Consider the following 41974-nt stretch of genomic DNA (forward strand, 5'->3'; position numbering starts at 1 on the left):
GAGCGTGTTCGGAATGATGTGGCGCGCGAGCACGCCGCCGGACTTCACGCCGAGCGCCTCGGCCGCCTGCACATATTCCTGACGTTTGATCGAGAGCGTCTGGCCGCGCACGATGCGCGCCATGTCGAGCCATTCGGTGCAGCCGATGGCAATGAAGATAAGCACGAAACTTCGCCCGAAGAACACCACCAGCAGGATGACGAAGAAGATGAAGGGCAGCGAATAGAGGACGTCCACGACCCGCATCATCGCCTCGTCCACCTTGCCGCCGACGTAGCCCGCCACCGCGCCCCAGGCGACGCCGATGACAAGCGAGACCAGCGTCGCCACCAGGCCTATGGCCAGCGACACACGCAGTCCCGTCAGCAGCCGCACGAGCAGGTCGCGGCCCAGCGCATCCGTGCCCATGATCCGGCCCTCCGCCAGAGGCGGCAGCCAGACACCCGCCTTGTCGACCTGATCGTAGGCGTAGGGCGACAGCATCGGGCCGAAGACCGCCGCCACGACCAGGACGCCCAGCACCGCCAGGCTGGCGGTCGCCGCGCGATTGCGCAGCAGGCGCCGCAGCGCGTCGTCCCAGAGGCTGCGGCCGCGGATGGCGGAAAGCGGAACGGCGGCGTCGCTCATGACAGCCTCACCCGCGGATCCAGGGCCGCATACAGCAGGTCGGCGATCAGGTTCAGCACCAGGATCAGCGCCGCGTAGACGATAACCATGCCCATCACGACGGTGTAGTCGCGCTGGAGCGCGCTGATCACGAAGAACTTGCCGAGGCCCGGCAGGTTGAAGATCTTCTCCACCACCAGCGAACCCGTGATGAGGCCGGCGCAGGCCGGGCCCAGGTAGCTGACCAGCGGCAGGATCGCCGCGCGCAGGGCGTGCTTGCGTACGATCAGCCCCTCGGGCAGGCCCTTGGCGCGTGCGGTCCGGATGTAGTTGGCGTGGAGCACCTCGATCATCCCGGCCCGCGTGAGGCGCGAGATGATGGCGATCTGGGGCAGGGCCAGCACCGTCACCGGCAGCACCATGTTGGCGAGCGCCCCGTCGTTCCAGCCGGCGGTGGGCAGCCAGCCGAGCTTCGAAGCGATCCCCAGCACCAGGAGCGGCGCGGTGACGAAGGTCGGGATGCAGACCCCCAGGATGGCGACGCCCATCACCACGTTGTCGGCCGGGCCGTTCTGCCGCAACGCCGCGATCACGCCCAGACTGACGCCCATCACTGCGGCGATGGCGATGGCCGAAAGGCCCAGCTTCAGCGAGACGGGATAGTTCTCCTTCAGGATGTCGGCGACCGACTTGTCGCGGTACTTCAGCGACGGCCCCAGGTCGCCGCGGGCCACCCCGGCCAGGTAGTCCACGTACTGTTCGTGCAGCGGCTTGTTCATGCCGAACTGGGCCAGGACGTTGGCCTCGATCTCGGGCAGCAGCTTGCGGTCCATGTCGAACGGACTGCCCGGCGCAGCGCGCATCATGAAGAACGCCGCGGTGATCACCAGGAACAGGGTGGGGATCGCCACCAGGAGACGCCGGCCGATGAATCGCAGCATGGGCGCTTGGGGAAACCTTCCAGGGAGGACGGCCCGGGTGTTCAGGCCAGGGACAACGATGAGGTGGGCCGTTGCGAAACTTTCACCCACCCCCGATGATGTCAACGAAGGCTGCGCCCCAAAATCCGAGAGTTCCGATGCCTGACTTCCGACGCGTCACCGACGATTTCACCACGGCGCCCCAGATCGCCCTGGCCGACGTCGCCGAGGCGGCCCGGCTGGGCTACCGCACGATCATCAACAACCGCCCCGACGGCGAGGACCCCGCCCAGCCTGCCAGCGCCGAGGTCGAGGCCGCCGCCAGGGCCGCGGGGCTGGCCTACCACTACGTGCCCGTGCGCGGGGGGCCCACGCCCGAACAGGTGGCGCAGACCCAGGAGATCCTGGCCGCGGCCGAAGCGCCGGTGCTGGCCTTCTGCCGCTCGGGCACCCGCTCGATCGTCACCTGGTCCCTGGGCCAGGCCGCCTCGGGCGCGCGCAGCCGCGACGAACTGGTCGGCCTGGGCCGCGCCGCCGGCTACGACCTGTCGGGAGTTCTGGGCGGATGATCCCCTATGTCCGCGAGATCGACGTAGAATACGGCCGCTGTGATCAGGTCTCGCCGCTGATCCGCCGCGTGACGGCCGACAATCCGGGACCGTTCACCTTCAAGGGCACCGGCACCTACATCGTGGGCCAGGGCGAAGTGGCGGTCATCGACCCCGGCCCGGACGATCCGGCCCACCTCGAGGCGATCCTCGCGGCGACCGCCGGCGAGCGGATCACCCACATCGTCATCACCCACCACCATTCCGACCACTCCCCCCTGGCCGGCCCGCTGAAGGCGCGCACGGGGGCGACGATCTACGGCTGCGCCGTCGCGTCCCACGCCGAAGACGACGCCGACGGCGAGGTGAAGATGGAGGCGGGGCACGACCTCGGGTTCCGGCCTGACGTGAGCCTGTGCGGCGGGGGTTCGGTCGCGGGGCCGGGCTGGACACTGGAGGCCGTCCCCACGCCGGGACACACCTCGAACCACCTCTGCTTCGCGTTTCCCGAGGAAAACGCCTGTTTCTCGGGCGACCACATCATGGGCTGGTCGACCACCGTCATCACCCCGCCCGACGGCGATCTGTCGGACTATCTGGAGAGCCTGGAGGCGATCCGCGCGCGGAGCTTCGACGTGCTGTGGCCCACCCACGGGCCGCCCATCCGGGACGTGGACGCCTTCATCCGCGCCTATGCCGCGCACCGCCAGGAGCGGCTGGACCAGATCCTCACAGCGCTGGCCGCCGGGCCGGCCCGCATCCGGGAACTCGTCCCGCGCCTCTACGCCGACGTGGACCCGCGCCTGCATCCCGCCGCGGCCCGCTCCATGCTCGCCGGCATGCTGCACCTGGTCCGCCAGGGCCGCCTCGCCGCCGACGCCGCGCCGGAACCGGATACGACCTACCGCCTGGCCGGCTGAGCGCGCCCCCCAGCGCTCGAATTCTTTGCCACGAACCCACACGAAAAAGACGAACAGCGTGTGGAAGTCGCCGACGTCCGGTCCTGCGGGGCCGCGAAGCGGCGTCTTTCTAATTTCGAAGAACCACAGAAAACACGGAGGGACACGGAATCGCAGCTTCGGCTTCTGTGTTCTTCTGTGTTTTCCGTGGTTTCCATGACAGAGCCTCCGCTCACGGGAGGCTCTGGGGTGGCCCGCCCGTTCGGGCTTCTCGTGTGGGTTCGTGGCCGGAAATCCCGAGCCTCGCAGCCTTCGGAGGTGTCCGAGCGCAGGCTCAGACCACCGACCGCGCCGGCGGCGGGCCGGACAGGAGGGCCGCCACGCCTTCCAGGGCCGTGCGCAGGACCGCCTGCTTCGCCGGGCCGCCCAGCGAGATGCGCAGACCGTTGGGGTGATCCGGGCCGGCGGCGAAGGCGTCGGCGGTGACCAGGGCCAGACCCTTCTCCTGCGCCAGCCCGCGCAGGCGCGCCGGGTCACGCTCGGGGGGCAGGTCCAGCCAGACGTGGAGGCTCTCGACCGCGCCCCGCGCGGCTGGCAACACCTCGGCCGCCACCACGCGACGCGCACGCGCCTCACGGCGCACGCCGGCCAGCAGGGCCTCGGCCGTTCCCTCGCGAATCCAGGCGCTCACCACCGCCGTCATCAGGGGCGCCGGCATCTGGGCCAACGCGCGCAGGGCTTCGGCGGTGGCCGCCCCGGTCGGCCCTGGCGGCGGGACGAGGTAGGCCGTGCGCAGGCCCGGCGACAGGCATTTGGACAGCGTGGCGATATGGAAGGTGCGCTCGGGCGCGAGGTTCGCCAGCGCCGGCAGGGGCGCGTCGAACAGCCGGGCGTAGGGATCATCCTCCACGATCCAGATGCGGGCGGCGCGGGCGGCCTCGGCGATGGCGGCGCGCCGCCCGGCGTCCATCGTGGCGGCGGTGGGGTTGTTCGTGGTCGGCGTCACATAGACCGCAGCCGGCTTCTCGGCGGCGCAGACGCGGGCGAGGGCTTCCGGATCCAGGCCGCCGACGTCCGCCGGACAGACCAGAAGCCGAAGACCCAACTGCCGGACCGCCGAGATCACACCGGGGTAGACCAGCGGCTCGACCACCAGCGCCGACCCCGCCGGCGCCAGGGCCAGGACCGCCGCGAGGGCTGTCTGGGCGCCGGGCGCCACCAGCACCCGTTCCGGCGGGATCCCGCCCAGGACCGGCTCAAGCCAGGCCGCCCCGGCCACGCGCTGCCCCAGGCTGCCGCCACCGGGATGGTAGGCCATCAGGACGGCTGGGTCGGTCCGATCGAGGATCGACGCGGTCGTCTCCTTCAGCAGCCGGCTCAACGAAATCCCCTGGGGCGGCGGCGGCAGATTCATGCTCAGGTCCACGCGCCCCGCCTCGTCGGCCGCCGCAGCCGAGCGGACGAAGGTGCCCCGCCCCACCGCCCCTTCCAGCAGCCCGCGCGTGCGGGCGACGGAATAGGCGCGGGTGACGGTGGTCAGGTCCACGCCCAGCGCCTGGGCCACCACCCGCTGCGGCGGAAGCTGGTCGCCGGGCTGGAGTTCGCCCGCGCGCACCGCCGCCTCCAGCGCCGCGGCCATCCGCAGATAGATCGGCGCGCCGTCGCCCGCGATGCGGCCCAGCCAGCGCAACGAGGGATCGGCGCGATTCAAGGTTGCTGACTCCATTTGCAATACATACATTATATCAAGATTGTATGCATTCAATACACTCAATGTATGGAGCACGCCGGTGTCCACTCATGCGCCATTCGAAAGCCCATCCTCGCTGAGCGCCGGCCTCAGGTGCCGCTGTCCGCAGTGCGGCGAAGGTAAGCTGTTCGCCGGCTTTCTCAGGATCGCACCACGCTGCGCCCGCTGCGGTCTGGACTTCAGCTTCGCGGACCCGGCGGACGGTCCGGCCTTCTTCGTGATGAGCGGCGTCAGCATCGTGGTGACCGCCGTCTGGGCCTGGTGGGCCGTGGTCGCCCAGCCGCCCATCTGGCTCCAGTTCGCCACCGTCCTGCCGGCCCTGGTCGGTGGCTGCCTGTTCACGCTGCGCCCCGTGAAGGCCTGGCTCGTGGCCGAGCAATATCTCCACAAGGCCGAGGAGGCCCGATGGCAGAGCCTGGGCGCGCACGGGGACGGCGGCTTCACCTACGACCGCCGCGGCGTCTCGGACCGCCAGGCCACTCAGAGCGGCTTGTCCAGCACCTCGAAGTAGAGATCGTCCCGCGCCGGCGCGCCGAACCGCGCGTCGCCGTAAGGAAACGGCCTGCGCTCGCCCGTGGCGGCATAGCCACGACGGCCATACCAGGCGATGAGCTCGGTCCGCTGGCCGACGACCATCATCCGCATGCGCCGCGCGCCCCGGGCGACGACCCAGGCCTCGGCGGCCTCCAGGAGCCGTCGGCCGAACCCGCCGTCCTGCCGTTCAGGCCGCACCGTCAGCATGGAGAGGCTCCAGACGCCGTCATCCCCGGCGTCCAGCCTCACATGCCCGACCGGCGCGCCACCCCGCTCACGCGCCAGCAGCAGTATGGCGCCCGGACGCGACAGGTCTTCACGCAGCAGCCCTTCGTCGATCCGCTGGCCGCCCACGATGGTCTCGACCTTCCACGCCGTCTGCCCCTCGGCCGTCCGATAGGCGCGATTGGTGACCGCGACCACGTCGGGCCAGTCGGTCTCGGTCGCCGGGCTCAGGTCCAGCGGTCCGGGCCCGGTATCTCGCGAGCCGGACGTCAGGCCGTCGCCTTCTCGCGGGCCGTCGGCAGGACGTAGTCCTTCATCCGCTCCCGGATCAGCTTCTTGTCGATCTTGCCCGTCGCGCCCAGGGGGATGTCGTCCACGAAGACCACGTCGTCAGGCATCCACCACTTCGCGATCTTGCCTTCGAGGAACGACAGGAACTCCGCGCCCTCGGCCTCGACCCCGTCGCGCAGCTTGACCAGAAGCACAGGACGCTCGTCCCACTTGGGATGAAGGGCGCCGATCACCGCCGCATTGGCCGCCTTGGGGTGGCCCATCGCGATGTTCTCGATCTCGATGGAGCTGATCCACTCGCCGCCCGACTTGATGACGTCCTTGGCGCGGTCGGTGATCTGCATGAAGCCCTGGTCGTCGATCGTCGCCACGTCGCCGGTGTCGAAGAAGCCCTCTTCGTCCAGGATCTCGCCGCCGTCGCCCTTGAAGTACTCGCCCACGATGAAGGGGCCCTTCACCTTCAGCCGACCGAAGGTGACCCCATCGTGCGGCAGGCGGTTCCCCGCGTCGTCGGTGAGCTTCATCTCCACGCCCACCGGGGGACGTCCCTGCTTGAGCTTGGACCTGAGCTGGCCCTCGGAATCCAGGGCGGCGACGCCGGCGGTCGGGGCGGCGATGGTCCCCAGCGGCGACATCTCGGTCATGCCCCAGGCATGGGTCACGTCCACGCCGTACTCGTCGCGGAAACCGCGCACGATGGCCTCGGGCACGGCCGAGCCGCCGATCACGACGCGCTTGAGGGTGGAGAGCTGTCCCTTGGTCTCGCGGAGGTGGGCCAGCAGCATCTGCCATACGGTGGGCACCGCCGCCGAGAAGGTCACGCCCTCGCTCTCCAGCAGTTCATGGACCGAGGCGCCGTCCAGCTTCTGGCCCGGCATCACCACCTTCGACCCGGCCGCCGGACACGAGAGCGCCAGGCCCCAGGCGTTGGCGTGGAACATCGGCACCACCGGCAGCACGACATCCGTGGCCGCCAGGCCCATGACGTCGCGGCCCATGGTGATGACCGTGTGCAGGAAGTTCGAGCGGTGGGTGTAGAGGACGCCCTTGGGATTGCCCGTCGTGCCGGACGTGTAGCAGAGGCCCGCTGGCGTATTCTCGTCGAAGTCGCCCCAGACGCAGTCGGCCGACGCCTGCTCCAGCAGGGTCTCGTAGCAGAGCGCGCCGGGCAGATCGCAGCCCTTCATGCCGTCGGCGTCGGTCATGACGACGATCTGCTTCACCGTCGGAATCTTGCCGGCCAAGCCCTTCAGGATCGGCACGAAGGTCAGATCGGTGAAGATGATCCGGTCTTCGGCGTGGTTGATGATGTAGGCGAGCTGGTCGGCGAACAGACGCGGGTTCAGGGTGTGGCACACCGCGCCAATGCCCATGATGCCGTACCACGCCTCGATGTGGCGGCCGGTGTTCCAGGCCAGGGTGGCGACGCGGTCGCCCGGCTGGACGCCCAGGCCCTTCAGGACGTTGGAGAGCCGCTTGGCCCGGTCGTGGATCTGCGCATAGGTCGTGCGCACGATCGGGCCCTCGACCGAACGGGTCACCACCTCGCGGTCGGGATGCCAGGCCTTGGCATGGTCAAGAATCTTGTCGACCGTCAGCGGCCAGTTCTGCATTGCGCCCAGCATCGGCGTCCGCCTCCCAAGGTTATCGGTTGTCACTTGTCCGGCAGGATTAGAGACGCAGGCCCGTTTCCGCAACGGGAACAGGCGTTTGAGCGGCTTCAGCCGGCCAGCCACGCCCGCGACGACGCCTCGGTGGGCGCCTGGGCGTCCACGACGGGCCACGGGCGCGCGTCCCCCATGCGGGCCACCTGGTCGCGCAGCACCGCGATAGTGGCGTCCGACGCGTCGCCGGTCCGGGCGGCCACCCGGCCCTCCAGGACCTCCGGCGGCGCGTGCAGCCAGGCGGCGCGGAAGGGAACCCCGCAGTCCGCGGCCAGCGCCTCGGCGCGCGCCCGCACCGCCGGATCGAGGAACGTCGCATCCAGCACCACCGCCCGGCCCGCCCGCAGCAGGTCGCCCGCCGCCGCGAAAAGGGCGTCGTAGGCCCGCGCCTGGGCGTCGGGGGTATAGGTCGCGCGCGGCAGGGGGTCGGTGGGGCCCACGCCGGCCAGGCGCTTGCGCACCTCGTCGGTCCGGAGCACCACCGCCCCGGGCGAGGCGCCCAGGCCCGGCGCAACGGCGCGGGCGAAGGTCGACTTGCCCGAGCCCGACAACCCGCCCACCGCCGCCAGCACGGGCGGCGGCGGCGACAGGTGGGCGATCCCCGCCTCCACATAGGCCCGGCCCAGAGCCGGATCGCCGGAATGGGCCGACACGTGCGCCCGCACGCCGGCCCGCACCGACAGCATCAGCGGCAGCGCCGCCAGCCCCGCCCAGTGCTCAATCGGGAAATCGCGCGCCGCCTGGTCCAGATAGGCCGAGAGCGTCCGGACCGCCGCGTCGCGTCGCCCGCGGAAGTCCAGGTCCATCAGAAGGAACGCCAAGTCGTACAGCACATCCACGTCCGAAAGGATGTCGCTGAACTCGATGCAGTCGAACAGGACCGGCCGCCCGTCCTCCAGCAGGATGTTGCCCAAGTGCAGGTCGCCGTGGCAGCGGCGCGAGAAACCCGCCGCCGCCCGATGCGCCAGCAGCGCCGCCTGCCGCTCCAGCTCGGCTTCGGTCAGCTCGATCAGCGTCTCCACACGGGCCGGGTCCAGGCCCTCGCAGGTCTCGCGCAGGAGCCGGGCGTTCGACCCCACGGTGAACGACATCGCGGTGAGTCCGCCCGCCGGCCGCAACGGCGCCCCGACATGGACATCGGCGATCGTGCGTCCCAACGCCTCCGCCAGGTCGCCGGTCACCGCCTCGGGCTTGGCGGCCAGCACCTGGGTCTCGTCGAAGCGGCGCATCTCCAGCACGGGTTCGACGCCCGCCCCGGCTCCATCCAGCGCCAGGGCGCCGTCCGCCTCGCGCGTGATCCGCCGCACCGCACGGTAGATGTCGGGCGCGGTCGCGCGGTTGAACTCCAGTTCGCGGTCCAGCGCCCATCGCCGCCGCTCGGCGGTGGAAAAGTCGGCATAGCCCAGGTCGGCGTGCCGCTTCATCTTCCAGGCGCGCTCGCGCCCCAGGAAGACATGGGCGCACGCGGTGTCGATCCGCCGCTCGCTCATGCCCGCCAGGAACGCCATGACCTCGGCTTCCAGGCCCTCGGGTTCGCCCCACGCCTTGCTCAAGGGACGCGGGCCGCGCTCAAGGGAACAGCCGGCGTGTCGTCCAGCCTGCGCCGGACGTCTCGAACAGCAGACGCTCGTGCAGGCGGAACGGCCGGTCGCGCCAGAACTCGATCGACCGGGCTTCGACCCGGAATCCCGACCAGTGCGGCGGGCGGGCGACCTTGCCCAGGCCAAAGCGCAGGCCGACCTCGGCGATCTTCCTCTCGAGCGCCAACCGGTCGGGCAGCGTACGCGACTGCGCGCTGGCCCAGGCCCCGATCTGGGCCGGCCGGGCCCGGGTGGCGAAGTAGGCGTCGGCCTCGGCGTCGGTCGTGGGCGTCACCGGCCCGCGGATGCGCACCTGGCGACGCAGGGATTTCCAGTGGAACAGCAGCGCGGCCCTGGGATTGGCGGCCAGTTCCCGGCCCTTCGCGCTCTCCAGGTTGGTGTAGAAGACGAAGCCGCCGGCATCGACGCCCTTCAGCAGGACCATCCTCACGTCGGGCAGGCCGTCGGCGTCCACGGTGGAGAGCGCCATCGCATTGGCGTCGTTCGGTTCGCGCTGCAACGCCTCGGCGAACCAGGCGTCGAACAGGGCGAAGGGATCGTCCTCGGAGAGCAGCGGCGGCGGCTCGGCAGCCGCCACCTGGCGCACATAGTCGTCCTCGCTGGGCGAAGCCGGGATCGCGGTGTTGCGGGCGTCGTCGTCGGTCACGGGCCGTCCCTATAGTCCTGCCGCGGCCGGGTGGCGAGCGGCCACGGCGTTTAACGGAGTATTGACGTCGTTTACCCTAATTTCGCGGCTCATGAGTCTGGCCGCCGCCGAGATGAGCCTGAAAGACGCCCGCGAGGTGCTGGGCGTCAGTTCCGCGTCGACCCCCACCGAGATCCGCCAAGCCTATCGCGAGGCCGTCAAGCGGGCCCACCCGGACGCCGGCGGCGACGAACGCGCGTTCCGCCAGATCGTCGCGGCCTACCGCCGGCTGCAGGATCCGCTGGGCGACCGCATGATCCAGGCGCCCCGGCGCCCGCGCGCCACGCCGATCCCCGACCTGGAGATTTCGCCGCTGATCGCGCTGGAGGGCGGCGAGGCGGACCACCGCCTCCCAGATGGCCGCCTCATCCGCATCACCCTGCCGGCCGGGCTGCGTTCGGGAGACAAGGTCCGCGCCGCCGGCGCGGCGCTGAGCGTCTACATCCGCGCCCAGGACGGCGTGATCGTACGCGGTGACGACCTGTGGCTGACGGCCAGGGTCCCGCCCGCCGTGCTGAAGAAAGGCGGCCGCATCGCGGTGGAGACGCCGATCGGCCGGCGCAGCGTCTGGATCGACCGCAAGGCGGCCGAGCGCGGCCTGGTGCGGGTGGAAGGCGAGGGCCTCCCGGCCCGGGGGCGTCGCGCCAGGGGCCACCTCTTCATTCGCCTCAGCGCCGAGATCGGCGCGACCGACAGCGCCGCCCTGGCGCTCCTGCGCCGCTTCGCCGCCGCCTGGGCCGCCTAGGAACCTGGGCCGCCTAGGAACCGGTCCGCAGGCGAGCCGGAAGCCCCAGTTCCGCGATCCCCAGCCCGCGCTCGCCCTGAACGGCGTAGACCATGTAGACGCGACCATCCTCCTCGTAGATCGCGGGGTCCCGAAGCTGGTTGGCGGGGAGGTTGATGGCGCTGCGATAGGACGGAATCAGGGGCAGGCCCGCGCCTTCCCACGGGCGCTCGGGCCGCAGCACCTCGACGGGCGGCCCCGCCTTCCAGGTCACCCAATCGCCAGAGATGTCGATGTCCGAGACATGGATTCGCTCAGGCGCATCCCCCACGCGCGTCCAGAAGACATGAAGGACGTCGCCGCGCTTCAGCAGCGCGCTGTGGCGCTGGTCGATCCCGAACAGCCGCGGTCCGGCCTCGAACGGCGCAAACCCGTCGGGCGAGCGGAGGAAGACCCCCGGCATGGCCATCGCGTACACTTGGCCGGCGTGGGGGAAGACCCGCATGTAGGCGGGCCCCAGGGTCTGGCCAACCGGCCGGAACGAGACACCGTCCGCCGAGACCGCCACCCGGGTGCGCTGCTGCCCGAAGGCCGAGAGCCCGTGGTAGTACATGACGATCCGCCGCCGTTCGTGGTCCACATGGACGTCCGGAGACGCGATGTGCGGCAGGGTGGCGTCATCCAGGGGCGAAGGGATTCCCGGCGTTCCTGGCGGCGCCCGGTTGGGGCCGCCGCCCTGGGCCAGTTTCGCCTCGGCCTCGGGCGAACCGGACTGGCGGATCGTCGGAAAGCCGGATTGCGCGAGGTGCAGCGAGCCGGGCGCATGCACCGTCCACGGACCTTCCAGCCGGTCGGCGTAGGCGAGGCGGATATAGTCGCCCTTGTGATCGGCGAAATAGAGATGGTAGCGACCCAACCGGCCGGGCAGCCAGTCGGGCGTCCGGATCAGCGACGGTCCTTCGATATTGTCGCCCATACGGTCGTCCATGCCGGGGGCGATGATCGGACGGTCGACGAGACGGCGTACGCGCCACCGCCCCTGGCTCGCATCCGCCAGGGCCACGCCTGCGGCCATACCCAGTCCTCCCAGACCAGCCAATCCTCCCAGGCCAGCCAGGCCTCCCAGACCAACCACGCGGGAGAGCGCGTCCCGGCGGCTCGGCCTCGTCGATGCGCCTCCCATCATGGCGGCCAGCAGACCCGAGGCGCCCTCCGGACGCAAGCCCGCCCAGATCGCAGCGGCCATAGCCACGGCTCATGGCGCGACGGCCAGCCGTGAGGCATTTCGCGTGGGACCGCCCCGGCGCCGCACGCAACGGATGGCCCCACCCGCCGCATGCGATACATTGAGGCATGTCCGAATCCGCCCCGCCGCCGCCCGCCGACGCGGAGGCCCGGATCCCGCTCTTCGCGGATCCGCTGGCCGGATGGGTCAACCACGATATTCTGCTCGACAAGGACGCTCGCCGGCGGCTCGGGGCCGCACATCCGCAGGCGTTGCGGGTGCTGGACTGGCCCGAGCTTCGGGCGCTCTTCAACAAGCATGAAGCGCCCGCCAACCATCACGCCCGGCGGGACCGGCGGCTGGCGCTGGCCTCGGTTCTGGTGGGCGTGGCGGCCCTGGTGACGGCCGCCTTCGCGCCGCTCTCCGACGTGGGAGCCGGAACGGCCTGGCCCGTGGTTCCGGGCGCCTTGGCCGTGCTCCTGGCGCTGGCGGCAGGGGTCCTGGCGATCGGGCAGGTACTGGCCGCACGGTCCAACGCCGGGTGGCTGGGCAGCCGCTATTGGACCGAACGCGCCCGCGGCCTCTATTTCCAGGTGCTGGTCAACAACCTCGACCTGGCGGCCCGCGCCATGACCGACGACGCTGCGCTGGGCGCCTGGAAGCGCACGCGCGCCCAGGCGCTGGACGCCCTGCCGCCCGCCGGCGACCTGGCCGGCCGGGTGCGCGACATGACCCGCGATGTCGCCGACGACGAGGTGTGGATCGTGCCGGCGTGGCGGGCCGCCCCGCCTGCGCCGGAGCCCAGCCCGCACCTCGACCTTCTGCTCTCCTGCCTGCGCGCCCAGCGCATGGATGTCCAGATCGACTACAGCCGCCGCAAGCTGGGCGACTCGCTGGCCACGCCCCGTCGGCAGGCCGACGCGGCCCGGCGCGCAGCGGGCGCGCTGACGGTCGCGGCCGTCACCGCCGCGGGCCTCGCGGGCCTGCTGCTGACCGTGGGCTTCACGCCTCACGCCCTGGGGGTCCGGGCGGTGGTGGCCGTCGCGGCCGCAGCTGCGGCCCTGGCCCTCGGCCTGCGCGCCGTCAACGACAGCCTGTTCCCAGCCTCCGACCTCGTCCGGTACGCTTGGTACAATGCGGCGGCCGTCCAGGCGCGGGCCCAGTTCGACAGCGGCGACCTCGAGGCGCGCATCGACGCCCTGCGCGCGATGGAGGGCCACGCCTACCGCGACCTGCGTGGCTTCATCGCCAGCCATACAAGGCCGCGCTGACCTCAGGAACGGCCCGAAAGTCGGGCCATCAGCCCGGCCGCTTCCCGCGGATGGCGCAGCCGGAACGTCTCCATCCCGGCGATGTCCGGCGAGGCGAACAGAGCTTCGTACTGCGCCCTGCGTCGATCGTAGGTGTCCCAAGCCCAGCGGATGGGGTGTCCCTTGTCGAGCCAGCGGGCGAAGGTCTCGCGGTTGCCCGTGCCGGGCCAGAGTTCGTCGCCCGACAGGGCGCGGGCGAACGATCGGCGGATCACGCGCGACATCACCACCGACCGCGAATAGTCCAGCCAGACCAGATGGGTCACCCGCGCCAGCAGGCTGGGCCGGCGGACATAGTTGCCGCAGCTCACCCAGGCCTCGGCCGCCATGGCCGCCTCGCAGCGGCAGAGGAATTCCTCCGGATCGGTCTCGTGCAGGGCGACCCAGCCCGGCTGCCAGGTGACGGCGTCCAGGTCGATGTGCGGGACGCCCTGCGTGGCCGCCAGGGTCCTCGCGAAGGTGGTCTTGCCGCTTCCCGAACTGCCGATCACCGCCACACGCATGACGGCAGGATGTCAGGATTCGGCGTCGGGTCCGATTTCGGGGGGGAGTTCGCCCAGGACCTCGTCCGTGTGCTCGCCCAGTTTCGGCGGATGCCGCCGCAGGTTGGACGGGGTCTTCGAGAACCGTACGGGCGGCTTCATCAGCCGGTAGCGGCCCACGTCGGGATGCTCGAATTCCTGGAAGAAGCCAACGGCCCTCAGGTGCGGGTCGTCCGGCAGGTCGTCCAGGGCGTTGGTCTTCACCACCGGGATCGAGAGCGGCTTGAGGATGTCGAGCCACTCCTGGGTCGTCTTGGTGGCGGCGGCCTTCTCGATCAGGCCGTAGAGTTCCTGGATGTGCTTCGCGCGCGTGCCATAGTCGGCGAAGCGCGGATCGTTCTTCACCTGCTCGCCATAGCCGGCCGCGTCGAAGAACTGGTCCCACTGCTTGTCTGTGTAGGGCAGGAGCCCGATCCAGCCGTCCTTGGTGCGGAACGGCTTCCGGTTGGGGTTGATGACCCGCTGGTATCCCCACTGTCCCGTCGGGGGTTGGAAGGTGTTGTCGTAGAGATGCTCCACCAGCAGGAAGCTGGTGACGCACTCGAACATGGGAACCTCCACGAACTGGCCCTCGCCCGTTCGCGCGCGGTGCAGCAGCGCCGCCGTGATCGCCTGGGAGACGAACAGGCCCGAGACCTTGTCGGCCATCAGGGTGGGCAGGATGCGGGGCGTCGGGTTCCCGTCGGTGCGGCCCAGGATGTCGGCGCAGCCCGAGGCCGACTGGATCAGGTCGTCGTAGGCGGGCTCGCCCGCGTAGGGGCCGTCCGAGCCGTAGCCGGCGGCGTGGACGAAGACGATGTCGGGCTTGATCGCCGCCACGTCCTCGTACGACAGGCCCAGGCGCTTCATGCCCTCGTAGCGGATCGAGCTGGCGATCACGTCGCAGGACTTGATCAGCCGGCGCAGCGCCCGCTTGGCGCTGTCCGTCTTCATGTCGAGCAGAATCGAGCGCTTGTTGCGGTTGATCGTGAGGAAGATCGGCCCCATGCCGCGTGGCGCGCCCTCGGGCATATGGCCGGCCCAGCGCATGATGTCGCCGCCGTCGCCCCGGCCCGAGCCGGGGTCCTCCACCTTGATCACGTCGGCGCCCTGATCGGCCAGGATCTGGGTGCCATAGGCGCCGTTGACCACGCTGGTCAGGTCGAGGATGCGGATGCCGGCGAGCGGACCTGTGGGCTTTTCGGCGAGGGGGTGGGTGTTCATGCGGCTCCTCTACGGGATGGTCGGTACGTCAGGCCAGCCGATCGATCGCGGCGCGCAACTCGTCGACGATCAGGTCGCGCTTGGCCTCGAGGTCAGGCACGGCGCCGGCGACGCCCACGGCGAACGTCCGTCCGAACGGGCCGTTGGGCAGGGCGGCGCCCAGGATGCCCACGCCGGGTGAGATGGTGTTGCGGGAGAAGGCATAGCCGCGCGCGCGCACCTCATTGACGCGGCTCATCAGGTCCTCGCGCGTCTGACCGACATCGTCGCCCGAGGCGTTGATCCGTCGGCGCAAGCGTTCGATCTCGCCGTCACGCTTGGCCGAGAGCAGCACCAGCCCCAGGCCCGAGCGCGCCAGCGGCCGCAACGTGCCGGGCGGTACGCGGCGCAGCATCGGTTCGGCGGCGTGCAGGACATGGACGTACTGGGCGTGCAGGTCGCTCTGAACCGCGAGGATCACCGTCTGGTCCGTCTTGCGGCGCAGATCCTCCAACGTCCCCAGCAACGGACCATCGCCGAACAGGACGCCCGGCACCCAGTCGCCCAGTTTCGCCAGCCGCATGGTGGGGAAGTAGGTCCGCCGCTCGCGGTCGTAGTCGAGATAGCCCTGGATCACGAGCGACTTCATCAGGGCCGAGCCGCTGGAGGCCGGATAGCCCAGTTCGTCCAGCACCTCCTTCAGCGCCAGCGGTCGCCGCTGGCGGGCGAAAGCCTCAAGGATCTCCAGAGCCCGTTGCGCCGACTTGACCCCGCCGTCCGCCAGAATCCCCTCCTCGCACCGAGTTGACGCCTTTTATCCACATACATGGAAATTCGATCCACATATGGGCGTTTCATGCCGGAGCTAGTAACGGTTCGCCGCACGCTGTTCAATGGGTGAAAACAGAGGGAACGCCATGGAGTTCGAGCTGTCCGAAGAGCATCGTATGCTCAAGGATCTGGTGGTCCGGTTCGTCCGCGACGAACTCATGCCGCTGGAGACCGGCGTGATGGCGCGGGAGGCCGAGGGCGGCGGCCTCTACCTGGACGCCGAGGTGCAGGCCCGCCTGGACGCCAAGGCCCATGAACTGGGCCTGTTCGGCCTGGACGCTCCGGAGGACGTGGGCGGCTCGGACCTGCCGATGGTGGCTATGGTCGGGGTCGAGGAAGAGATCGGGCGCACGGTCACGCCCTATACGCTGCCGCCGGACAGCCCGAACCTGCGGATGCTCATGGCCACGGTGAACGAGCGCCAGCGGCAGGCCTATCTCGCGCCCTACGTGGCCGGCAAGACCGTCTCGGCCATCGGCATTTCCGAACCCGGCGCGGGATCGGACCCGGCGGCCATGACCACCCGGGCCGTCCGCGACGGCGACGACTGGATCATCAACGGCCGGAAGATCTGGATCAGCCGGGCCGCCGACGCCGACTTCACGATCCTGATGGCTGTGACCGACCCGGAGAAGGGCGCCCGCGGCGGGATGACCGCCTTCCTGGTCGACAAGGGGACGCCGGGCTTCAACGTGCTGCGCCGCATTCCGATGCTGGGGGGCCAGTACACCTACGAGGTGGCGCTGGAGGACTGCCGGGTCGAGGGCTGGAAGCTGCTGGGCCAGGAGGGCGCGGGCTTCGCGCCGATGCAGACGCGCCTGGGCACCCGGCGCATCCAGATGGCGGCCTGGTCGGTGGGCATGGCCCAACGGGCGGTCGACATGATGATCGAATACGCCCCGCAGCGGAAAACCTTCGGCGCGCCGCTGAGCGAGCGGCAGGCCATCCAGTTCTGGATCGCCGAGGCGGTGACCAAGATTCACGCTGCGCGCCTGATGACCTACGACTGCGCATGGAAGCTGGACAATGGCCGTGACGTGCGCTCCGAGATCAGCATGATCAAGTGGTTCGCGACCGAGATGGCCTATGAGACCGTCGACCGGGCGATGCAGGCCTTCGGCGCGATGGGCATGACCAAGGAGCTTCCGCTACAGCTGATGCAGGCGAAGCTCCGGACGATGCGGATCTATGACGGCCCCACCGAGGTCCATAAGTGGGTGGTGGCCAGGAACCTGTTGGGGACGAGACGATGAAGAGCGCTTACGGCGATCATGTGAAGGTCGCGATGGATGGCCATGTGGCGGTGGTGACCCTGGAGCGCCCACCGCACAATTTCGTCTCGGTCGATTTCATGCGCGACCTGGCCGACGCCTGCCATGCCGTCGACGAGAATCCGGAAGCCCGCGTCATCGTGCTCCAGTCCGAAGGCAAGAGCTTCTCGGCCGGCGCCGACTTCAGCTCGTCCACCGACTCCGTGGCCTCGGGCATGGGCGGCATCAACGACCTCTACGTGGAGGCCGTGCGGCTCTACTCGGTGGCCAAGCCCATCGTGGCGGCGGTCCAGGGCGCGGCCGTCGGCGCGGGCCTGGGCCTGGCGCTGGTGGCCGACTTCCGGATCGCCAGTCCCGAGGCGCGGTTCGCGGCCAATTTCGTCAAGCTGGGCTTCCACGCGGGCTTCGGCATCAGCCTGGCCCTGCCGCGGCTGATCGGCGAGCAGCGCGCCGCGCTGATGCTGCTCACCGGCCGGCGCGTGAAGGCCGAGGACGGCCTGCCCTGGGGTCTGGTGGACGAGGTCGTCCCGGCGGAAGAGTTGCGGGCCGCAGCCCTGAAGCTGGCGCGCGAGATCGCCGAGGCGGCGCCGCTTGCGGTGATCGAGACCCGCAAGACCCTTCGCGCCGGCCTCGCCGAGGCGATCAAGGCGCGCACCGACCTGGAACACACCAAGCAGGCGGCGCTCCGGGCGACCGAGGACTTCCAGGAGGGTGTCCGCTCGGTCGCCGAGCGGCGGCCCGGGAACTTCACGGGACGCTAGCGTGCGGGCCGCCCTTCTCGCCGCCGTGGCCCTGGCGGCGTCCGCCGCGCCGCCGGCGGGCGCGCAGGTGGGCGATACGGCCGTCATCCCGGATGACGGCCGGGCGACGGTGGCGGTGCGGACCCGGCCGGACCAGGCCGGGGACCTCTACCGCTTCCAGAGCGATACCGAGTTCGTCCAGACCGACGACCGGGGCGGCCAGACCCAGACCAACCGGCAGGTCTTCGACCTCGAGGTCCTGGACGTCGAGCCCGGCGGCGGCCTGCGCCTGCGCTACACCCTCCGCGAGGCGAAGGTCGAGGACAGCGGCGGCGCTTCGATGGAAGCCGCGCTGAAGGCGACGGTCGGCGAGAGCCTGGAGTTCCGCACCAGCCGCGAGGGCCGGCTGACCGCCCTCGACAACTGGCCGGCGTTCCGCGAGCGGATGCAGGCGCGGGTCGACGCCGCCCTGCCCGACCAGGATCCCGTGCGCGCGCTGGTGCGCGAGCGGCTGGGCCAGCCGGCGCTGACGGCCGCCGACGAGATGGTGCTGGGCGACGTGCGCCTGATGGCCGCGCTGGAGATCCGGGGCGCCGCGCCGCTGGGGATCACCGACCTGAACGCCGGTCGCCCCGGCGCCGGCCGCGCCACGCTGGAAGTGTCGGTTCCCCGGCCCGACTGCCGGGTGCGGGTGAAACGGGAAACCGGTCGTTCGGCCTCGGGCGTCAGCCGCGCCATCGTCTCCGAGGCCGAGGTCGCCGTGGTGGACGGCCGGGTGGTGACCCTGACCGAACGCCGCGTCACGCGGGCGCCGGGCGGCGCCCAGACCGAAACCATCCAGATCCGCCGCCTGAGCCCCGCGCCGGCCTGCTGATCTCCGGCCTGCTGATCTACAGCCGGTCCAGTTGCTCCAGTCGGCGGGCGGCGCCGACGATGGCGGGATAGGGGTGGACGACGAGGTGCGTCGGGATCGCCTTCACGTAGTCCGACAGCCGACCCTTGGCCTCGAAACGCGCACGGAAGGCGCCGCCGGCCAGGCGTTCGGCGATCCGCGGGCCGATGCCGCCGGCCACGAACACGCCACCACGGGCGCCGAAGGTGAGCGCGAGGTCACCCGCCGCCGAGCCCAGGATGCAGCAGAAGCGGTCGATCGCGGCGCTGGCCAGCGGATCGCCCACAAGGCCGTCCCGCGTCACGGCCGCCTCGTCGGGGAGCGACGCGGTTTCGCCCCGCATCTCGGCGAGGACGCCATACAGGTCGTACAGGCCCTGTCCGGATAGCAGGCGCTCGATCGACACGCGGCCATATTTCGCCGCCATCCGCTTCAGGATCTCGACCTCGACCTCGTCGGACGGCGCGAACCCCGCGTGGCCGCCTTCGGTGGCGATGGGGATGTCCCCGCGCTCGCCGCGCGCCAGCGCCGCCACGCCGAAGCCCGTGCCGGGGCCCAGGGCGACGATCGGACAGTCGTGCGCCCCCTTCGGCAGGTCGGGGCCCAACACCCGCAGGTCGGCGCCCTCCAGGCGCGGGCACGCCAGGGCCTGGGCCGCGAAATCGTTGATCAGCTCGACCGCCTCGAACTCGAACTGGGCGAGGAGATCGCCTTCAGAGACGGTCCAGTGGAGGTTCGTGAACTCGATCTCGCCATCCACCACCGGTCCGGCGACGGCCAGGACGGCGCAGGGCGGCCGCTTCTTGCCCGCCGTCGTGGCCACATAGTCGGCGATCACGTCGCCCAGGCTGGCGTAGTCCTTGTTGGCGAAAGTGCGTGGGGCGCGGATGCGGCCCTCGACGTCCACCAACGCTAGGCGGGCGTTGGTGCCGCCGATATCCCCCACCAGCCCCATCCACGGGTTTCGCATCAGGCGGCCTCGAAGAGGGCGCAGGCGCCGGTGTCGGCCGGGCCGGCGGCGCGGCGCATCCAACCGAACAGCTCGCGGCCGAAGCCGGCGGCCGCCCGCGGGCAGGCTGCGCGCTCGCGGCGCATCAGTTCGCGCGGGTCCACGTGGATGTCGAGTGTCCCCGCCTCGGCGTCCAGGCGGATGACGTCGCCGTCGCGGACGTAGGCGAGCGGACCCCCGACAGCGGCTTCGGGCGTCACATGGATCGCCGCCGGCACCTTGCCGCTGGCGCCCGACATGCGCCCGTCGGTGACGAGCGCCACCTTGAACCCCCTGTCCTGCAGCACGCCCAGCGGCGGCGTCAGGGAATGCAGTTCCGGCATGCCGTTGGCCTGCGGCCCCTGGAAGCGGACGACGGCGACGAAGTCCCGGTTCAGCTCTCCACGCCCGTAAGCCGCCAGCAGGGCCTCCTGGTCGTCGAACACCGCCGCCGGCGCCTCGACGATCCGGTGCTGCGGCTTCACGGCCGAGGTCTTGATGACGCCGCGGCCCAGCGGGCCGGTGAGCAGGCGCAGGCCGCCCTCGGCCTCGAAGGGGTCGTCGGCGGGCCGCAGGATGTCGAGGTCCAGGCTGGCCGCCGGTCCCTCGCGCCAGACCAGCCGCCCGTCGTCCAGGAACGGTTCCTGCCGGTAGCGGCTCAGTCCCTCGCCGGCCACGGTGCGGACGTCCTCGTGGACGAGGCCGGCCTCGAGCAGCGTGCGGGTGACGAAGGCCATGCCGCCGGCGGCGTGGAAGGCGTTCACGTCCTCGGTCCCGTTCGGATAGACCCGCGCGATCAGCGGCGTGACACGCGAGAGGTCGTCCATGTCCTCCCAGGTCATCTGGATACCGGCGGCGCGCGCCATGGCCAGGATGTGCAGGGTATGGTTGGTCGAGCCGCCGGTGGCCAGGAGGCCGGCCGTGGCGTTCACCAGGCTCTTCTCGTCGATCACGTCGTAGAAGGGCGTATAGGCGTTGGTCCCGCCGCGGATCTCCACCGCCCGGCGGGCGGCCGCGGCGGTCAGGGCGTCGCGCAGCGGCGTGTTGGGCGTGACGAAGGCCGCGCCCGGCAGGTGCAGGCCGGTCATCTCCATCATCATCTGGTTCGAGTTGGCCGTGCCATAGAAGGTGCAGGTGCCCGGCCCGTGGTAGCTCTTCATCTCGGAGTCGAGCAGTTCGTCGCGGGTGGCCTTGCCCTCGGCGTAGAGGGCGCGGACGCGGGCCTTCTCGGCGTTGGAGATCCCCGAGGTCATCGGCCCGCCCGGCACGAAGATCGCCGGCAGGTGGCCGAAGGCGGCCGCGCCCATGAAGAGGCCGGGCACGATCTTGTCGCAGATGCCCAGCATGAGGGTCGCGTCGAACGCGTCGTGGGTCAGCGCGATGGCCGTCGACATGGCGATCACGTCGCGGCTGAAGAGCGACAGCTCCATGCCGGGCCGGCCCTGGGTCACGCCATCGCACATGGCGGGCACGCCGCCCGCGTACTGGGCCGTGGCGCCGGCCTCGCGCGCCGCCCGACGGATCACGTCGGGGAACCGTTCATAGGGCTGATGGGCCGACAGCATGTCGTTGTAGGCCGAGACGATGGCCACGTTGGGCGCGCCGGGATCGCGCATCCGGGTCTTGTCGCCGTCGGGCGAGGCGGCGAAGGCGTGGGCCCAGTTGGCGCACGACAGCTTGGCGCGGCCCGGGCCGTCGTGGCGGGCCGCCTCCATGCGGGCGAGGTAGTCGGCGCGCGTGTCGTGGCTGCGCTCGACGATGCGCTGGGTGATCTCGGCCGTGACCGGATGAAGGGCAGGCATGGTCATGAGCCTCCGTCGGGGGTCCAGAGTATCCGCAGCCGGTCGCCCGCGCCGGCCGCCAGCCGGGCGACCGGAAGGTCCTTGGTCAGATCCTCGCCGGCCAGCGCGCGAACGACGACCTCGCGCTTAGCCTCGCCGGCGATCAAGAGGAAGAGCCGACGCGCCGACGCCAGCGGCGCCAGCGTGAGGGTGATCCGCGCCAGCGGCGGCTTGCCGAGGCCGGCGGGGACCGGCCGCACGAGGTCCGCCGTCGCCAGGGCGTCGGCCAGTCCCGGGTCGCCGGGGATCAGCGAGGCGACGTGGCCATCCTCGCCCATGCCCAGCATCACGGCGTCGAAGGGCAGGAGCGGCGCCAGGGCCTGCGGGTCGGGCGCGGGCCAGAGCGGCACGAAGGCGGCCTTCGCCGCGCGCCCCTTCAGCAGCCGCGCCCGGACCAGGCCGGCGTTGGAGGCGGGATCGCCCGCGCCCACGCATCGGTCGTCCGAGAGGGTCACCCCGACGCGGGACCAATCCAGCGCGGCGTCGCGGAGACGGTCGTAGACCGGCCCCGGCGAGCGGCCACCCGTCGCCACGAGGCTCGCACGTCCGCGCGACGCAAGGGCCTCCGACAGGGCGGCTTCGACGCCGCGCGCGGCCGACTCGGCCAGGGCGGCGCCGTCAGGACAGGTCTCGATCATGGACGCCTGCATAACGCGGCAGCCGCCCGGATGGCGCCCCTGCACGTTCGCAAAAGAACGAAGCTCCAGGCCGCCAGCGGGCCGGGGCGGTAACGTCCGCCTCACCCTTTCGCTGGAAATTGGGGGAGCCAGGGCGACGCTTCGGCGTTAGGACCCGAACGGGAAGACCCCTGGGGAGCCGGGCGCCTTGCGCGCCGCCTGAACGCATGACCGGATGGAGACCTGGGCCTTGCCTCAGACCCTCGACCTGTTCCCGATCGGCAACTGCGCGGCCAGCGCCCTGATCGACCCCATGGGGCGCTATGTCTGGGCCTGTGCGCCGCGCGTGGACGGCGATCCCTTCTTCTGCGGCCTTCTCGGAGGACGGGACGCCGAGGGCGAGGGCGCGCTGGGCGTCTGGGCCATCGAGGTCGAGGGCGCGGTCGAGACCCGGCAGGAATATCTGCGCAACACGCCGATCCTGCGCACCGAGATCCGCAACGCCGACGGCGCCGGGGTGGAGATCCTGGACTTCTGTCCCCGCTTCCGGCAGCGCGGCCGGCAGTATCGACCCCTGGCCTTCGTGCGCCAGGTGCGGCCGCTGGACGGCTCGCCGCGCATCCGCATCCGGCTTAGGCCGATGCGGAACTACGGCGAGCGGCTGTGCGAGCAGACGGCGGGCTCGAACCACATCCGCTATCTCGGCTCGCGCACCAACCTGCGCCTGACCACAGACGCGCCGGTCGGCCACATCCTGGACGAGCGGCCATTTCGGCTGGAGGAGACTCTCGGCTTCTTTCTCGGGCCGGACGAGGGCCTGGACGCCGAAGTCTCGGCCACCGTCGACCGGATGCTGCGCGAAACCACCCACTACTGGCGCGAATGGGTGCGAACCCTGAGCGTACCGCTGGAATGGCAGGCGGCGGTGATCCGCGCGGCGATCACCCTGAAGCTGTGCGCCCACGAGGAGACCGGCGCGATCGTGGCGGCGCTGACCACCTCGATCCCCGAACACGACACCGAGGCCGGGGCGGGCCGCAACTGGGACTACCGCTACTGCTGGCTGCGTGACGCCTACTATGTGGTCCAGGCCCTGAACCGGCTGGGCGCGGCCGACATGCTGGAGAACTACCTCGTCTACCTGCGCAACCTCGTCGACCTGGCCACGCGGGGCGAGATGAAGGCGGATGGGCGCCGCGCCCGGCAGGCCTCCATCCCCGGCCTGGAAGCCACGCGGAAGCCCAACGGCGCCTCGGACCACATCCAGCCGGTCTATGGGGTCGGGCTGGAGCCCATGCTGACGGAGTGGATCGCGCCGCACCTGCCCGGCTACCGCGACATCGGCCCGGTGCGGATCGGCAACCAGGCGCACGAGCACCTGCAGCACGACGTCTACGGCCAGATCGTGCTCTCGACGGTTCAGGCCTTCTTCGACGAGCGCCTGCTTCGGCCGGCCACCGCCGACGACTTCCACGCCCTGGAGCCCATCGGCGAGCGGGCCTTCGAGCTGCACGACAAGCCGGACGCCAGCCTCTGGGAGTTCCGCGGGCGCGAGGCGGTCCACACCTATTCGTCGGTCATGTGCTGGGCCGCCTGCGACCGGCTGGGCAATGCGGCGGCCAGGCTCGGGCTACCCGAACGCGCCGACTACTGGAACGCCCGCGCCGCCCAGGTCCGGGCCACGATCGAGGAGCGGGCCTGGAACGCCGAACTGGGCCGCTATGCCGCCACCTTCGACGGAGACCAGCTCGACGCGTCCCTGCTGCAGATGGTGGACGTGCGGTTCGCCGACCCCGAGAGCCCGCGGATGAAGGCCACGCTGGCGGCGGTGGAGGCCGGCCTGCGCCGCGGGCCCTACATGCTGCGCTACGCCATCCCGGACGACTTCGGCGCGCCCAAGACCGCCTTCAATTTCTGCACCTTCTGGCTGATCGAGGCTCTGCACCTCTCGGGCCGGACGGAGGAGGCGCGCGACCTGTTCGAGGAGATGCTGACCCGGCGAACCGCCGCCGGCCTGCTGCCCGAGGACATCTCGTTCGATGGCGAGGAACTGTGGGGCAACTATCCCCAGACCTATTCCCTGGTCGGCATCATCAACTGCGCGAACCTGCTCTCGAAAAGCTGGCAGTCGATCCGCTGACCGATCAGTCCGACCAGGCCTTGCCGAACCGCTCGATGAGGGCGAAGGCGCCCGACGGGCCCCAGCTCCCGGCGGCGTAGGGCCTGGGCTCCAGGCGGGCCTCGGCCCAGGCGTCGGCGACGCCGTCGACCCAGCGCCAGGCCTCCTCCACCTCGTCGCGCCGGACGAAGAGCGTGGCGTCGCCCTGGATCACGTCCAGCAGCAACCGCTCGTAGGCGATCCGCCGGCGGCCGCCCGCGCCCTCGTAGGTGCTGAGCAGCGACAGCGACAGCGGCAGCGACTGGAGCCGCATGCCGCCCGAGCTGAGGCCCGGGGCCTTGTTCATCAGGGTCAGGCTGATGTCCTCGTCCGGCTGCAGGTCGATGACCAGGCGATTCGGGGTCATGTCGTGGATCGAGGCCTGGCCGAAGATCGAGTGCGGCACGGGCTTGAACTGGATCGACACCGAGGTGCGCTTCTCGGGCATGCGCTTGCCGGTGCGCAGGAAGAAGGGCACGCCGGCCCAGCGCCAGTTGTCGATGTCGGCGCGCAGCGCGACGAAGGTCTCGGTGCCGCTCTTCTGGCCGCGCTCGGCCTCGTAGCCGTCCGCCGCCGCGCCGGCCACGACGCCAGGCGTGTACTGGCCCCGGACCGACTTGTCCGCGGCGTCGACGCGGGTGAACCGGCGCAGGCTGCGCAGCACCTTCACCTTCTCGTTCCGGACCGAGTCCGGCTCCATGTCGGCCGGCGGCTCCATCGCCACGAGGCACAGGAGCTGGAGCATGTGGTTCTGGAGCATGTCGCGCAGGGCGCCGTACTCGTCGTAGTAGGGCCAGCGCGCGCCCACGCCCTCGGTCTCGGCCACCGTGATCTGGACATGGTCGATAGTGAGATTGTTCCACAGCGGCTCGAAGAACGCGTTGGCGAACCTGAGGGCGATCAGGTTCTGGACCGTCTCCTTCCCCAGGTAGTGGTCGATGCGGAAGATCTGGTCCTCGTCGAAGATCGCGCCCAACGCGGCGTTGATGTGGCGCGAGGTCTCCAGGTCGCGGCCGATCGGCTTCTCGAGCACGATCCGGGTCCGGTCGGTGGCGAGCCCGGCGGCGGCCAGGGCCACGCAGATCTTCTCGAACAGGCTGGGCGATACGGCGAGGAAGAAGAAGGGCGCGGCGCATCCGTCCAGCGCCGGCCGCAGGAGGGCCGCGCCCTCGGCGGTGGTGGCGTCGGCGCCGACGTAGATGAGGCGAGCGGAGAACCGCGCCCAGACCTGAGGATCCAGGCCCTCGGGCCGGTCGGCGAGAATCTTCTCCGCCTGCTCCCGGAAGGCCTCGGTCGTCATCTCGGCGCGGGCCGTGGCCACGATGCGGAAGCCCTCGGGGAGGAAGCCGTCGGCGTCGAGGAAGTAGAGCGAGGGCAGCAGCATGCGCCGCGCCAGATCGCCCGTGGCCCCGAACAGCACGATGGCGTCGGCCTGATGCATGGTTCGCCCTTCCAGTTTCGGCGCGCGGAGACGACATGGCGCGCGCCGTGTGGTCAAGCCCGGAACACGGTGTCGGGATCGTCGCCGGGACCTGTGCGTTTCGTGATCCCGGACGGGACCGCTATGCTGCCGGACATGCTGATCGACACCTTGCCGAAGCCTGGGCCCCTGGCCCTGGGCGACACAGCCCTTTTCCTGGACCTCGACGGAACCATAGCCCCGATCGCCGACCGCCCCGGCGACGTCGGCCCCGATCCGCGGCGCACGCGCCTGCTGGAGCGGCTGGACGCGGGGCTGTGTGGACGCCTTGCCGTGGTCAGCGGGCGGACCCTGCCTGAGATCGACGCCATCCTGGAAGGTAAAGTCGCATGGGCCGCGGCCGTTCACGGCCTTGTACGACGCGGCGCCGGCCGGGCGGTGCTAGAGGTGCCCGCACACCCCGAGCTTCCGGCCGTCCGCGCTCGACTGCGGGCCTTCGCCGCGGGCGCCGACGGCCTGATCGTCGAGGAAAAGGGCGCCAGCGTGGCGCTGCACTACCGGCTGGCGCCGGCCTGCGCCGCCGAGGCGAGGCGGCTGGCCCGCGACCTCGCCGCCGAAACGGGACTGACCATTCAGGAGGGCGACATGGTGGCCGAACTGCGAACTCCAGGGCCGACCAAGGGCGACGCCGTCCGGGCCTTCATGGCGATGGGCGCCTTCGCGGGCGCCACGCCGGTCTTCGTGGGCGACGACGTGACCGACGAGCACGGCTTCGCCGAGGTTCGGCGCCTGGGCGGCTACGGCGTCCTGGTCGGCGCCCCGCGGGCGACCGCGGCCACGTTCGGGCTGCACGACGTGGACGAGGTCCTGGCCTGGCTGGAGGCCGCCCGTTGAGCCGCCTCATCGTCGTCTCGAACCGGGTGAACCCACCCGCCGGGAACGGCGAGGAGAGCGTCGGCGGCCTGGCCATGGCGCTGGCGGCCGCGCTGAAGGAATCGTCCGGCGTGTGGTTCGGGTGGAGCGGCCGCACCACCGACACCTTCACGGGGGACCTGAACGTCGAGACGGTCGGGGGCGTCACCGCCGCGACGGTGGATCTCGAGGAGGCCGACCTCGACGAATACTACAACGGCTTCGCCAACAAGACGCTGTGGCCGCTGTTCCACTATCGCAACGATCTGGCGGCCTTCGATCGCGCCTACCGGGACGGCTACACGCGGGTGAACCGCCGCTTCGCGCACACCCTGGCCCCGCTGATCCAGCCGGACGACGTGGTGTGGGTGCACGACTACCACCTGATCCCGCTGGCGCGGGAACTGCGGGCTCTGGGTGTGAAGAACCGGATCGGCTTCTTCCTGCACATCCCCTGGCCGGCCCACCAGGTGATGATCAACCTGCCGCAGCACCGCCAGCTCGTGCAGGCGATGTTCGACTACGACCTTGCCGGCTTCCAGACAGCCGAATACCAGCAGGCGTTCGAGGAGTATGTGCTGACCGAGGCGGGCGGCGAACAGCCCGAGCCGGACTGGCTGAAGGCGTTCGGCCGGACGCTGCAGGTGGGCGCGTTTCCGATCGGGATCGACGCCGCCGACTTCGCCCGGATGAAGGCGAGCGCGCGGGCGCGGCGCATGCGCGACCTGATGACCGCGACCACAGTGTTCCGACGCCTGATCGTCGGCGTCGACCGGCTGGACTATTCCAAGGGGCTGGAGGAACGGTTCCTGGGCTTCGAGCAGTTCCTGGCCGACAACCCCGACCTGCGCCGCCAGGTGCTGATGCTGCAGATCGCGCCGCCCAGCCGCGAGGCCGTGGAGGCCTATCAGGAGATCCGGGGCCGCCTGGACGCGCTGAGCGGCCGTATCAACGGCGAATACTCCGACGTGGACTGGACGCCCTTCCGCTATGTGAACAAGAACTACCGGCGCGACGAGCTGGCCGGCATCTACGCCGCGGCGCGGGTCGGGCTGGTGACGCCCCTGCGCGACGGCATGAACCTGGTGGCCAAGGAATTCGTCGCCGCCCAGGATCCCGACGATCCCGGCGTGCTGGTGCTGTCGCGCTTCGCGGGCGCGGTGGGACAGATGCCGGACGCCCTTCTGGTCAACCCCAACAGCCCCGAAGACGTCGCCGATGCGCTGAAGCGCGCGCTCACGATGGACCGGGCCGAGCGGGTCCGGCGGTGGGCCGCGCTCTTCGAGACCGTCCAGCGCGAGGATGTGGGCTGGTGGCGTGACGCGTTCGTGCGCAAACTGATGGGCCGTGACCCAGCCCACGCCCCCGCCCACGCCGTCTGACCGGCCGCCTCGCGAACCCGCCGCTCCGGCGTGGGTGATGGGCGTGCGGTTGACCAACCCCGACCGCCCGCTCTGGCCCGACGACGGAACGGGCGCGCCGATCACCAAGCTGGAGCTGGCCCGATATTTCGAGGCGGTAGGCGCATGGATGCTGCCGCATCTCGCCGGACGCCCCTGTTCCCTGGTGCGCGCGCCGGGCGGGATCGGAGGGCCGCGGTTCTTCCAGCGGCACGCCTGGCGGGGCCTGTCGCCGCTGATCACCCGGGTCGACACCGAGGGGGGTTCCGGCAAGCCGTATCTCCAGGTGGACCGCGTCGAGGCGCTGGCGGCGCTGGCGCAGATGGGCGCGATCGAACTGCACCCGTGGAACGGCGCGCCGGGGCGACCCGATGCGCCCGCACGGCTGGTCTTCGACCTGGACCCCGACGAGGGGTTGCCCTTCGAGCGGGTGGTGGAGGCGGCGCTGGCGGTGCGGGCGCGATTGGAGGCCCTGGGTCTCGCGGCGTTCTGCAAGACCACGGGGGGCAAGGGGCTGCACGTGGTGACGCCGCTGGCCGTCCCGAAGCGCGGCGGACCTGGATGGAGCGCCGCCAAGGCCTTCGCCCGCGGAGTCTGCGACGCGGTCGCCGCCGATGCGCCGGACCGGTACGTGGTCAACATGGCCAAGGCGAAGCGGAAGGGCCGGATCTTCCTCGACTACCTGCGCAACGACCGCACCGCCACGGCCGTCGCGCCGCTCTCGCCGCGGGCGCGGCCCGGCGCCACGGTCGCCTTTCCCCTGGGCTGGGACCAGGTGACGCCGGGGCTGGATCCACGCGCCTGGACACTCCGCACGACGCCCGCCGCCCTCGCCCGCACGACCGCCTGGGCCGACTACGAGGCGGCCGCCCGGCCCTTGTCGCGCGCGATCCGGAAGCTGGGGCGCGGCTGAGGCCGGGCGAGGGAGGGAGACGCCCTCTCAGACCCCGTGCTGCTTGAAGAACGCCAGCATCCTGGCCCAGCCGTCCTCGGCGGCGTCCTGCTTGTAGGAAGGCCGGTAGTCGGCGTGGAAGCCGTGCTGGGCGTCGGGATAGACGACGATGTCGCTGTCGGTCTTGCCGGCCGCCTTCAGCGCCGCCTTCATCTTCTCGACGTCGGTCAGGGGGATGCCGCTGTCCTTCTCGGCGTAGAGACCCAGCACGGGCGCCTTCAGCTCGCCGGCGAGGTCGAGCGGATTCTTGTTGTCCGGGTCGGTCGCCATGCCGCTGGTGAGGCGGCCGTACCAGGCGACGCCGGCCTTGAATTCCGGGAACCGGGCCACCGCTTCCCAGGTCACGGCCCCGCCCCAGCAGTAGCCGGTGATCGCGACGCGCTTCGCATCGGCGAACGGCTGGGCCTTCAGCCAGGCCAGCGCCGCGCCCACGTCGCCGGCCACCTGGGCGTCGGTGGCGGTGGCCACGATCTTCATGATCGCCGGGAAGTCGGTCAGGGTCGACGGATCGCCCGCGCGGACGAAGAAGTCCGGCGCGATGGCCACATAGCCCGCCTTGGCCAGCCGGCGCGCGGTGTCGCGGATGTATTCGTGCAGGCCGAAGACCTCGGAGACGAGGACCACACAGGGATGCTTGCCGGCCTTCGAGGGCCGCGCGACGAAGGCCGGGATCTCTCGGTCGGGCGCCTTGATGCCGACCATCCCGGTCCAGAGCCCCGCGTCGTCGGTCCTGACGGGCGCCGCCTGCGCCGACCAGGCCGCCAGGGCGTAGCCGCCGGTGATCGCGAGCGTCAGCCCGCGGCGCGATAGGTTCAGATCTTCCGGGCGCGTGCCGTCGGGACGGGTGAGGGTGACCATGAGGGCTTCCTTTCGGGCGTTTCCATGCACGACGTTTGGCGGGATGCTGGGACGCAGCGAACCCGACTGCCCGAGGAGCCGTCAACCGCCGATGGCCGCCGCATCCACGAAACCCTTCTCCATCCGGTCGCTGACGGCCGGCGAACGGGCGCTGGGCGCCGAGATGTTCGGGGCCGGTCTCGACACCGACCGGGTGCGCATCCTCGCGGTCCCGGCCTGGAACCGGGCGTTCGTGGCCGGCCCGACGCTGATCGTCTGGCCTGCGGCGACATGCCCCGTCGACTTCGCCGCGGCCGAGGTCCCGCTGCGGCACCAGGCCGTCTTCGTCCACGAGCTGACTCATGTGTGGCAGGCGCAGAACGGAATCTCCCTGATCCTGGCGAAACTGCGGGCGGGCGACGGCCCGCGCGCCTACGCCTACGACCTGGACGGCCCGCCCTTCGCCGCCATGAACATCGAGCAGCAGGCGATGGTGGTGGAGCACGCCTTCCTGGCCTCCCGGGGTGACGAGACGCCGCACCCCGCCGCCCGCTACGCCGAGGCCAGCGTGAATTGGCGGCGAGCGTAGGGTCGGACAGGCGCGCGTGAGCGCCCTCCTTTGGAACACGAAGATCACGAAGGGCACGAAGACCACGAAGGAGTCCGGGCGCTATGGTCGATAGGTATGTCGCCGTCGATCTTCGTGGTCTTCGTGCCCTTCGTGGTCTTCGTGTCGGAATGACTGCGCCTGCGGCGCGCCCGGCCCCTGCGCATATCCTTACAGTACGAAGGGCTTTCGCTCTTGCAGGGGCGCCAAACCTTCCCATATCGGCTCTCGAAGACGGCCTTCGCCCATTCGGGCAGCGGGGCCGGACGAGGAACTTAATCGAACCGGGGGCGTCGCTTTTCCTCGGGCGCTTCTCTAGAAGGCCCACCCGCGGCGTCCGCCAACAAGGAGCGAGCAAGACCCACTAATGAGCAAGATCATCGGCATCGACCTCGGCACCACGAACTCGTGCGTGGCCATCATGGACGGCAAGACCCCGAAAGTGATCGAGAACGCCGAAGGCGCCCGGACCACTCCTTCGGTCGTGGCTTTCCTGGACGACGGCGAACGCCTGGTGGGCCAGCCCGCCCGGCGCCAGGCGGTGACCAACCCCGCCAACACCCTGTTCGCGATCAAGCGCCTGATCGGCCGCAACTTCGACGACCCCGTGGTCGCGAAGGACAAGGGCATGGTGCCCTATGAGATCGTGAAGGGCCCGACCGGCGACGCCTGGGTGAAGGCGCACGACAAGGACTATTCGCCCCAGCAGGTCTCGGCGTTCATCCTGCAGAAGATGAAGGAAGCCGCCGAGCAGCACCTCGGCGAGAAGGTCGAGAAGGCGGTCATCACCGTCCCGGCCTACTTCAACGACGCCCAGCGCCAGGCCACCAAGGACGCCGGCAAGATCGCGGGCCTGGAAGTCCTGCGGATCATCAACGAGCCGACGGCGGCGGCGCTGGCCTACGGCCTCGAGAAGAACGACGGCAAGAAGATCGCAGTCTACGACCTGGGCGGCGGCACGTTCGACGTGTCGATCCTGGAGATCGGCGACGGCGTCTTCGAGGTGAAGTCGACCAACGGCGACACCTTCCTGGGCGGCGAGGACTTCGACCTGCGGCTCGTCGACTACCTGGCCGACGAGTTCAAGAAGGAGCAGGGCGTCGACCTGCGCAAGGACAAGCTGGCCCTCCAGCGCCTCAAGGAAGAGGCCGAGAAGGCGAAGAAGGAGCTCAGCAGCGTCACCCAGTACGAGGTGAACCTGCCATTCATCAGCATGAACGCCTCGGGTCCGCTGCACCTGAACATCAAGCTGTCGCGCGCCAAGCTGGAAGCGCTGGTCGAGGACCTGATCACCCGGACCATCGGCCCCTGCGAGCAGGCGCTGAAGGATGCGGGCCTCAAGAAGACCGACATCGACGAGGTGATCCTGGTCGGCGGCATGACCCGCATGCCCAAGGTCGTCGAGACGGTGAAGGCGTTCTTCGGCCGCGAACCGCACAAGGGCGTGAACCCCGACGAGGTCGTGGCCCTGGGCGCCGCCGTGCAGGCGGGCGTGCTGGCCGGCGACGTCAAGGACGTGCTGCTGCTGGACGTGACGCCCCTGACCCTGGGCATCGAGACCCTGGGCGGCGTGTTCACCCCGCTGATCGAGCGCAACACCACCATCCCGACCAAGCGGAGCCAGGTGTTCTCGACCGCCGACGACAACCAGTCGGCGGTGACGATCCGGGTCTTCCAGGGCGAGCGCCCGATGGCGGCCGACAACAAGATGCTGGGCCAGTTCGACCTGGTCGGCATCCCGCCGGCGCCGCGCGGCGTGCCGCAGGTCGAGGTGACGTTCGACATCGACGCCAACGGCATCGTGCACGTCACGGCCCGCGACAAGGCGACCAACAAGGAGCAGTCGATCCGCATCCAGGCCAACGGCGGCCTCTCGGACGCGGACATCGACGCGATGGTCAAGGACGCCGAGTCGCACAAGGCCGACGACGAGAAGCGCAAGGCGGCGGTCGAGGCCAAGAACCAGGCCGACGCGGTCGTCCACTCGACCGAGAAGGCGCTCAGCGAGCACGGCGACAAGGTCTCGGAAGCCGACCGTACGGCCATCCAGACCGCGCTGGACGACCTGAAGGGCTCGCTGGAGGGCGGTGACGCCGAGGCGATCTCGGCGAAGACCCAGACCCTCATCCAGGCTTCGATGAAGCTGGGCGAGGCCATGTACAAGGCCCAGCAGGGCGAGGCCGGCGACGGCCAGCCCGAGGACGGCCCCTCGGCCTCGGACGACGTCGTGGACGCCGAATTCGAGGAAGTCGACGGCGACGACAAGAAGTAGGGCGTGACGATGCGCCCCATGGCCCGACCGGCGCCCAGGCGTCACAACGGCCGCGGGGTCGTCGCCGCCGCCTTCGCGGCCCGGGCGCCCGATCGGAGCCCGGACGTCGAGTTGGAGCGCGCATTGCGGGCGGAACCGTCAGCCGATTTCGCCCCGCGCGCCCGGAACGGTTTCCCCGCCCTCCCGGCCTTGCTAAGGCTTGCGGGTGGGCGGGGGGCCACCCACCTGAAAATCCATCAGTTATCGAGCGCCTGACGATTTCATGCGGGACTATTACGAGATCCTGGGCGTGGACCGCGGTTGCGACGCGGGAGCCCTCAAGAGCGCCTTTCGCAAGGCCGCGATGGAACACCATCCTGACCGGAACGGCGGCTGCGAGGAGGCGGCCTCCCGCTTCAAGGAAGTGAACGAGGCCTATTCGGTCCTGTCCGATCCCCAGAAGCGCGCGGCCTACGACCGCTTCGGCCACGCCGGCGTGAACGGTCAGGGCGGGATGGGCGGCAACGGCCAGTTCCACGACGTCCACGACATCTTCAACGAGGTGTTCGGCGACGTCTTCGGCGACATGTTCGGCGGCCGCGGCGGCCGCCAGCAGCGGGGCGGCCCGGCCCGCGGCTCGGATCTGCGATACGACCTGGAGATCACCCTCGAGCAGGCCTATGCGGGCGCCGAGGTCGAGATCACCGTCCCGGCCACCCTGACCTGCGAAACGTGCGACGGCTCGGGCGCCAAGCCCGGCACCAGCCCCACCACCTGCACCACCTGCCAGGGCCAGGGCCGCGTGCGCGCCACGCAGGGCTTCTTCTCGATCGAGCGCGCCTGCCCGCGCTGCGGCGGTTCGGGCCGGATGGTCCTCGACCCCTGCGGCGACTGCCGCGGCCAGGGCCAGATCCGCCGGAACCGCACGCTCGCCGTCCGCGTCCCGGCCGGCGTGGACGACGGCGCCCGCATCCGCCTGGCCGGCGAGGGCGATGCGGGTCTGCGCGGCGGCCCGCGCGGCGACCTCTACATCTTCATCTCGGTGGCCCCGCACGAACTGTTCGAACGCGACGGCCTGGACCTGCTCTGCACGGTGCCCGTGCCGATGTGCGTCGCGGCCCTGGGCGGCGAGATCGACGCGCCCTGCCTGCTCGGCGGCGACAACTGCGACGGGAACTGCAAGATCACCGTCCAGATTCCCGAGGGCGCCCAGACGGGCCGCACCGTGCGGGTGAAGGGCCGCGGCATGCCTTCCCTGCGCGGCCCGCAGCGGGGCGACCTCGTCGTGGAGCTGTTCGTCGAGACGCCGACGAAGCTCAACGCGCGCCAGAAGGAGCTGCTGCGGGAACTGGCCGGCCTGTGCGAGGAACAGCAGCACCCCAAGGCCGCCGGCTTCACCGGCAAGGCCAAGCGGTTCTGGGACAGCGTGACGGGACAGGCCTAAAAGTCGATCGCCCCGATCAGGGCTGAGGCTTCGGCCTCAGGGCCACCAGCACGTTGCCCGCCGCCTGGCCGAAGCTGGCGTAACCCGAGTTGACGAACACCATGCCGTCGCCGGCGAAGAGGCCGGCCGCGTCGATCGAACCGCCGGCGCCCGGGACGCCGTTCACCGGCCGATAGTCGGCGGTCGCCGTGTCGACCATGTGGAGCACCTTGCCCGTCGCCGTGTCGAAGACCCACAGGCGGCCGTCCAGCGACCCCGCCAGCAGCGCCCCGTCGATCACCAGGGGCGCGGCCGAGAGCCCGTGCCGGGTCTTGCAGGTGACGACCCTGGCGCGCGGGCCTTCGCAGTCGGGCTCGGCGAGCCACTGCCACGCCACCTTGCCGGTCGCGATGTCGACGGCGTGCATGCCCGCGGCCGAATGCTCCCTGGGCACGTTGGGATCGCTGATCGGCGCGAACACCCTCCTGCCGTCATGGGCGATGCCCCAGTGGACTCCGCCCAGCGGCGTGCCCCGGCCGAACTGGCGCCGCCACAGCACCCTGCCCGTCGCCGCGTCCAGCGCCCAGACGTCGCCCGACTTCTGGCCGCCCAGGATCACGTCCTTGCCGCGGGGGCGACGGAAGATCACCGGCCCCGCGCCGAAGTCGTGGTCGAGCAGCACACTGCCCTCGCCGGCGAAGAAGCAGTTGGGCCCCGGTCCGCGGCCGCCCGTGGGCGATCCCACCGGGCACGACATGTTCCAGACATCGTTCTCCAGCGCCTGGAAGACCCACTTCTCCCGTCCGGTCGCCAGGTCCACGGCGGCGATGGCGTCGCTGGTCTTCGTGGCGGGAGGCGAGGTGTTCTCGCCCGTCGAGGCGAAGACGAGGCCGTTCCGCACGTCGATCGCAGGCGAGGACCACACCGGGGCGCCCGAGGGGCCGTACATCTCGACGCCCTGGGAATTCTTCACGCCCAGCGGGCGGGCGTCCGGCATGGTGTGCCAGGTCCACAGCACCCGGCCGTCCTTCGCATCCACGGCCACGACGGCGCCGTGGCCCTTGCAGCACTCGTAGCTCGGCCGCATGGCCGCGCCGACGTCGCTGCCCGAGATCGGCACGATCACCTTGCCGTCGTGGATCAGCACCGAGCCCGACAGCGGCGCCGTCCTGTCGTGGCGGGGATCGGCCCGCCACAGAATGACGCCCGTCTTCGCGTCGAAGGCGATCAGCCGCCCCTGGCCGTCGGCGGCGACGAGGCCCAGCGGGCCGTCCTGGCCCAGGCGACCATAGGCCAGGCTGTTGCGCACCTGGGACGGTGTGGGCGTCGCCCACTTCACGCAGCCCGTGCGGGTGTCGAGCGCCAGCACGTAGCCCGCCTGTCCAGCGGGATAGAACAGCGTGGAGCCGACCACCACCCCCGACCCGCGCAGGCCCGAGGTGCGCGGCAGGGCGAAGCTCCACGCCACCTCCAGCTTCGCCATGTCGGCCGTCTTCAGCCCGGCCTGGGCGGCGCTCATCCGGCGCGAATTCTCGTGATCGACGCCGAAGCCGATCTGTGCGGGCGTAGGGGCCAGGTCGACCTCCCGCCGGTCGGGCGTACAGCGGGCGTCGTCGATCCAGGCCGTGCCCGCCGAATCCTCCGGCGCGGCCAGATAGGCCACCACGTCGCGGAGCTGGCGAGAATCCAGGCTGTCGCCGATCGGCTTCATCACCCCCGCCGTCAGCGCCGCCGTCAGCGTCTGGGCGCTCATCTTCCTGAGCGCCGCCACAGGCGCGGCGCGGTCGCCCGCGGCAACGTTGTCGTGGCACGCGGCGCAGAACTGGTCGTAGACCGCCTTGCCCGGGGGCTCGTCCTCCACATGCGCCTGGGCCTGCGCCCAGGCGAGGGACGAACCGAGGCTCGCCACGGCGAGTCCGGCCGCCGCGATCAGCGCACCCAACCCCGCAATCGGCTTCCGGGCCTGCCTACCGCCCCCCATGCATCCCCCCAAGGCGCCATACCGGTCCTTCGACCGCTTTCCAGGTGCGGACCCTAGCCGCCAAAAACTCCGGCGCGATTGCCCCGCTGAAATCCTGGCCGTGCGCGCGAGCCAGCGTTTGCGGCCGCGCGCCCTTTCCGCTAGAGACACCGCTCCGCGAGACGCACCCGTAGCTCAGCTGGATAGAGCGTTGCCCTCCGAAGGCAAAGGTCACACGTTCGAATCGTGTCGGGTGCGCCAGCGGTCTCCTTGGATTGCCGACTGCCGCCCTACGCCGCCGAGCGCCCCGTCTTGCGGGTGCGGGGCTTGGCGGCCGCGCTTCGGGCGGCGGGCCTGCGGGCCGGTTTGCCGTCGAGGCTGGCGCGCAGGGCGGCCATGAGGTCGACGACGTTGGTGTCGTCCGGCGGGGCCACGGCCCGGACCTTGCGGCCCTTCAGCTTGTCGGCGATCAAGCCCTTCAGCGCCTCTTCATAGCGGTCGACGAACAGGCCGGGATCGAACGGCCCCTTCTTCTGCTCGATGATCCTGGCGGCGATCTGGATCATCTCGGGGTCGGGCCTGGCCTTGCCGATGCCGGCGAACAGGTCGTCGGGCCGGCGCACCTCGTCCTCGGCGCGCAGGGTATAGGCGACGATGCCCCGGTCGCGGGGCTCCAGCGCCAGCATCCGCTCGCGCGTGGACATCACGATCCGGCCCAGCGCGATCTGGCCCGAGCGGCGCATGGCCTCGCGGATCACGGCGAACGCCTCCTCGCCCAGCTTGCCCTCGGGGGTGAGGAAATAGGGATCGTCCCAGTAGAGCCGGTCGATGTCGGCGGCGGGCACGAAGCGCTCGATGTCGATGGTCTTCGTGCTTTCCAGCTTCACCGCGCGGATCTCGTCCTCGCTCAGCAGCACGTACTCGCCCTTGGACACCTCGTAGCCCTTGACCAGGGCCGAGCGTTCGACCGGCCCCGTGTCGGGGTCGATGGTCTGCATGCGGATCCGGTTGCTGGTCTTCGGGTTGATGAGGTTGAAGCGCACGTTCCCCGAGGCGTTGGTGGCCGTGTAGAGCGCCACCGGGCAGGTGACGAGCGAGAGCTTCAGGTGTCCTTGCCAGATCGGACGAGGGGGCATGTGCGGTTCCGGGCTGGTCGGGGCGCCACGCCCCGATTCGCACTTCCAACGCCCGCGGGACGGATTCGTTCGGGCGTCAGGCGCAGTCGGCGGTCTCGCCCGTCTCCAGGTCGAGGCAGATGCAATGTTCACAGCCGTCGTCCAGGTCGCGCACGATCAGGCTGATCTCCGCCCCGTCGAGGGCGGCCAGGCCTTCGGCGTAGGCGACCGCGGCGGCTTCGGCCGAGGCCTCCTCGACCAGCAGGGCATGGCGGCGGCCCAGGTCGCGGTCGTGGACCAGGAAACGGCGGACAGGCTGCGGATCGGTCATGGTGGCTCCTCGCCTCTGCAACGCACGACGCGCGAAATGGATTCAAGCCTGGGCACGGATCGGCCCGCCGCACGTTGGAGCGCCATGCCGGACGTCACGCTCGCCAAATATCGCCGCATGCGCGACTTCGACCGCACGCCCGAGCCCTCGGGGCGCCAGGCGGTGGCGCCGGCGGGCGCCCGCCGGTTCGTCATCCAGAAGCACGACGCGACGCGGCTGCACTTCGACCTGCGGCTGGAGCACGACGGGGTGTTCCGGTCGTGGGCGACCCCCAAGGGCCCCTCCATGGACCCGCGCGACCGGCGACTGGCGGTCGAGGTGGAAGACCACCCGCTGGACTACGGCGACTTCGAGGGCGTGATCCCGAAGGGCCAGTACGGCGGGGGGACGGTGATGATCTGGGATCGGGGCGCCTGGGCCCCCGAGCCGGGGTTCGAGGACGTGGGCCGCGCGCTGGAGGCCGGGGAGCTGAAGTTCGTCATGGAGGGCGGACGTATGCACGGCTCCTGGGTGCTGGTGCGCACGCGTTCGGGACCCGACAGCCGGACCGCCCCGAACCGCGGGAACTGGCTGCTCATCAAGCACCGCGACGCCGCGGCGGCGGACGGCGACCCCGACGGCCCCACCGGCTCGGATCGCTCGGCGGCCTCGGGTCGCACCATGGGCGAGATCGCCGCCGGCAAGGGCCGCACGCCACGCCCGTTCATGACTGCGCCGCCCGCCGCCGGTTCGGCCGCCGCGCGGACGGCGAAGCGGACGGCCCGGTCGTCGGCCGGCAGGGCCCGGTCCGCGCCGCCTCCCGATTTCATCGCGCCGCAGCTTGCGCGAAACGTCGACCGGCCGCCCGGCGGGCCGGAGTGGGCGCACGAGGTGAAGTTCGACGGCTACCGGGTTCAGCTCCACATTCGGGGTGGCCGCGCCCTGGTGCTCACGCGAACCGGGCTCGACTGGACCGGCCGCTTCGCGGCCATAGCCGACGCCGCCGCCGGCCTGCCCGACGGCGTCTACGACGGCGAGGTGGTCGCCCTGGACGCGGGTGGCGCGCCCAGCTTCGGAGCCCTGCAGGCGGCCCTCTCGGCGGGCCGGAGCGAGGATCTGGTGCTGTTCCTCTTCGACCTGCTGTTCGAAGGCGGGCAGGATCTGCGAAGCCGCACGCTGGCCCAGCGCAAGCTGCGGCTCCAGGCCGTTCTGGCGGGCGCGCCGCAGCGCATACGCTATGTCGAGCATTTCCTGGTCCCGGGCGAGACGATCCTGAACTCAGCCTGCCGGATGAACCTGGAGGGCGTGGTCTCGAAGCGGCTGGACGCGCCCTACCGATCCGGTCGCGGCGACGCGTGGCTCAAGTCGAAGTGCCGGGCGGGGCACGAGGTGGTGATCGGCGGATACACCACGACCAACGGCGCCTTCCGCTCGCTGATCGCCGGCGTCCGGCAAGGCGGCCGCCTGGTCTACGCCGGGCGCATCGGGACGGGCTTCGGGCGCGAGACGGCGCGACGGCTGGCCGTGCGCCTCGGGGCGCTGGAACGGGACGCCAGCCCCTTCGAGGAACCCCTCCCGCGTCAGGCCGGAGCCGTCCATTGGGTCGAGCCCGTGCTTGTGGCGGAGATCGAGTACGAGGGCTTCACCGCCGACGGGCGGTTGCGGCAGGCCGCCTTCAAGGGCCTGCGCGAAGACAAGCCGGCAGCCGATGTCGGCGACGAACGGTCGGCCGCCGCGGTCCTCGGCCGCGTGACCTTGTCCAGCCCGGAGAAGGTGTTGTGGCCGGATGCCGGGGACGGCGCGGCTGTCACCAAGCGCGACCTGGCCGACTACTACGCCGAGGTGGGTGAATGGATGCTGGCCCACCTGCGCGGCCGGCCCTGCTCCATCGTCCGCGCGCCCGACGGGATCTCAGGCGAGACCCGCTTCTTCCAGCGGCACGCGACCCGCGGCCTCTCCAGCCTCGTCACCGAAGTGACGGTGCAGGGCGACCGCAAGCCCTACCTGCAGTTCGATCGCGTGGAAGCCCTCGTGGCGGCGGCCCAGACGGCGGCGGTGGAACTGCATCCCTGGAATTGCGAGCCGTTCCAGCCCGAACGGCCTGGCCGCCTGGTGTTCGACCTGGATCCGGCCCCCGACGTGCCGTTCGAGCAGGTCATCGCGGCGGCGCGCGAGGTCCGCGAGCGGCTGGAGGCCCTGGGCCTCGTGGCGTTCTGCAAGACGACCGGCGGCAAGGGCCTTCACGTCGTGACGCCGGTGACGGCGGGCGACGTGGACTGGCCCGGCGCCAAGGCGTTCGCCCGCTCCGTCTGCGCGGCGATGGCGGCGGATTCGCCCGATCGCTACCTGATCGTGATGTCGAAGGCGGCGCGGGGCGGACGGATCTTCCTCGACTACCTGCGCAACGGCCGCTCGGCCACGGCGGTCGCGCCGCTGTCGCCAAGAGCGCGTCCCGGCGCGCCGGTCTCCATGCCCCTGAACTGGCGGCAGGTCCGCAAGGGGCTGGATCCGTCGCGCTTCACGCTGAGAACCGCGCCGGGCTTGCTGAAGGCGTCGGACGCCTGGGCCGGCTATGCCGAAGCCGCAAGACCGCTCGACGAGGCTGTCGCCCGAACCGAACACCGATCTCAGAGCCGACGGTCACACCCCCGATCGGGGGATGAAACCAAACCACGGCGCAGCTAGCCACGCCCCCTCAAGTATCGAGGGGAGTTCTGTCTTGAAGCGCATCATCGGCCTGACTGCGGGCCTGTCCGCCGCCGCCCTGGCGGGGGAAGCCCTGGCCCAGACGACACCGCCCACCACGCCGCCGGTGACACCGCCTGTCACCGTCCCGGGCGGCCTGGGCACCACCGTCATCACGCGTCCTGACGGCACCCGGATCGAAACCACCGTCCTGGGCCCGACCTCGCTGCGGATCGTCATCAGCGGCGGCGAGTACGCCAACAACCCCGTCACGGTGAACTTCACCAACATCACCTCGTCGGGGACGACCCAGACCTACACCGGCGACGTGACGCAGGGCGGGACCACCTCGCCCTTCACCTGCACCGTGAACTCGGCCACGGGCGCCGTCACGGGCAGCGGCGCCTGCGCCGACGCGCTCGGAGGCAGCAGCACGACGCCGCCCACCACGCCTCCGGTGACGCCGCCCGTCACGCCCCCCACCACGCCGCCCACCGATCCGCCGACCACGCCGCCGACGACACCGCCCACCACGCCGCCGACTACGCCCGAGCCCACCATGGTGGCGCCCGACGGCACGGTGATCACCATCGCGACGGGCAACCTGCTGCTGCTGACGGCGGTGCAGACCGACCAGTTCCTGAACTCGCTGCTGGGCGACGCCCTGTCGTCCAGCTACGGCCAGGCCTTCGTAGCCGCCCGCGCCATGGTGCTTTCGGCCGGCGCCAGAGGCGGCGGCCGCGCGTCGCTGGACGGCTATCGCGGGATGTCGGCGGGCGAAGCCGACGCGCCTCTCGGCCTGTGGGTCAACGCCACGGGCGTGCGCCTGAAGGACAAGCGTCCGGGCCGCGAGCAGAAGGGCTGGTCGCGCAGCGTCGCCGTGGGCGCGGACTATCGCTTCTCCAGCTCGATGCTGGGCGTCTTCGCCGCCTATGGCGACACCGACCTGGACGGCCCCTTCGTGGAGCACGAGTCCGACGGCTGGACCGGCGGCGTCTACGGCTCGGTGCTGGTGCTGCCGAACGTCGCGGTGACCGGCATGGTCGGCTACAACAGGCAGGACGTCTTCAACGCCCGCACGTTCGGCATCCTGTCGTCGCGCGGCGACACCGAGCGCGACCAGTGGTTCGGCAGCCTGACGGTGGAGGGCGCCGTGGCCCTGGCCCCCGAATGGTCTCTGCAGCCGGCCGCCTCGCTGTTCCTGTCGAAGTCCGACACCGACGCCTATGTCGACAACGCCGGCCGGGCGATCGGCGCCGTGGACAACAGCCTGTCGATCCTGCGGGTCGGGGCCACCCTGTTCCGGCATTTCGAAGGGTTCTCGCCCTACGTCAGCGCCGCCTGGGACCACTATCTCAAGGACGAGATCGGCACCGACAACAACTACGGCCGCCTCGGCGCCGGGGTCTCGTTCAACCTGACGCCCGGCAGCTATCTGTCGGTCGGCGGCAGCACCACGGTGAGCCGCAAGGGCGAGCGCGAGACCATGTTCGGGGCCACCCTGGGCGGCCGGTTCTGATGCGCCGCGTGCGAGGCGCGGCCCTGACGGTCGCCCTCGCTTCGCTGGTTTCCCTGGCTTCGCTGGCCTCCCTGGCCGGTTGCGCGACCGCGCCGCCGGCGCCGGAGGGCTGGACCGTCCGCGACGTGACCGCGGGCGGACATGCGCTGGCCGCCGCCACGCCTTCGGCCCAGCAGCCGGGCGTGGTGCTGACGGTGGTGATCGAGGGCGACGGGCCCGCCCACGATCCCGCCGGCCGGCCCAGCGCCGACCCGACGCCGCGCCGGCCCGTGGGCCTGGCCATCGCAAAGGCCTGGCCCACGGGTCCCGTGGCCTGGCGGGCACGCCCCTGCCCGTTCACCCGCGCCCGCGATCCCGCCGGCCGCCCGGAGACATGGGCGCGCGCCCGGGTCGGGCCGGCGGCGGTCGCCGCCCTCGCCGCCGGCGGCGCTGCGCGGACGGCCGCGACCGGCGCGCGGCAGGGGCGGCGGGGGGGATGGGCGGGCGGCGGCACGAGGGCGGCGGCGCGGGCGGCGGCGCGCGACGACGGGGCCGGCCTC

At 71.0% G+C, this 41974-nt stretch carries 36 protein-coding genes, 1 tRNA gene and 1 pseudogene; 19 read left to right on the forward strand and 19 right to left on the reverse strand.

The genetic code is table 11. The features are described 5' to 3' along the window. The coding region (locus WG212_RS14290) for an ABC transporter permease subunit (protein ID WP_337187782.1) at positions 1-627 on the reverse strand (627 nt) is incomplete at its 3' end. Then, positions 624-1547: an oligopeptide ABC transporter permease OppB gene (gene oppB, locus WG212_RS14295; protein WP_337187783.1), complete on the reverse strand. Its 924-nt coding sequence runs from the start codon at positions 1545-1547 to the stop codon at positions 624-626. The genes WG212_RS14290 and oppB, both read right to left, overlap by 4 nt. Positions 1548-1684: 137 nt before the next feature. Between oppB and WG212_RS14300 the strand changes: the two genes are divergently transcribed. Together WG212_RS14300 and WG212_RS14305 are read left to right on the forward strand one after the other, a co-directional pair. Continuing rightward, complete coding sequence (locus WG212_RS14300) at positions 1685-2095, forward strand: TIGR01244 family sulfur transferase (protein WP_337187784.1); 411 nt, start codon at positions 1685-1687, stop codon at positions 2093-2095. Further along, entirely contained in the window at positions 2092-2994 is a 903-nt protein-coding gene (locus WG212_RS14305) for an MBL fold metallo-hydrolase (protein ID WP_337187785.1), read from the forward strand. Before WG212_RS14300 ends, WG212_RS14305 begins: the two co-directional genes overlap by 4 nt. Positions 2995-3307: 313 nt before the next feature. On the opposite strand, the gene WG212_RS14310 is transcribed toward WG212_RS14305, so the two are convergent. Beyond that, entirely contained in the window at positions 3308-4684 is a 1377-nt protein-coding gene (locus WG212_RS14310) for a PLP-dependent aminotransferase family protein (protein WP_337187786.1), read from the reverse strand. Between the two features lie 79 nt (positions 4685-4763). Here WG212_RS14310 and WG212_RS14315 point away from each other — a divergent pair, with 79 nt between their 5' ends. Then, positions 4764-5234, forward strand: coding sequence for a DUF983 domain-containing protein (locus WG212_RS14315; protein ID WP_337187787.1), 471 nt, complete (start codon positions 4764-4766; stop codon positions 5232-5234). Here the strand turns inward: WG212_RS14315 and WG212_RS14320 are convergent. From WG212_RS14320 to pdxH, 4 genes are all read right to left on the reverse strand, one after another. Further along, positions 5204-5680 carry a GNAT family N-acetyltransferase gene (locus tag WG212_RS14320; RefSeq protein ID WP_337187788.1) on the reverse strand — a complete coding sequence of 159 codons (477 nt, stop codon included), beginning with the start codon at positions 5678-5680 and terminating at the stop codon, positions 5204-5206. The genes WG212_RS14315 and WG212_RS14320 overlap by 31 nt on opposite strands. A 71-nt stretch (positions 5681-5751) precedes the next feature. Further along, positions 5752-7398 carry a long-chain-fatty-acid--CoA ligase gene (locus tag WG212_RS14325; RefSeq protein WP_337187789.1) on the reverse strand — a complete coding sequence of 549 codons (1647 nt, stop codon included), beginning with the start codon at positions 7396-7398 and terminating at the stop codon, positions 5752-5754. Positions 7399-7493: 95 nt separating this feature from the next. Next, entirely contained in the window at positions 7494-8990 is a 1497-nt protein-coding gene (locus tag WG212_RS14330) for an AAA family ATPase (RefSeq protein ID WP_337187790.1), read from the reverse strand. A gap of 16 nt (positions 8991-9006) precedes the next feature. After that, positions 9007-9684 (reverse strand): pyridoxamine 5'-phosphate oxidase, encoded by a 678-nt coding sequence (gene pdxH / locus WG212_RS14335; protein ID WP_337187791.1) that lies wholly within the window; start codon positions 9682-9684, stop codon positions 9007-9009. 91 nt (positions 9685-9775) lie between these two features. Between pdxH and WG212_RS14340 the strand changes: the two genes are divergently transcribed. Further along, positions 9776-10468, forward strand: a complete 693-nt coding sequence (locus WG212_RS14340) for a DnaJ domain-containing protein (protein WP_337187792.1) — start codon at positions 9776-9778, stop codon at positions 10466-10468. A gap of 13 nt (positions 10469-10481) precedes the next feature. Here WG212_RS14340 and WG212_RS14345 read toward each other — a convergent pair whose 3' ends face one another. Beyond that, complete coding sequence (locus WG212_RS14345) at positions 10482-11522, reverse strand: hypothetical protein (RefSeq protein ID WP_337187793.1); 1041 nt, start codon at positions 11520-11522, stop codon at positions 10482-10484. 278 nt (positions 11523-11800) lie between these two features. On the opposite strand from WG212_RS14345, the gene WG212_RS14350 reads away from it, so the two are divergent. Next, positions 11801-12943 (forward strand): hypothetical protein, encoded by a 1143-nt coding sequence (locus tag WG212_RS14350; RefSeq protein ID WP_337187794.1) that lies wholly within the window; start codon positions 11801-11803, stop codon positions 12941-12943. 2 nt (positions 12944-12945) lie between these two features. Here the strand turns inward: WG212_RS14350 and WG212_RS14355 are convergent, their stop codons facing one another. The 3 genes from WG212_RS14355 to WG212_RS14365 are packed head-to-tail and all read right to left on the reverse strand — an operon-like array spanning position 12946 to position 15493. Continuing rightward, positions 12946-13485, reverse strand: coding sequence for a hypothetical protein (locus WG212_RS14355; RefSeq protein ID WP_337187795.1), 540 nt, complete (start codon positions 13483-13485; stop codon positions 12946-12948). Positions 13486-13497: 12 nt separating this feature from the next. After that, positions 13498-14727, reverse strand: coding sequence for a CoA transferase (locus tag WG212_RS14360; RefSeq protein ID WP_337187796.1), 1230 nt, complete (start codon positions 14725-14727; stop codon positions 13498-13500). A 28-nt stretch (positions 14728-14755) separates the two neighbouring features. Further along, positions 14756-15493 (reverse strand): helix-turn-helix domain-containing protein, encoded by a 738-nt coding sequence (locus tag WG212_RS14365; RefSeq protein ID WP_337187817.1) that lies wholly within the window; start codon positions 15491-15493, stop codon positions 14756-14758. 130 nt (positions 15494-15623) lie between these two features. On the opposite strand from WG212_RS14365, the gene WG212_RS14370 reads away from it, so the two are divergent. Genes WG212_RS14370 through WG212_RS14380 form a run of 3 tightly spaced genes read left to right on the forward strand, consistent with a single transcriptional unit; the run spans position 15624 to position 18422 of the window. Next, positions 15624-16790, forward strand: coding sequence for an acyl-CoA dehydrogenase family protein (locus tag WG212_RS14370; protein WP_337187797.1), 1167 nt, complete (start codon positions 15624-15626; stop codon positions 16788-16790). Next, positions 16787-17569, forward strand: coding sequence for an enoyl-CoA hydratase/isomerase family protein (locus WG212_RS14375; RefSeq protein ID WP_337187798.1), 783 nt, complete (start codon positions 16787-16789; stop codon positions 17567-17569). Before WG212_RS14370 ends, WG212_RS14375 begins: the two co-directional genes overlap by 4 nt. Before the next feature lies 1 nt (position 17570). After that, positions 17571-18422 carry a hypothetical protein gene (locus WG212_RS14380; RefSeq protein WP_337187799.1) on the forward strand — a complete coding sequence of 284 codons (852 nt, stop codon included), beginning with the start codon at positions 17571-17573 and terminating at the stop codon, positions 18420-18422. Between the two features lie 16 nt (positions 18423-18438). On the opposite strand, the gene glk is transcribed toward WG212_RS14380, so the two are convergent. Genes glk through pgl form a run of 3 tightly spaced genes read right to left on the reverse strand, consistent with a single transcriptional unit; the run spans position 18439 to position 21907 of the window. Then, entirely contained in the window at positions 18439-19410 is a 972-nt protein-coding gene (gene glk, locus WG212_RS14385) for a glucokinase (protein ID WP_337187800.1), read from the reverse strand. After that, a complete protein-coding gene (gene edd, locus WG212_RS14390) occupies positions 19410-21230 on the reverse strand; it encodes a phosphogluconate dehydratase (protein WP_337187801.1) in 1821 nt (606 codons plus the stop codon). Before edd ends, glk begins: the two co-directional genes overlap by 1 nt. Before the next feature lie 2 nt (positions 21231-21232). Then, a complete protein-coding gene (pgl, locus tag WG212_RS14395) occupies positions 21233-21907 on the reverse strand; it encodes a 6-phosphogluconolactonase (RefSeq protein WP_337187802.1) in 675 nt (224 codons plus the stop codon). A 214-nt stretch (positions 21908-22121) separates the two neighbouring features. Between pgl and WG212_RS14400 the strand changes: the two genes are divergently transcribed. Beyond that, the gene (locus WG212_RS14400; protein WP_337187803.1) at positions 22122-24026 is read left to right on the forward strand and encodes a glycoside hydrolase family 15 protein; all 1905 of its coding nucleotides are present in this window, start codon (positions 22122-22124) and stop codon (positions 24024-24026) included. A 4-nt stretch (positions 24027-24030) separates the two neighbouring features. Here the strand turns inward: WG212_RS14400 and zwf are convergent, their stop codons facing one another. Further along, the gene (gene zwf, locus WG212_RS14405) at positions 24031-25485 is read right to left on the reverse strand and encodes a glucose-6-phosphate dehydrogenase (protein ID WP_337187804.1); all 1455 of its coding nucleotides are present in this window, start codon (positions 25483-25485) and stop codon (positions 24031-24033) included. 93 nt (positions 25486-25578) lie between these two features. Here zwf and otsB point away from each other — a divergent pair, with 93 nt between their 5' ends. From otsB to ligD (WG212_RS14420), 3 genes are read left to right on the forward strand one after another with little or no spacing between them, the layout of a single operon-like run. Beyond that, positions 25579-26358: a trehalose-phosphatase gene (gene otsB / locus WG212_RS14410; protein ID WP_337187805.1), complete on the forward strand. Its 780-nt coding sequence runs from the start codon at positions 25579-25581 to the stop codon at positions 26356-26358. Further along, the gene (locus WG212_RS14415) at positions 26355-27758 is read left to right on the forward strand and encodes a trehalose-6-phosphate synthase (protein ID WP_337187806.1); all 1404 of its coding nucleotides are present in this window, start codon (positions 26355-26357) and stop codon (positions 27756-27758) included. Before otsB ends, WG212_RS14415 begins: the two co-directional genes overlap by 4 nt. Next, on the forward strand, positions 27724-28689 hold the full coding sequence (gene ligD / locus WG212_RS14420; protein ID WP_337187807.1) for a non-homologous end-joining DNA ligase: 966 nt from the start codon (positions 27724-27726) through the stop codon (positions 28687-28689). Before WG212_RS14415 ends, ligD (WG212_RS14420) begins: the two co-directional genes overlap by 35 nt. 27 nt (positions 28690-28716) lie before the next feature. Here the strand turns inward: ligD (WG212_RS14420) and WG212_RS14425 are convergent, their stop codons facing one another. After that, positions 28717-29586 carry a dienelactone hydrolase family protein gene (locus WG212_RS14425; RefSeq protein ID WP_337187808.1) on the reverse strand — a complete coding sequence of 290 codons (870 nt, stop codon included), beginning with the start codon at positions 29584-29586 and terminating at the stop codon, positions 28717-28719. 91 nt (positions 29587-29677) lie between these two features. Here WG212_RS14425 and WG212_RS14430 point away from each other — a divergent pair, with 91 nt between their 5' ends. The 3 genes from WG212_RS14430 to dnaJ all read left to right on the forward strand — a co-directional run bounded on the left by WG212_RS14430 (position 29678) and on the right by dnaJ (position 33867). Next, entirely contained in the window at positions 29678-30154 is a 477-nt protein-coding gene (locus tag WG212_RS14430) for a hypothetical protein (RefSeq protein ID WP_337187809.1), read from the forward strand. A 385-nt stretch (positions 30155-30539) separates the two neighbouring features. Further along, on the forward strand, positions 30540-32444 hold the full coding sequence (gene dnaK / locus WG212_RS14435; RefSeq protein ID WP_337187810.1) for a molecular chaperone DnaK: 1905 nt from the start codon (positions 30540-30542) through the stop codon (positions 32442-32444). Between the two features lie 262 nt (positions 32445-32706). After that, positions 32707-33867, forward strand: coding sequence for a molecular chaperone DnaJ (gene dnaJ, locus WG212_RS14440; RefSeq protein WP_337187811.1), 1161 nt, complete (start codon positions 32707-32709; stop codon positions 33865-33867). Positions 33868-33883: 16 nt separating this feature from the next. On the opposite strand, the gene WG212_RS14445 is transcribed toward dnaJ, so the two are convergent. Further along, positions 33884-35827, reverse strand: a complete 1944-nt coding sequence (locus tag WG212_RS14445) for a PQQ-binding-like beta-propeller repeat protein (RefSeq protein ID WP_337187812.1) — start codon at positions 35825-35827, stop codon at positions 33884-33886. Between the two features lie 163 nt (positions 35828-35990). Here WG212_RS14445 and WG212_RS14450 point away from each other — a divergent pair. Beyond that, positions 35991-36067 (forward strand) — tRNA-Arg (locus tag WG212_RS14450). 29 nt (positions 36068-36096) lie between these two features. Here WG212_RS14450 and WG212_RS14455 read toward each other — a convergent pair. Together WG212_RS14455 and WG212_RS14460 are read right to left on the reverse strand one after the other, a co-directional pair. Then, complete coding sequence (locus WG212_RS14455; RefSeq protein ID WP_337187813.1) at positions 36097-36942, reverse strand: Ku protein; 846 nt, start codon at positions 36940-36942, stop codon at positions 36097-36099. Between the two features lie 76 nt (positions 36943-37018). After that, positions 37019-37252: a DUF5961 family protein gene (locus WG212_RS14460; protein WP_337187814.1), complete on the reverse strand. Its 234-nt coding sequence runs from the start codon at positions 37250-37252 to the stop codon at positions 37019-37021. An 84-nt stretch (positions 37253-37336) separates the two neighbouring features. Between WG212_RS14460 and ligD (WG212_RS14465) the strand changes: the two genes are divergently transcribed. The 3 genes and pseudogenes from ligD (WG212_RS14465) to WG212_RS14475 all read left to right on the forward strand — a co-directional run. After that, positions 37337-39916: a DNA ligase D gene (gene ligD, locus WG212_RS14465; RefSeq protein ID WP_337187815.1), complete on the forward strand. Its 2580-nt coding sequence runs from the start codon at positions 37337-37339 to the stop codon at positions 39914-39916. Positions 39917-39950: 34 nt separating this feature from the next. Beyond that, positions 39951-41435, forward strand: coding sequence for an autotransporter outer membrane beta-barrel domain-containing protein (locus WG212_RS14470; protein ID WP_337187816.1), 1485 nt, complete (start codon positions 39951-39953; stop codon positions 41433-41435). Beyond that, positions 41435-41974: pseudogene (locus tag WG212_RS14475) on the forward strand (hypothetical protein); the annotation flags it as partial. The gene WG212_RS14470 and the pseudogene WG212_RS14475, both read left to right, overlap by 1 nt.

This window comes from Phenylobacterium sp. (genome assembly GCF_037189685.1).
Lineage (GTDB): Bacteria > Pseudomonadota > Alphaproteobacteria > Caulobacterales > Caulobacteraceae > Phenylobacterium.

Excerpts from the sequence above, each read along its gene's own strand:
- ligD (WP_337187815.1), top strand. The coding sequence starts at position 37,337 with ATGCCGGACGTCACGCTCGCCAAATATCGCCGCATGCGCGACTTCGAC.
- WG212_RS14425 (WP_337187808.1), bottom strand. The coding sequence starts at position 29,586 with ATGGTCACCCTCACCCGTCCCGACGGCACGCGCCCGGAAGATCTGAAC.
- glk (WP_337187800.1), bottom strand. The coding sequence starts at position 19,410 with ATGCGAAACCCGTGGATGGGGCTGGTGGGGGATATCGGCGGCACCAAC.
- WG212_RS14355 (WP_337187795.1), bottom strand. The coding sequence starts at position 13,485 with ATGCGTGTGGCGGTGATCGGCAGTTCGGGAAGCGGCAAGACCACCTTC.
- WG212_RS14455 (WP_337187813.1), bottom strand. The coding sequence starts at position 36,942 with ATGCCCCCTCGTCCGATCTGGCAAGGACACCTGAAGCTCTCGCTCGTC.
- WG212_RS14400 (WP_337187803.1), top strand. The coding sequence starts at position 22,122 with ATGGAGACCTGGGCCTTGCCTCAGACCCTCGACCTGTTCCCGATCGGC.
- WG212_RS14340 (WP_337187792.1), top strand. The coding sequence starts at position 9,776 with ATGAGTCTGGCCGCCGCCGAGATGAGCCTGAAAGACGCCCGCGAGGTG.
- zwf (WP_337187804.1), bottom strand. The coding sequence starts at position 25,485 with ATGCATCAGGCCGACGCCATCGTGCTGTTCGGGGCCACGGGCGATCTG.
- dnaK (WP_337187810.1), top strand. The coding sequence starts at position 30,540 with ATGAGCAAGATCATCGGCATCGACCTCGGCACCACGAACTCGTGCGTG.
- WG212_RS14350 (WP_337187794.1), top strand. The coding sequence starts at position 11,801 with ATGTCCGAATCCGCCCCGCCGCCGCCCGCCGACGCGGAGGCCCGGATC.
- edd (WP_337187801.1), bottom strand. The coding sequence starts at position 21,230 with ATGCCTGCCCTTCATCCGGTCACGGCCGAGATCACCCAGCGCATCGTC.
- WG212_RS14370 (WP_337187797.1), top strand. The coding sequence starts at position 15,624 with ATGGAGTTCGAGCTGTCCGAAGAGCATCGTATGCTCAAGGATCTGGTG.
- WG212_RS14325 (WP_337187789.1), bottom strand. The coding sequence starts at position 7,398 with ATGCTGGGCGCAATGCAGAACTGGCCGCTGACGGTCGACAAGATTCTT.
- WG212_RS14360 (WP_337187796.1), bottom strand. The coding sequence starts at position 14,727 with ATGAACACCCACCCCCTCGCCGAAAAGCCCACAGGTCCGCTCGCCGGC.
- WG212_RS14345 (WP_337187793.1), bottom strand. The coding sequence starts at position 11,522 with ATGGCCGCAGGCGTGGCCCTGGCGGATGCGAGCCAGGGGCGGTGGCGC.
- pgl (WP_337187802.1), bottom strand. The coding sequence starts at position 21,907 with ATGATCGAGACCTGTCCTGACGGCGCCGCCCTGGCCGAGTCGGCCGCG.
- WG212_RS14460 (WP_337187814.1), bottom strand. The coding sequence starts at position 37,252 with ATGACCGATCCGCAGCCTGTCCGCCGTTTCCTGGTCCACGACCGCGAC.
- WG212_RS14300 (WP_337187784.1), top strand. The coding sequence starts at position 1,685 with ATGCCTGACTTCCGACGCGTCACCGACGATTTCACCACGGCGCCCCAG.
- WG212_RS14305 (WP_337187785.1), top strand. The coding sequence starts at position 2,092 with ATGATCCCCTATGTCCGCGAGATCGACGTAGAATACGGCCGCTGTGAT.
- oppB (WP_337187783.1), bottom strand. The coding sequence starts at position 1,547 with ATGCTGCGATTCATCGGCCGGCGTCTCCTGGTGGCGATCCCCACCCTG.
- WG212_RS14445 (WP_337187812.1), bottom strand. The coding sequence starts at position 35,827 with ATGGGGGGCGGTAGGCAGGCCCGGAAGCCGATTGCGGGGTTGGGTGCG.
- WG212_RS14430 (WP_337187809.1), top strand. The coding sequence starts at position 29,678 with ATGGCCGCCGCATCCACGAAACCCTTCTCCATCCGGTCGCTGACGGCC.
- dnaJ (WP_337187811.1), top strand. The coding sequence starts at position 32,707 with ATGCGGGACTATTACGAGATCCTGGGCGTGGACCGCGGTTGCGACGCG.
- WG212_RS14375 (WP_337187798.1), top strand. The coding sequence starts at position 16,787 with ATGAAGAGCGCTTACGGCGATCATGTGAAGGTCGCGATGGATGGCCAT.